The 57,671-nt window shown below is 69.7% G+C and carries 43 protein-coding genes and 2 pseudogenes (1 of these 45 running past the window's edge); 18 read left to right on the top strand and 27 right to left on the bottom strand.

The genetic code is table 11. The annotated features are described in order from the left end of the window. From AB0J06_RS09820 to AB0J06_RS09765, 12 genes are all read right to left on the bottom strand, one after another. Positions 1 to 839, bottom strand: the 5' portion of a protein-coding gene (locus AB0J06_RS09820) for a class III extradiol dioxygenase subunit beta (RefSeq protein WP_357426626.1). Its footprint begins 19 nt before the window's first position; only the first 839 of its 858 coding nucleotides appear in the window; its start codon is at positions 837 to 839; the stop codon falls past the left edge of the window. Then, entirely contained in the window at positions 832 to 1,188 is a 357-nt protein-coding gene (gene ligA / locus AB0J06_RS09815; RefSeq protein ID WP_357426624.1) for a protocatechuate 4,5-dioxygenase subunit alpha, read from the bottom strand. Before ligA ends, AB0J06_RS09820 begins: the two co-directional genes overlap by 8 nt. Beyond that, complete coding sequence (locus AB0J06_RS09810) at positions 1,178 to 1,360, bottom strand: hypothetical protein (RefSeq protein ID WP_357426622.1); 183 nt, start codon at positions 1,358 to 1,360, stop codon at positions 1,178 to 1,180. Before AB0J06_RS09810 ends, ligA begins: the two co-directional genes overlap by 11 nt. Next, positions 1,360 to 1,635, bottom strand: coding sequence for a muconolactone Delta-isomerase family protein (locus AB0J06_RS09805; protein WP_357426620.1), 276 nt, complete (start codon positions 1,633 to 1,635; stop codon positions 1,360 to 1,362). Before AB0J06_RS09805 ends, AB0J06_RS09810 begins: the two co-directional genes overlap by 1 nt. Positions 1,636 to 1,660: 25 nt before the next feature. After that, a complete protein-coding gene (locus AB0J06_RS09800; protein ID WP_357426618.1) occupies positions 1,661 to 2,362 on the bottom strand; it encodes an alpha/beta fold hydrolase in 702 nt (233 codons plus the stop codon). Continuing rightward, positions 2,359 to 3,441 (bottom strand): aromatic ring-hydroxylating dioxygenase subunit alpha, encoded by a 1,083-nt coding sequence (locus tag AB0J06_RS09795; RefSeq protein WP_357426616.1) that lies wholly within the window; start codon positions 3,439 to 3,441, stop codon positions 2,359 to 2,361. The genes AB0J06_RS09800 and AB0J06_RS09795 overlap by 4 nt, the downstream gene beginning before the upstream one ends. An 11-nt stretch (positions 3,442 to 3,452) precedes the next feature. After that, entirely contained in the window at positions 3,453 to 4,166 is a 714-nt protein-coding gene (locus AB0J06_RS09790; RefSeq protein ID WP_357426614.1) for a 4-carboxy-4-hydroxy-2-oxoadipate aldolase/oxaloacetate decarboxylase, read from the bottom strand. Further along, positions 4,163 to 4,888, bottom strand: a complete 726-nt coding sequence (locus AB0J06_RS09785; protein ID WP_357426612.1) for a PIG-L deacetylase family protein — start codon at positions 4,886 to 4,888, stop codon at positions 4,163 to 4,165. Before AB0J06_RS09785 ends, AB0J06_RS09790 begins: the two co-directional genes overlap by 4 nt. Before the next feature lie 27 nt (positions 4,889 to 4,915). Beyond that, positions 4,916 to 5,911 carry a PDR/VanB family oxidoreductase gene (locus tag AB0J06_RS09780; protein WP_357426610.1) on the bottom strand — a complete coding sequence of 332 codons (996 nt, stop codon included), beginning with the start codon at positions 5,909 to 5,911 and terminating at the stop codon, positions 4,916 to 4,918. Positions 5,912 to 6,088: 177 nt separating this feature from the next. Beyond that, positions 6,089 to 6,766 (bottom strand): response regulator transcription factor, encoded by a 678-nt coding sequence (locus tag AB0J06_RS09775; protein WP_357426608.1) that lies wholly within the window; start codon positions 6,764 to 6,766, stop codon positions 6,089 to 6,091. Beyond that, entirely contained in the window at positions 6,763 to 8,346 is a 1,584-nt protein-coding gene (locus AB0J06_RS09770; RefSeq protein WP_357426606.1) for a histidine kinase, read from the bottom strand. The genes AB0J06_RS09775 and AB0J06_RS09770 overlap by 4 nt, the downstream gene beginning before the upstream one ends. A 155-nt stretch (positions 8,347 to 8,501) precedes the next feature. Continuing rightward, on the bottom strand, positions 8,502 to 9,857 hold the full coding sequence (locus tag AB0J06_RS09765; protein WP_357426604.1) for an MFS transporter: 1,356 nt from the start codon (positions 9,855 to 9,857) through the stop codon (positions 8,502 to 8,504). Positions 9,858 to 10,350: 493 nt separating this feature from the next. Between AB0J06_RS09765 and AB0J06_RS09760 the strand changes: the two genes are divergently transcribed. The 3 genes from AB0J06_RS09760 to AB0J06_RS09750 all read left to right on the top strand — a co-directional run bounded on the left by AB0J06_RS09760 (position 10,351) and on the right by AB0J06_RS09750 (position 14,497). Further along, complete coding sequence (locus tag AB0J06_RS09760) at positions 10,351 to 11,808, top strand: aldehyde dehydrogenase family protein (protein WP_357426602.1); 1,458 nt, start codon at positions 10,351 to 10,353, stop codon at positions 11,806 to 11,808. A 558-nt stretch (positions 11,809 to 12,366) separates the two neighbouring features. Then, a complete protein-coding gene (locus AB0J06_RS09755; protein WP_357426600.1) occupies positions 12,367 to 13,500 on the top strand; it encodes an IniB N-terminal domain-containing protein in 1,134 nt (377 codons plus the stop codon). Positions 13,501 to 13,723: 223 nt separating this feature from the next. Next, on the top strand, positions 13,724 to 14,497 hold the full coding sequence (locus AB0J06_RS09750) for an enoyl-CoA hydratase/isomerase family protein (RefSeq protein WP_357426598.1): 774 nt from the start codon (positions 13,724 to 13,726) through the stop codon (positions 14,495 to 14,497). Positions 14,498 to 14,539: 42 nt separating this feature from the next. On the opposite strand, the gene AB0J06_RS09745 is transcribed toward AB0J06_RS09750, so the two are convergent. Both AB0J06_RS09745 and AB0J06_RS09740 read right to left on the bottom strand, forming a co-directional pair. Continuing rightward, complete coding sequence (locus AB0J06_RS09745) at positions 14,540 to 14,875, bottom strand: DUF1622 domain-containing protein (RefSeq protein WP_357426596.1); 336 nt, start codon at positions 14,873 to 14,875, stop codon at positions 14,540 to 14,542. Positions 14,876 to 15,192: 317 nt separating this feature from the next. Next, on the bottom strand, positions 15,193 to 15,348 hold the full coding sequence (locus AB0J06_RS09740; RefSeq protein ID WP_357426594.1) for a hypothetical protein: 156 nt from the start codon (positions 15,346 to 15,348) through the stop codon (positions 15,193 to 15,195). Between the two features lie 243 nt (positions 15,349 to 15,591). Here AB0J06_RS09740 and AB0J06_RS09735 point away from each other — a divergent pair, with 243 nt between their 5' ends. Together AB0J06_RS09735 and AB0J06_RS09730 are read left to right on the top strand one after the other, a co-directional pair. Next, on the top strand, positions 15,592 to 18,036 hold the full coding sequence (locus AB0J06_RS09735; RefSeq protein WP_357426592.1) for a PA14 domain-containing protein: 2,445 nt from the start codon (positions 15,592 to 15,594) through the stop codon (positions 18,034 to 18,036). Between the two features lie 266 nt (positions 18,037 to 18,302). Beyond that, positions 18,303 to 19,901 carry a beta-1,3-glucanase family protein gene (locus AB0J06_RS09730; protein ID WP_357426590.1) on the top strand — a complete coding sequence of 533 codons (1,599 nt, stop codon included), beginning with the start codon at positions 18,303 to 18,305 and terminating at the stop codon, positions 19,899 to 19,901. Between the two features lie 185 nt (positions 19,902 to 20,086). Here AB0J06_RS09730 and AB0J06_RS09725 read toward each other — a convergent pair whose 3' ends face one another. From AB0J06_RS09725 to AB0J06_RS09700, 6 genes are all read right to left on the bottom strand, one after another. Then, entirely contained in the window at positions 20,087 to 21,535 is a 1,449-nt protein-coding gene (locus AB0J06_RS09725) for an NAD-dependent succinate-semialdehyde dehydrogenase (protein ID WP_357426588.1), read from the bottom strand. Beyond that, positions 21,532 to 22,869: a 4-aminobutyrate--2-oxoglutarate transaminase gene (gene gabT, locus AB0J06_RS09720; protein ID WP_357426586.1), complete on the bottom strand. Its 1,338-nt coding sequence runs from the start codon at positions 22,867 to 22,869 to the stop codon at positions 21,532 to 21,534. Before gabT ends, AB0J06_RS09725 begins: the two co-directional genes overlap by 4 nt. A gap of 42 nt (positions 22,870 to 22,911) precedes the next feature. Continuing rightward, positions 22,912 to 24,342: a gamma-aminobutyraldehyde dehydrogenase gene (locus tag AB0J06_RS09715; protein ID WP_357426584.1), complete on the bottom strand. Its 1,431-nt coding sequence runs from the start codon at positions 24,340 to 24,342 to the stop codon at positions 22,912 to 22,914. Between the two features lie 17 nt (positions 24,343 to 24,359). Beyond that, positions 24,360 to 25,460: a Zn-dependent alcohol dehydrogenase gene (locus tag AB0J06_RS09710; RefSeq protein WP_357426582.1), complete on the bottom strand. Its 1,101-nt coding sequence runs from the start codon at positions 25,458 to 25,460 to the stop codon at positions 24,360 to 24,362. Then, a complete protein-coding gene (locus tag AB0J06_RS09705; RefSeq protein WP_357426580.1) occupies positions 25,457 to 26,926 on the bottom strand; it encodes a cytosine permease in 1,470 nt (489 codons plus the stop codon). The genes AB0J06_RS09710 and AB0J06_RS09705 overlap by 4 nt, the downstream gene beginning before the upstream one ends. 195 nt (positions 26,927 to 27,121) lie before the next feature. Beyond that, positions 27,122 to 27,709: a helix-turn-helix domain-containing protein gene (locus AB0J06_RS09700; RefSeq protein WP_357426578.1), complete on the bottom strand. Its 588-nt coding sequence runs from the start codon at positions 27,707 to 27,709 to the stop codon at positions 27,122 to 27,124. Positions 27,710 to 28,000: 291 nt separating this feature from the next. On the opposite strand from AB0J06_RS09700, the gene AB0J06_RS09695 reads away from it, so the two are divergent. From AB0J06_RS09695 to AB0J06_RS09675, 5 genes are all read left to right on the top strand, one after another. After that, entirely contained in the window at positions 28,001 to 28,417 is a 417-nt protein-coding gene (locus tag AB0J06_RS09695; protein WP_357426576.1) for a nuclear transport factor 2 family protein, read from the top strand. Positions 28,418 to 28,421: 4 nt separating this feature from the next. Then, on the top strand, positions 28,422 to 29,273 hold the full coding sequence (locus AB0J06_RS09690; RefSeq protein WP_357426574.1) for a nitrilase-related carbon-nitrogen hydrolase: 852 nt from the start codon (positions 28,422 to 28,424) through the stop codon (positions 29,271 to 29,273). After that, positions 29,266 to 30,363, top strand: a complete 1,098-nt coding sequence (gene speB / locus AB0J06_RS09685; protein ID WP_357426572.1) for an agmatinase — start codon at positions 29,266 to 29,268, stop codon at positions 30,361 to 30,363. Before AB0J06_RS09690 ends, speB begins: the two co-directional genes overlap by 8 nt. A gap of 137 nt (positions 30,364 to 30,500) precedes the next feature. After that, complete coding sequence (locus tag AB0J06_RS09680) at positions 30,501 to 31,163, top strand: ElyC/SanA/YdcF family protein (protein WP_357426570.1); 663 nt, start codon at positions 30,501 to 30,503, stop codon at positions 31,161 to 31,163. A gap of 279 nt (positions 31,164 to 31,442) precedes the next feature. Then, positions 31,443 to 31,862: a PPOX class F420-dependent oxidoreductase gene (locus AB0J06_RS09675; protein WP_357426569.1), complete on the top strand. Its 420-nt coding sequence runs from the start codon at positions 31,443 to 31,445 to the stop codon at positions 31,860 to 31,862. 108 nt (positions 31,863 to 31,970) lie between these two features. On the opposite strand, the gene AB0J06_RS09670 is transcribed toward AB0J06_RS09675, so the two are convergent. The 5 genes and pseudogenes from AB0J06_RS09670 to AB0J06_RS09650 all read right to left on the bottom strand — a co-directional run. After that, the gene (locus tag AB0J06_RS09670) at positions 31,971 to 34,229 is read right to left on the bottom strand and encodes a hypothetical protein (RefSeq protein ID WP_357426567.1); all 2,259 of its coding nucleotides are present in this window, start codon (positions 34,227 to 34,229) and stop codon (positions 31,971 to 31,973) included. Positions 34,230 to 34,302: 73 nt separating this feature from the next. Further along, entirely contained in the window at positions 34,303 to 34,686 is a 384-nt protein-coding gene (locus AB0J06_RS09665; RefSeq protein WP_357426565.1) for a hypothetical protein, read from the bottom strand. 85 nt (positions 34,687 to 34,771) lie between these two features. Beyond that, complete coding sequence (locus AB0J06_RS09660) at positions 34,772 to 36,970, bottom strand: polymorphic toxin-type HINT domain-containing protein (protein ID WP_357426784.1); 2,199 nt, start codon at positions 36,968 to 36,970, stop codon at positions 34,772 to 34,774. Positions 36,971 to 37,207: 237 nt separating this feature from the next. After that, positions 37,208 to 37,339: pseudogene (locus AB0J06_RS09655) on the bottom strand (hypothetical protein); the annotation flags it as partial. Positions 37,340 to 37,592: 253 nt separating this feature from the next. After that, positions 37,593 to 43,478 (bottom strand): annotated as a pseudogene (locus tag AB0J06_RS09650) (LamG-like jellyroll fold domain-containing protein); the annotation flags it as partial. Positions 43,479 to 45,853: 2,375 nt separating this feature from the next. Between AB0J06_RS09650 and AB0J06_RS09645 the strand changes: the two are divergent. The 6 genes from AB0J06_RS09645 (at position 45,854) to AB0J06_RS09620 (ending at position 51,505) form a co-directional block, all read left to right on the top strand. Beyond that, positions 45,854 to 46,486, top strand: coding sequence for a hypothetical protein (locus AB0J06_RS09645; RefSeq protein ID WP_357426563.1), 633 nt, complete (start codon positions 45,854 to 45,856; stop codon positions 46,484 to 46,486). Between the two features lie 328 nt (positions 46,487 to 46,814). After that, a complete protein-coding gene (locus AB0J06_RS09640) occupies positions 46,815 to 47,534 on the top strand; it encodes an endonuclease/exonuclease/phosphatase family protein (RefSeq protein WP_357426561.1) in 720 nt (239 codons plus the stop codon). Between the two features lie 83 nt (positions 47,535 to 47,617). Then, entirely contained in the window at positions 47,618 to 48,685 is a 1,068-nt protein-coding gene (locus AB0J06_RS09635; protein WP_357426559.1) for an SRPBCC domain-containing protein, read from the top strand. Positions 48,686 to 49,159: 474 nt separating this feature from the next. Continuing rightward, the gene (locus tag AB0J06_RS09630; RefSeq protein WP_357426557.1) at positions 49,160 to 50,221 is read left to right on the top strand and encodes an aromatic ring-hydroxylating dioxygenase subunit alpha; all 1,062 of its coding nucleotides are present in this window, start codon (positions 49,160 to 49,162) and stop codon (positions 50,219 to 50,221) included. Between the two features lie 3 nt (positions 50,222 to 50,224). After that, positions 50,225 to 50,470 (top strand): hypothetical protein, encoded by a 246-nt coding sequence (locus AB0J06_RS09625; protein WP_357426555.1) that lies wholly within the window; start codon positions 50,225 to 50,227, stop codon positions 50,468 to 50,470. A gap of 165 nt (positions 50,471 to 50,635) precedes the next feature. Beyond that, complete coding sequence (locus tag AB0J06_RS09620; protein WP_357426553.1) at positions 50,636 to 51,505, top strand: IclR family transcriptional regulator; 870 nt, start codon at positions 50,636 to 50,638, stop codon at positions 51,503 to 51,505. Between the two features lie 338 nt (positions 51,506 to 51,843). Here AB0J06_RS09620 and AB0J06_RS09615 read toward each other — a convergent pair whose 3' ends face one another. Further along, entirely contained in the window at positions 51,844 to 53,454 is a 1,611-nt protein-coding gene (locus AB0J06_RS09615) for a beta-N-acetylhexosaminidase (RefSeq protein WP_357426551.1), read from the bottom strand. Between the two features lie 369 nt (positions 53,455 to 53,823). Here AB0J06_RS09615 and AB0J06_RS09610 point away from each other — a divergent pair, with 369 nt between their 5' ends. Further along, positions 53,824 to 53,949, top strand: coding sequence for a P1 family peptidase (locus tag AB0J06_RS09610; RefSeq protein ID WP_357426549.1), 126 nt, complete (start codon positions 53,824 to 53,826; stop codon positions 53,947 to 53,949). A gap of 159 nt (positions 53,950 to 54,108) precedes the next feature. On the opposite strand, the gene AB0J06_RS09605 is transcribed toward AB0J06_RS09610, so the two are convergent. Then, the gene (locus tag AB0J06_RS09605; protein ID WP_357426547.1) at positions 54,109 to 55,596 is read right to left on the bottom strand and encodes a hypothetical protein; all 1,488 of its coding nucleotides are present in this window, start codon (positions 55,594 to 55,596) and stop codon (positions 54,109 to 54,111) included. A 998-nt stretch (positions 55,597 to 56,594) separates the two neighbouring features. On the opposite strand from AB0J06_RS09605, the gene AB0J06_RS09600 reads away from it, so the two are divergent. Then, positions 56,595 to 57,584: a glycoside hydrolase family 11 protein gene (locus AB0J06_RS09600; RefSeq protein WP_357426545.1), complete on the top strand. Its 990-nt coding sequence runs from the start codon at positions 56,595 to 56,597 to the stop codon at positions 57,582 to 57,584. Positions 57,585 to 57,671: the final 87 nt, after the last annotated feature.

Here is a 57,671-nt window from a genome sequence, read left to right as displayed (position 1 = left end):
CGGTTGTCGAACAGTGCCAGGCCCGCGGCGGTGTTGGAGGCCGGCACGAAGTACGTGGAGTGCACCTTGCGCACCTGCTCGTTCATGGCGCCGCGCATGATCAGCCACATGATCATCTCGATGCCCTCCGAGCCGGCCCGGCGGATCAGCTCCTCGCGGCTCATGGCCGCGAGCTTCGCCGGGTCCTTCTCGATGGCCTCCATGAACATGTGGTCGAACTCCGCGTTGATGAAGCCCGCCCGCGCCCCGGCCAGCTGGTGGGACATCCCACCGGTGCCGAGGATCCCGATCTTCACGTCCTCGTCGTATGCCGCGATCGCCCGGCCGATGGCCTGGCCGAGGGCGTAACACCGCGCGGCCGTGGGCTGCGGGTACTGGATGACGTTGACCAGCAGCGGCACTACCGGGCAGGGCCAGGCGTCGCCGGGGTCCGGTGTCCAGACCGACAGCGGCACGGTGAACCCGTGGTCGACGGCGAGTTCCTGGAAGACGGTGAGGTCGAAGCCGTCGTCGACCAGGCTCTCCAGCAGGTGCAGGGAGAGATCAGGGTCGCCGATCACGTCGGGCACCGGGCGCCGCCCGAAGCCCTCGTCCGCGACCGTGTACCGGTCGGCGGTCCCGATCCCGAAGGTGGGAACGATGTCGAGGTCGATGCCGTTGGCGTGGTCGTTGTACACCAGGATCGCGACGTCGGGCTTGTGCTCCGCCAGCCACTTCCTGGCCGGCTGGTAGCCGTCGAACAACGCCTTCCAGTTCGGGTCCTGCGTCTTGCCCCGGTCCATCGCCGCACCGATCGACGGCACGTGCGACGTCGCCAGGCCCCAGATCACCTCAGCCATCGGTCCGTCCTCCCGCCCGCATCGCCGCCACGAACTCCTCCTCGGTCATCCCGCTGAAGACACCACCGAGGTACTGCATCGACCGGCCGTCCATCATGGCCAGCTTGTACACGTAGAAGATGCTGCCGCCGAGGTCGATCATGGCCTGCCAGTCGCGCGCCAGGACCGCCGTACGCTGCTCGGGCGAGAGCCCGAACTCGTCGCAGTAGGCCCCCTCGTCGACGAGGAACCGTTCCCGGTTCTCGACGAACCGCAGGCTCATGAAGAGCTTGTTCATCCGGAAGCCGCGCCGGCTGGTCTGCCCGTCGAAGATGGGCGTCCCCGGCACCTCGAACCTGTCAGTCGCCATCACGGGCACTCCCGTCCGCCGGTGCGGCGTGCTCGTGTTCGTCCAGCCACTCCCACAACTGGCGGGGATGCGAGCTGGTCCACGTCCGTCCGCACCAGCAGCTGCCCAGCATCTCGCCGTCGTACTGCCGGAAGGTGATGCGCAATTCGCGCCCCGGGCCCGTCGCCGCCATCACCGCTCCTGCGGGTGCTGGGCCAGCGCCTCCACGTGGACGTCCAGCCACGGGGACATCGGCAGCGACATCAGGGCGTCGTGCAGCTCGGCCGGGTCGGCGGCCTCGTAGAGGCCGACGGTCGCGTTGCGCCCCGGCACCCGCCACAGCCGCTTGAGGATGCCCGCGGCCCGCAGCTCCATGGCGCGGACCCGCTCGGCGGCCCGCAGTTCCTCCCGCCGCTCGGCCGGGGTCTCGGCGGGCAGGCGGTTCTCGGAACGAACGAGGAACTCCACGATCTCTCCTGTCGTAAAGGTGGTGTCAGGCCAACTCGAGCAGGACGTCGGCCAGCGCCCTCGGCGCCGTCACCATCGCCTCGTGCCCGGTGTCCAGCTCGTGCACCGGCCAGCCGCGTTCGCGCGCCCGCTCCGCCTGGCCCTGGAACACCCGCATCCACGTCACGCACTCAACGAACGCGGCCGGCACGCCGTCGACCGCACCGGTGAGCTCGAGCCGGTCGGTGTAGGTCTTCCACGGGTGCGGGGTCAGCTTGGGTGTCAGCCAGTCGAGGTCGACCTGTTCGGTCACGCCGAGCACGGAGAGCTTGCGCACCGGCACCAGCCACCCGAATCCCTGCTCGGCCGCGGACTCGGCCCAATGGTGCTCCACCGTCTCGGGCAGCAGGTCACGGGCGGCCTCGCCGTCGGAGCCGACGAACGCGTCGAGATACACCCGACGCGCGATCGCCTCCGGCCGCCGGTCGGCCACCGCGGTGACGATCTGGCCGGCGTAGCTGTGGCCGACCAGCACCACGTCCCGCAGGCCGAACGTGTCGATCAGCCGGACGACGTCCTCGACGTGGGTGTCCAGGCCGACCAGCGGCGAGAGCAGGTGGGCCCGCTCGGACAGCCCGGTGAGGGTGGGGGCGTGGACCTCGTGGCCGGCCGCGCGCAGCAGCGGGGCGACCCGGTCCCAGCACCAGCCCCCGTGCCACGCCCCGTGGACGAGGACGAAGGTCGTCATGCCCGCCCCGCCGGTGCCGGAGCCGGTGCCGCGGCAGCCGCGGCGCGGGGACGGGCGTTCGCCGATGTGGCCGCCGCCTCCGCCTTGGCCATTCGCTCGAGCAGCCGCCGGCCGCGGATCCCCGCGACGTCGGAGCGGATCGACGACTCGACCATCCCGGGATCCGTGGCGACCATGAGCTCCTGGATCTCGAGGGCGTCCACGTCCTCCTTCATGACCGCCAGCTGCTGCTTGAGCTGGAAGTCCGAGAGCTCGGCGTCGTCGATCTTGTAGTCCCGGGCGAGGGCGAAGAAGTCGTGCGTCTCGGTCTCCGTCGCCGGGGTCATGCCGTAGATGACCTTCATGTGGAAGCCCTCGGGCTCCTCGGTGCCGGTCGGGGCGATCCGGATGTTGAGGATGAAGATGCCGGGGGCGTAGAAGTCACCGTCCTGCCAGCGGTCGATGTCGGTCGTCACGCCCATCGACGACCGGTAGAACGGCGGCGCCTCGATCCCGGTCATGTGCCGGATGAACGAGACCTTGTTGCCCTCGCTGGTCACGTCGATCGGGGTGGAGGCGACGGCGGCGTTGCCGATGCTGCTCGGGTGCAGGAACGTCTCGTGGGTCAGGTCGAGCAGGTTCTCGACCAGCAGCACCTGGCGGGCCTTCAGCGGCACGACCCCGTGCACGTGGGTCCAGTTCTCGTCGGTCAGCCAGGAGGCGTCCGGGATCTCGGCGGGGTCGGCCTTCTCCGGGTCACCCGGCCAGATCCACACGATGCCGTGACGCTCGACGAGCGGGAACCGGTGCACCGACGCCTTCGGGGTGTCGGGCTGCTCGGCGACGCCGACACAGGAGCCGGAGCCGTCGATGCGATAGCCGTGGTAGTTGCACTCGATGACGTCGCCGTCGAGCCGGCCCAGCGACAGCGGGTAGCGGCGGTGCGGGCAGCGGTCCTCGATCGCGTTCACGCTGCCGTCCGAGAGCCGGTAGAAGCAGACCGGCCGTCCGCCGATCCACCGCTGCATCAGCGTCCGGGTGACCTCGTCCGACCAGGCGCCGATATACCAGCCGTTCATGACGATGGGGTTGACTGCCATGACAGTTCTCCTCAGAAGGTGCTGGGCGCGGCGTCGTCCGCCGGCTCATCGACGTAGGTGACGCCCAGTCGGGCGAGGGTCTCGCGCATGCCGTACACGTCGAGGCCGAGCACACCGGCCTGGAACTGCTCGCGCTTCTCCTGCTCCTTGGCCTCGCGGGCCAGGGAGGCGGCCGCGACGTCCGGGGCGTCCTCGCGGGCGACCACGAGCACGCCGTCATCGTCGGCGACGATCACGTCGCCGGGCCGGACGGCGGCGCCGGCGAGAACGACGGGCACGTTGACCGAGCCCGGGGTGGCCTTCACGGTCCCCTGGGCCGAGACGGCGCGCGACCAGACGGGGAAGCCCATCGCGGTCAACTCGGCGACGTCGCGGACGCCGGCGTCGATGACCAGGCCCAGTACGCCGCGCGCGGCGAGCTGGGTGGCGAACAGCTCGCCGAACATGCCGTCGGTCGACGGCGAGGTGGTGGTGACGACGAGGACGTCGCCGGGGCCGCACTGCTCGATGCAGGCGTGGATCATCAGATTGTCGCCGGGCTGGCTGAGCACCGTGACGGCGCGGCCGGCGATCCGGGCGCCGGGGTAGATCGGCCGCAGCACCGGGTGGGTCAGGCCGCGCCGGCCCATCGCCTCGTGCGCGGTGGCGACGCCGGCCCGGCCGAGCACCTCCACGGCCTCGGCGTCCGGGCGACGGGTGGTCCGGACGATGACGTGACGGCTCATCGGAGCTCCTCCCCCACGGTCGGGAACGTGCGCTGGTAGGCCTCGGCGTGAGTGACGCTCTTCGGCGCCCCGTTGCGGCGCGCCTGCACACCGCGGCGCACACCGAGCTCGGTGTAGTAGTCGACGAGGTGGCCCTGGCCGCCGGCCATGCACCGCATCGCCTCGGTCTTGCGCTCGAACACCGGCGTGATGTCCAGCAGCAGCTCCGGGACGAAGCCGCAGACCTCGGGCTGGTGCGGCTCGAACTGCAGCACCTGGGCGGCGCCGAGCGGCTTCGTCGAGGGGTCGTGCCCATGTGCCTGGGCAACCATTCGGGTGAGCAGCGTGGTCTCGTGCGCCAGGTTGTGGTCGCGGTTGTACGGGTCGTTGGGCACGTGGGTGAGGAGTACGTCGGGCAGCCGCTCGCGCATGATCCCGACGATGCGGTCCTGCGCGGCCTCGTCGACCCGCAGCGGATAGTCGCCGAGGTCGAGGAACTCGATACTCGCCCCGAGCACCTCGGCCGCGGCCGAGGACTCCTCGCGGCGGGCCTGCTTGACCCGCTCGAGCGTCATGCCCTCCTGCTGCCACAGACCCTGCGACTCGCCGCGCTCGCCGAAGCTCAGGCACACGACGTGCACGGCGGACCCGCGCTGCGCGGAGAGCGCGATCGCGCCACCGGCGCGCCACACGAAGTCCGCGGCGTGCGCGCTGATCACCAGGACGGAGGGGGTAGTGGACATCGTTGTCTCCAGGTCGGGGCGGGCGGGTCAGAGGTCGAGCACGAGGCGCGCGCCCCGGCACCGGGAGACACAGATCATCATCGTGTCGCCCGCCGCCTTCTCATCGTCGGTGAGCAGGGAGTCGCGGTGGTCCGGCTCGCCCTCGACAACGGTGGTCTCACAGGTGCCGCAGATGCCCTCGGTGCAGGAGGAGAGCACGTCGATCCCGGCGTCCTCCACCGCCCGCAGGATGCTCTGCTCCGGGGCCACGGTGACGGTCAGACCGGAGCGTTCGCAGACCACCTCGAAGCCGGTGTCCGCGCCGTCGTGGACCACCGGGGCGGCGGTGAACCGCTCGACGCGCAGCGCGCCGGACGGCCAGTCGGCGCAGCGCGCCGCGACGGCGTCGAGCAGGCCGGTGGGCCCGCAGCAGTAGACCAGGGTGTCGGCGGCGGGCGAGCCCAGCGCGGCGTCCAGGTCGAGCAGCCCCGTCTCGTCCTGCGGGCAGACCCGCACCCGCTGCCCGTACTCCGACAACTCGCCGAGGAAGGCCATGGACGCGCGGGTCCGGCCGCCGTAGTGCAGCACCCAGTCGGCGCCGGCGGCCTCGGCTGCGCGGATCATCGGCAGCAGCGGGGTGATGCCGATGCCGCCGGCCAGGAACACGTACCGCGCCGCCGTTTGCAGCGGGAAGTTGTTGCGGGGACCGCGGACCCGCAGGGTCGTCCCCACGGTCAGCTCCTCGGCGACCCACCGCGATCCACCGCGCCCTTCGGCCTCGCGCAGCACACCGAGCCGCCACCGGGTGGTGTCGGCAGGGTCGCCGCAGAGCGAGTACTGGCGGGTCAACCCACCCGGCAGCTCGACGTCGATGTGCGCACCCGGCGTCCAGGCAGGCAGGGGTGACCCGCCCGGCAGGGAGAGCTCCACGCTGACGACGCCGTTCGCCTCGTCGCGGCGCTGCGCGACGACGACATCGGCCTCGAAGTCGGAGTTGGTGCGTGCGGTGGGGGCGGGTGCTTCGAAGACGGTCGATGTCGTCACGGCGCCTGACCTCCCTGTGTCGTTGCCGGAGTCGGAGGCGGTCAGGCATGACCGCCGTCACACAACAACGTACGGAGCGTCAGGGGTCCGGACATCGGCGCGATGTCAGCTCGTGGACGACCATTGCGGCGGGGAGCGACTACGTCATCCGTCGCGGTGACCGGCAATCGCGCGAGGTCAGCTCGGCGGTATGAGCCCTTCACGGATGGCCAGCAGCGCGGCCTGCGTACGCGAGGAGAGCTGCAGCTTGGCCAGCACGTTGCTGACGTGGGTCCGTGCCGTGCGCTCGCTGATGCCCAGGGTCGCGGCGATGTCCCGGTTGGACTTGCCCTGCGCGACCAGGATGAGGATCTCCCGCTCCCGCGCGGTCAGCGACACCAACCCGATCTGCGGGGCGTTTATCCGTCTCGTGAGCTGGCGGGCGACGGCCGAGTCCAGGTGGACCTCCCCGGCCGCCGCGGCCCGGATCGCGGTGGCAACCTCGGACGGGTCGGCGTCCTTGAGCAGGTACCCGGCCGCTCCCGCGGCGAGCGCGGCATGGACCACTTCGACCTCCCCGAAGCTGGTGAGGACGACGACCTTCACGTCCGGGTGGGCGCGGGTGATCGCCTCGGTCGCTTCCACGCCACCCATGCGGGGCATCCGCAGATCCATCAGCACCACGTCGGGCATGGGCTCACCGGTGGTGTGCCACTGCCGGAGAAGCGCGATCGCCTGCTCGCCGTCGCTCGCCTCGCCGATCACGTGCAGAAACGGAATGGTCTCGGCGTAGGCGAGCAATCCGCGGCGGACGATGGCATGGTCGTCGACGACCATCACCCGGATGACCCCGCCCTGGGCCCGGTCGGTGCTCACCTGCTTCTCATCTCCCCTGTCAGCTGGGTGTCCCTGGCCGCTGCCGGCACCGTCACCTTGACCGTCCAGCCGCCGGCCGGGTGCGGGCCGGCGAACAGCTGCCCGCCCCACCGCTCCGCACGTTCCCGCATCGACACCAGGCCGAGCGTGACCTGTGGTATCCGTGCCGCCGGGGTCCGCTCCCGGCCGGGATCGGACCCACACCCGTCGTCGGTGATGTCGAGGGACAGGGCGCCGTCGAGCAGGGCGAAGCGGACCGCCACGCCCTGGGCCCGCGCATGCTTGACGACGTTGTGCAAGGCCTCCTGCGCGATGCGGTAGAGGTCCTCCTGGATCTCGATCGCCAGGTCGAGCTCCAGCTCGGGCGGCGCCTGGACGTCGACAGCCAGCGCGGTACGCGCCTCCAGGCTCGCCGCGTGGGCCCGCACGGCGTCCACCAGGCCGCGCTCGGCAAGCTCCAGCGGGTGCAGCTCGAAGACCAGCGCACGCAGGTCGGCGAGCGCGCTGCGGGACAGGTCGGCCAACTCCTGCGCGCGGCTGCGCATCCGCGCCGGATCGGCGTCGGCGTTGTCAACCTGGCCCCGCAGCGCCTCGGCCTGCATGCGCATCGAGAACAGTTGCTGCACGACCGAGTCGTGCAGGTCCCGGGCCAGCCGACGGCGCTCGTCCGACTGCGCCTGGGACCGCGTCCGGGCCAGGTGCGCCGCGATGTCGATCGCGATGGCCGCGTGGTCGGCCATCGCCTCGAGGAAGGCCAGCGAGTTGGGCCCCGGGTCCTCCCCCGGCACGTAGTAGGCGTTGATGACGCCGATGGTCCGTCCCCGCACCATCAGCGGCATGGAGACGAAGCTGTCCCAGTCCGGGTAGCCCATGAACATGTGCAGCGGCGCCCAGGCCGGGTCGGCCAGGATTGCGGGCTTCCGGTTGAGCACCACGACCGGTTCACGATCCTGGATGGCGTCCATGAAATGGACGTGGGCACCCAATCGCCGGCACGCGCTGAGCCGCTCGACGAAGTCGCGGGCGTCGCCGAAACCCGCCATGCCCAGGACCCGGAGTTCGTCCTGGGGGTTGTCGATCGCCAGGATCTGGACGGCGGCGATGTTCGCCGTCATCACGATCTCGTTCGCGACGGCATCCAGAGTCGCCCGCAGCGAGGCCGCGTCGGCGACGCTGGCGGCCGCACGTGTGATGGCGGTCAACCGCTCCTGCTGCCGCAGCAGATCGGTCACGTCGCTGAACCAGGCCGCGTACGTGCCGTCGGCCAGAGGCGCCAGCCGGTACTCCAGGTCGCGCCGGCGTCCGTCCGGGGTCACCCACACGGCGCGGCGGCGATGGTCGCGCAGCCCCGCGAGGTCGGCGTCGTCCACCGGGAAAGGGGCCGGATGCCCGATGAGGTCGTCGGCGGGCAGTCCCAGCACGTCGGCGGCGGCGGCGTTGACAACGGCGAAGCGGCCATCCCGGTTGAGCACCGCCAGACCGTCGGCGGAGACGGCTACGAGGGCGCGCAGCAGCAGGGAGTCGGCGCCGGGGCCCGGCACCGATGGTTCATCGACCGCACGTTCCACCTCGCTGCGCACCTCTGCCTCGTCCCCGGCCCGGCACGGTTGCAGGGGCCACGTCGGGGGCGGATGTCACTCACCCGCTCCGCGGGCGCCCCCTGTGCCGCCACGGCTCGGTGCGCCGGCCGGGGCCTCAGACCCAGGTCGGCGCACCGAGCGTACGTAATCGCAGCTCAACTGACCAGGCCAGGCTCCTTCGCGGCGGCCTGGCGGCCGGGCTGGTCGTCGGAGGGGATCGCGTCGGCGTCGTCGCGGGACGGCCCGGTGGTGCGGAGGCCCACAGCGGCGAACAGGGTCACCAGCGCCAGCGCGGACACGTAGAGCGCGATCGGCGTGGATGACTTGTAGGCGCCGAACAGCGCGGCGGCGACCATCGGGGTCACGCCGCCACCGATCATGCCGCCCAGCTGGTAGGCGATGGAGATGCCGCTGTACCGGATGCGGACGTCGAAGATGTCGGTGAACAGGCCGCCCTGCGCGCCGGCCATGGTCCCCTGCACGACCGCGGCCACCATGAAGGCGACCAGGGCCAGACCGGTGCGGCCGGTGTTGACCAGCGCGAACATGGGCAGCGGCCAGATCACTGCGCTCAGCACGCCGACCACGTACACCCGCTTGGACCCGAACCGGTCCGACAGCACCGCCGACGTCAGGATCGCGCCGCCCCACACCACGGTCGAGAGCAGGATCAGCGTGAGCAGCGTCGTCCGGGAGAAGCCGACCACCGTGGTGCCGTAGGTCAGCATGTACACGATCACCGTGTAGCCGACCGCGGGCGAGGCGATGGAGGCCAGGCTGGCGAGCACCAGCGCCCGCGGTTGCCGACGCACGAGCTCGGCGATGGGCACCTTGCTCACCGCCTTCTCCTTTTTCACCGCCTGGAATTCCGGCGCGTCCTGCAGCTTGCTGCGGACCAGGAAGCCGACCACGACCAGGACGATGCTGATGAGGAACGGGATGCGCCACCCGTAGCGGAGGAAGTCCTCGTTGGACATCCCGGAGACGGCCAGGAAGGCGAGGTTGGAAAGGAGCACGCCGACGGGCAGGCCGAGCTGGGCGAAGCTGCCGTAGACCGCGCGGCGCCGCGGCGAGGCGTTCTCGGTGGCGATCAGCACGGCGCCGCCCCACTCACCACCCACGCCGAATCCCTGGGCCAGGCGGAGCGTCACCAGCAGCACCGGAGCCCCGATGCCGATGGCGGCATAGGTGGGCAGCAGCCCGATGGCGAAGGTCGCGCCGCCGGTCAGCAGCAGCGTGAGGACCAGCATCGACTTACGGCCGATCCGGTCTCCGTAGTGCCCGATGATCGCGGCGCCCAGCGGGCGGGCGATGAAGCCGACGGCAAAGGTGCCGAAGGCGGCGAGGGTGCCGGCGACGGGCGAAAAGCTCGGGAAGAACAGGTTGCCGAACACCAGCGCCGCGGCGGTGCCGAAGATGTAGTAGTCGTACCACTCGATGGAGGTGCCGATGAAGCTGGCGGCGAAGATGCTCTTCTTCGACGGCGCGTCCGTTGTTCTCGGGGGGGCCACGTGTTCGTACTCCTCTGGACGCCGACTGGGGGGACAAGCCGTGACAGAATGTGATGCCAATCTCACGGCTACAGGAATGAAAACTGGTCGGCAGGCCGGAATCCCGAGCCCACCGACCCGGCTGCGCCGCGTCATCCGGGCCGGACGCCCTACGTCATCTGTCGCATCGTCGGACGGAAACCGCAGGTCAACCCCCGGGTCGACCGTCGTGGTGATCATCACCTCCAGCAGCGACGCGCCGGGGCCCGCGCGGCGATCCGTTTCTCCGCCACTGCGCCGACATCCCGTGGCCTCGGCCGCGGACCGGACCGCGAACCGGGCGGCCGCGAAACGTGATGTACGTCAGATGTCGCATGCCCCATGACCGACGCACCCTGGTCAGGACGGGTCTGATTGCTCGGGAGACCGCCCGGCCGCCGGGCTAGTGTGACCCGACGCACAGTCAAACGCGCCGGTTGCACGGCCCTGGCGCCCCTGAGAGGAACAAGACCGCATGGTGTCCCTGGACCAGTTACCCGAGATCAGGACGGACCTCTTCATCGACGGCGCCGTGCAGACCGCCGACGACGCGCTGCGCGTCGTCGATCCCGCCGACGGCGTATCCGTCGTCGGCTACGCGGCAGCGGCGAGCGCCAAGCAGGCCGAGTCCGCGGTGGCCGCCGCGCACCGCGCCTTCCCCGCCTGGGCGGCGCGCAGCCCGCAGGACCGGGCGGCGCTGCTGACCGCGGCGCTGGCGCCGCTGGAGGCCGACCGGCCGGCGACGGCAGAGGTCCTCACCCGCGAGAACGGCAAGATCCGGATGGAGTCGTTCATCGACTCGATCGTGTTCGCGCACCGGTTCAACCTGGCGACCGGCCTCGCTGACGAGCTCAACCACGTCACGCACCTGCCGGCGCCGCCGTACAACACGCAGATCTCGTACCTGCCGCTCGGCGTCGTGACGATCATCGTCCCGTTCAACTGGCCGCTCGCGATCCTCGCCGCCTCCCTGCCGCAGGCGCTGCTCGCCGGCAACACCGTCGTGGTGAAGCCGCCACCGTCCGCGCCGCTGGCCACCGTCCGCACGGTCCAACTGGTGGCGCAGCTCCTCCCGCCGGGCGTGCTCAACGTCGTCACGGGCGCGGACGCGGAGATCGGTGCGGCGCTGATCTCCGACTCCCGGGTCAAGAAGGTCTGCTTCACCGGCAGCGTGAGCGGTGGCAAGCGGATCATGGCGATGGCGTCGGAGTCCCTCACCCGGGTGGCGCTGGAGCTGGGCGGCAACGACCCGGCGCTGGTGCTGGCCGACGCCGATCTCGGGCCGGAGGCGATGCAGCGGCTGTTCAGCGGCACGTTCGACTCGACCGGCCAGATCTGCATGGCGACCAAACGGCTGTACGTCCACCGCTCGCGGTACGACGAGGTGGTCGAGGGCCTGTCCGGCATCCTCTCGGGCCAGCGCCTGGGCCACGGCCTGACCGAGGGTGTGACGATGGGCCCGCTGCACAGCCGGCGGCAGCTCGAGTACGTCCAGGAGCTCGTGGCGCAGGCCCGCGAGTCCGGCGCCGAGGTGCGGGAATTCGGCGAGCTGCCGGGCGAGTACCCGGGCGGCAACTTCCTCCGGCCGTCGCTGGTGCTCGACCCGCGCGACGAGGCCCGCGTGGTGGTCGAGGAGCAGTTCGGCCCGACGCTGCCGATCCTGCCGTTCGACGACGAGGACGACGCCGTCGCCCGCGCCAACGACACCTGGTCCGGCCTCTGCTCGTCGGTCTGGACCGAGGACCGCGACCGCGCCGCCGCGATCTCGGCCCGGCTGCGCACCGGGTACACGTTCGTCAACTCCCACGGTGCCGCGCACCTCGACGAGCGGGCGCCGTTCGGCGGGTTCGACCAGAGCGGCATGGGCCGGGAGATGGGCATCGAGGGCGTCCGCGAGTTCATGGACACGCACGCCGTCGGCTTCCCCGCCTGACGGGAGGCGCTTCACCGGCACGACGCCATCGTGCTCGGGTAGCCGGGCGTCCAGTCGGACGCGGACACACGGGTGACCTCAACAGCCCTTGGTTGTCGATCTTCTTGCGGTGACAGGAAGACGATGGCCAAGGGCTGTTTCCGTGCTCCTGCGCGCTTCTAACCGTCGCGGGTGGTGGCGCCGCGGGACGTGGCGTTGTCGGGCGTCAGCACGATCCGACGGGCGGCTGACCACCGTCGTCCGCTGTCGCGGCGGCGTCGACCGGTCATCGTGCCGGCTGAGTCCACATCGCGGGACGGCGTCCAGAACTTTTGACGATGTCGCCAAGCGTGGCGAGTTCATCCAGCGGGCCGACGAGATGCCCTGGTCACGCCTCAACGGCGTCCAGTTCGCCCGAATATCCCCTAATCCCCTAACGCTACGCCCTAACCCGACCGGATAAGACTGGGGTCCACCCCCGATGTCCGGTAGCGCCGTTTTGACCTACGGTCGATCGCGGTCCGGACGATCGCCTGTCCGAGACCAGTCCTACCGACGACCCTCGAGGAGACCGGCTACATGAGTGCGAGCGCCAGCACAAATTCGACCGCCGACGTGAACTCGACCGCTGCCCCCGCTTCGTCCGGCAACACGGGAGCAACCGTCGACACGAGCTCGACCGCCAGCGTGGATTCCACCACCAGCGTGGGCTCGATCGGCGACCTGGGCGTAGTGGCCGACACCGTGTCGCCGCAGAGCCTGCAGGATTTCGTACTCGGCCTGATCACGAACGTCGACGCCCGTGCGGCGTACGACGCGGACCCGCAGGGCGCGCTGCACAACGCGGGCCTCGCCGACGTGACCCCGGCCGACGTGCAGGACGTCGTACCGCTGGTCGCCGACTACGTTCCGGTGCAGGGCATCACGTCCCTGCTTGCCGGCGACAGCCTCGCCGTCAGCGTGACCGCCACCGTTGACCAACTCGGGCTCAGCGGCGTGACCGGCACCCTCGGTGGCACCCTCGACGGAGTCGGCCTCAGCGGCGTGACCGACACGGTCAACAGCACCCTCGACGGCGTCAGCCTCGGCGGCGTGACCGGACTGGTCGGCGGCGTGACCACCGACCCGGCCACCACCCTCGACAGCACCATCGGCGGGCTCGGCCTCAGCGGCGTCACCGACACCGTCGGCGGACTCGGCCTCGGCGGCGTGACCGGTGACCTCGGCGGCACCGTGCACGGTGTCACCGGCCTGGTGGGCGGCATGACCACCGACCCGGCCGCCACCCTCGACAGCACCATCGGCGGGCTCGGCCTGAGCGGCGTGACCGGCGTGACCGGCGACCTCGACGGCACCGTCCACGGCGTGACCAGCCTGGCCGGCGGCGTCACCGGCGGTGTCACCGGCGACTTCGACGGCAGCATCGTCGGCGGACTCGGCCTCACCGGCGTCACCGACACCGTCGACGGACTCGGCCTCGGCGGCGTGACCGGCGACCTCGGCGGCACCGTCCACGGCGTCACCGGCCTGGTCGGCGCGACCGGCGACCTCGACAGCACTGTCGGTGGACTCGGCGTCACCGGCGTGACGGGCGGCCTCGGCGACACGGTGCACGGCGTCGGCAGCATCACGGGTGATCTCGGGGTCCAGGGCGACGCGCACGGCAGCGCGGACGGTGCGCTGCTGGGGGGCCTGACCGGCGGCCTGCTCTAGCCGAAGCGTCCCTGCTCACTACGGAGGCCGGGAACGCCCATCGCGCGTTCCCGGCCTCCGTATGGGTGTGGTCTGCCTGCTGTTCGCCCACACGGCGTGACGACGACCTGGTCCGCGAGGAGGCGTCTCGAAGTGCCTGCCGAAACGCGCGGTTCCACGGCCACCCCGCACGCGGGCGCCGGGGTGGCCGCCGTTATGGTCAGCCCGGGCCAGCGAGGGAGGATTGACGGTGGCGGACGCGGAACTCCTCGTCGAGGTGACCGGGCCGGTCGCCACGATAGTGATCCACCACGCCGGCCGGCGCAACGCGATGACGCCCGCGATGTGGCGGCAGTTGCCGGCGCTGCTCGACGGCCTGGAGACTGACCCGTCGGTGCGCGCCCTGGTGCTCACCGGGGCCGGCGACACGTTCTGCGCCGGTGCCGACCTCGGGGATCTGGACGAGCTGCTGGACGCCGGGGACGCGAGCATCGCGGTCGCCGCCGAGGAGCGGCTGGCCGCCTTCGCCAAGCCGACGGTCGCGGCGGTGCGGGGCGCGTGCGTGGGCGGCGGGTGTCAACTCGCCGTCGCCTGCGACCTGCGGATCGCCGCCACCGACGCCCGGTTCGGGGTGCCACCGGCCCGGCTCGGCCTGGTCTACCCGGCACCCACCACCCGAAGGCTGGCCCGACTTGTCGGCCCGGCCGCCGCCAAGCAGCTGCTCTTCACCGCCGAGCTGATTGACGCCGAGCGGGCGCTGCGGGTCGGCCTGGTCGACGAGGTGCTGCCGATCGAACGGCTCGCCGGCCGCGTCGAGGAGATCACCGCCGCCGTGACAGCCCGGTCTCAGCTGAGCGTCACCGCCGCCAAGGAGATCATCGACGACCGGGCCGACCAGGAGCGGATCGCCTGGTGGCACCGGCAGGTCCGGGACAGCGGCGAGGCCCGTGAGGGGGTTGCGGCGTTCAACGAGCGCCGTCCGCCGCGTTTCGACTGGGTGCCGCCGGCCCCGCGCTGACCGCCGCGATCTGCCGTCACCTGGCGTCGCGCGGGCCTGCGCTCAACGCGGCACCTGTGGATCCTTCGACTGCCAGGGCCAGCGACCCTCCAGTTCGACTTGGAGCGACATACTCAGGAACGTGCGGACCGCGACGACACCGGCCAGCACCCCCACGCTCTGGAATGTGGGCGAGATCGCTACCGTCCTGATGATGTCGCCGGCGACGAGGAACTCCAGTCCCAGCAGAATCGCCCGGCCCACGCCTTGCCGGTATGGCGTGTAGACGTCGGTCAGCTGACGCCTCCGCACGAAGCGGTAGACGAACGCAGCGGTGGCGACGAGCGTTCCTACGGCGATGACGATCACGCCGGCGAGATCCAGCAGCGCACCCGTCATGTCAATGACGTTCCTCACCGGCACCCCGCACCCCCGTTTTGAAGCTACACAGCCCATTCGTGGCGCACGTGCGTTTCGGTGGCAGTGGCGGATGCGGCCCCGGGCCGGGCCGGCGCTCACGATGCCACGGGATTTCGGGGTCAGGGCGCCGCCCTACGAGTTTCGTGCCGACCTCGTCCGGTGATGCGCTGCGGCTTCGTCCTGTGGCCCAGTGCGGCGGCGAGGTCGCCGAGATGGCGAGCCACCGGGCCGAACGTGAGGACGCCGCTCCCCGCTCCGGGCCACTCGGCAGCGGCAGGCAGGAGCTGGGTGTGGGCTTACTCCATTGTGGCGCGGTCACCGACGGCCAGAGCCGCCCGGGCGATGAGGCAGACCCGCGCTTCGCGGAGCAGGTCCTGCGGCGACTCCGGAAGCGCCCGCAGCACGGCGGCGGCGTCGGCGCGACCCGCTGACAGCAGGATCAAAGGGCGCACCCAGAAAGGGGCAGCAGACCGTCCGCAAACTTGTGCACGCTGAGACAAAAGTTCATCAACGCCAGATCAAAGGATGGACGCCTGTATCGATAGCCGATAATCTTCACGCTCATCAATCCGATGTTTTAGGCGTGTGACATCGTCGGCGTCGATGGGCAGCCTGGGCTCGGGCCGACGGTTGCCTCAACCCCCATCCCTTCCGCGGTCGACCGTCGGACACTCCCAACTCCTGTAGGAGGAACGATGGGCAACCGACTGCTGCGCCGATCCCGCGGTCCTGTCCTGGCTTCGATCGCACTCGTCCTCGCCGCCGGCTTCTGGGCCACCCCCGCGGCCGGCGCCCCACCCGCCCAGGAGCCGGGCGTCACGCTGCGCGTCTTCGACGTGCAGGTGCCGCTCAACGAGCTCTGCACCCTGAAGCCGGCGCAGACTCCGAACGTCGACAAGCTGATGTCCACCGTCAACTGGACGTCCACGGCCGACTTCGGGTTCGACAACTACTTCGTCGCGCAGGTGCTCGGCAACATCAACATCAGCCAGGCCGGCAGCTACACCTTCCGGCTGACCAGCGACGACGGATCGAAGCTGTCGATCGACAACTCGGTGGTCGTCAACCACGACGGCCTGCACGGCCCCACGCCCAAGGACGGCACGGTCACGCTGACGACGGGGTACCACGCGCTGCGGATCGACCATTTCGAGCGCGATGGCGGACAGCAGATCACGTTGGAGTGGAAGACCCCCGCGTCGTCCTCCTTCGTCGTCGTACCGAACTCGGTGTTGAGCACCGACGCGGGCGTGGTGCGGGTGACCGCGCCGGGCAGGAAGGAGTGCCAGGGGGTTACCGACTCCCCCGGCGACGGGCTGCCACTCACCGGCGTACACCCGAGCTACACCCTGACCAATCTGCGGCCCAACGGCTTCCAGCCGAAGGTCACGGGCATGGACTGGCTCGCCGACGGACGCCTGGTGATCTGCACCTGGGGCGGCAGCGACCAGTCGGGCACCTCGCAGGACGGCGAGGTGTACATCCTCGGCAACACCGGCGGCTCGACCGGGCCCGGCAGCGTCACTGCCAAGAAGATCGCGAGCGGGCTCAAGGAGCCGATGGGTCTGAAGATCGTCGACGGTGTGGCCTACGTGTCGGAGAAGCAGCGACTGACCCGGCTCGTCGACACGAACGGCGACGAGGTCGCCGACCAGCACCAGACCGTCGCCACCTGGCCGTACGGCGGCAACTTCCACGAGTTCGCCTTCGGCCTGCTCTACGACGACGGGTACTTCTACCTGAACCTCTCGGTGTCGATCAACTCTGGCGGGGCGACCACGGACCCGCAGCCGGCACGGAACCGCGGCACCACGATCAAGGTGCACAAGGACACGGGTGCGCTCTCCTACGTCGCGGGCGGCCTGCGCACCCCGCACGGCATCGGGTGGGGGCCGGACGACGGCATCTTCGTCACCGACAACCAGGGTGGCTGGCTGCCGTCGTCCAAGCTGCTGCACATCAAGCAGGACCGTTTCTTCAACCACTACATGAACCCGGCCGGCCCGTTCGACGGCAACCCGGTGACGCCCCCGGTGCTCTGGATGCCGCAGAACGAGATCGCCAACTCCCCCAGCGCCCCCGTGCTCGTACCGTCCGGCACGTACGCGGGGCAGATGCTGATCGGTGACGTGACCTACGGCGGCATCCAGCGGGCATTCCTGGAGAAGGTCAACGGGGAGTACCAGGGTGCGCTGTTCCGGCTCACCCAGGGCTTGGAGGCGGGCGTCTCCGAGGTCCACCTGGGTCCGGACGGCGCGATCTACGTCGGGGGCCTCGGCGCCGGCGGCAACTGGGGCCAGTCCGGCAAGCTGTCGTACGGCCTGCAGAAGCTGACGCCCAACGGCGGCAGCACCTTCGACATCCTCGCCATGCGGGCCACCGCCGGCGGTTTCGAGCTGGAGTACACCCAGCCGCTGTCGGCGGAGACCGCGGCCAACCTGGCCAACAGCTACAAGGTCAAGCAGTGGCGCTACCAGCCCACCGCCAGCTACGGCGGCCCGAAGCTCGACGAATCGAGCCTCACCGTCACCTCGGCCACGTTGTCCGCCGACGGCAGGAAGGTCACCCTCAACGTCGAGGGCCGCAAGGCGGGCCACGTCGTGTACGTGCGGTCACCGCGCCCGTTCACCTCGACCACCGGCCAGTCGCTGTGGAGCACCGAGGCCTGGTACACGCTGAACGTCATCCCCGGCAGCACCCCGCCGCCGAGCGGCGGCACCAACCTGGCGCTCAACAAGCCGGCCACCGCGGACAGTTCCTGCGCCGCCACCGAGGGCCCGGCCAAGGCCGTCAACGGCAGCGTCTCCGGCGGCAACGGCGACAAGTGGTGTTCGAAGGGGGCGATGAAGTACCTCCAGGTCGACCTCGGGTCGAACCAGAACGTGAACAGGTTCGTCGTCAAGCACGCCGGCGCCGGCGGCGAGAACACGACCTGGAACTCGAAGGACTTCACCATCCAGACGAGCGGCGACGGCACGAACTGGACCACCAGGACGACGGTCACGGGCAACACCGCGAGCACCACCACGCACGACATCGCCGCGGTCGCGGCCCGCCACGTCCGGCTGAACATCACCGCGCCGACCAGCACGACCGACCCGGCCGCCCGGATCTACGAGTTCGAGGTGTACAGCATCTAGGCCGGAGGGCGGCCGACCGTAACGCGGCCACCGCGCCGGAGACCTGGCAGACGTACGACATCTGGCTCGAACCCCTCAGCTGACCTGGCCGAACGCACGACGGCTCAGGGCCCCCCGGTCGGGGCCCTGAGCCGTCGTGCGACCGTCCGCCGTTGGCGGCCAGCGTGGAGGTCGCCGGCAGGAGCCGTCATCCATTGACACACGTTGTTAACAGTTGGAAAGCTGTGAGAGCGCTCTCAGACCATCCCCCGCACCGAGGAGTTCTCGTGGGTATCCGAAGAAAGCTGCTGTCCGCCGTCTCCGCGCTGGTCGCCGCCATCCCGGTAACCGTCGTCGCGTCCCCCGCGCAGGCCGTCGGTCCGGCGCTGCTGCCCGTCACGGTCACCAACAACACCGGACGCGGCGACGCCGTGCACCTGTACGTGATCGGCATTCAGCTCTCCAGCGGCCGCCTCGGCTACGTCAATCAGGGCGGCACGTTCATCCCGTGGTCCGGCGGGCAGAACCCGCCGTCGCCGGCACCGGACGCCTCGATCCCGGGCGCCGGCAACGGCGGTAGCACCACAATCCAGTTCCCGCGCGGCTTCTCCGGCCGCGTCTACTTCTCGTTCGGCGAAAAGCTCAAGTTCTTCCTCACCCCGAACGGCCTGGTGCAGCCCGCGCCGTGGGCCGGCGGCGACCCGAACCGCGACATTCTGTTCGACTGGAGCGAGTTCACCTACAACGACGCGGGCCTGTGGCTGAACAGCTCCCAGGTCGACATGTTCGCGGTGCCGCACGCCGTCACGGTGACCGGCGCCAACGGCGCCACCAAGCGCACCGGTGACGTCGTCAACAACGGCCGCAACGCCATCATCGACGGGATCCGGTCGCAGGCCGGCTGGGCGAACACGGTCTACACCCGGTCCGACGGGACGGTGCTACGCGTGCTGGCACCGGGCAAGGCGGCCGGCGCCGGCCTGCTCAACGCCACCTACCTGGACCCCTACATCGCCTCGGCCTGGAACGCGTACACGACCAAGACGTTGACCGTGGTGCCATTCGGCGACCAGCCGAACGTCCGCTACTTCGGACGGACCTCCGGCAACGTCATGACCTTCACCAACAGCGCCGGCCAGGTCGTCGCCTCCTTCAACCGCCCGTCCTCGGCGAGCGTCTGGGGTTGCGACGGGGACCTGCCCGCCCCCAACGACCAGGTGGTCGGCCCGATCTCCCGCACGCTCTGCGCGGCACTCAACCGGGGCACGCTCGGCACCCTCGACACGCAGCCCAGCACGAACGCCGCCGAGTTCTACCGCAACAACCCGACGAACCACTACGCCCGCGTCATCCACGCCAACATGAGCGACGGCAAGGCCTACGCGTTCGCCTTCGACGACGTCGGCGCCTTCGAGTCACTGGTCCACGACGGCGACCCCCGCGCGGCCGGCCTGATCCTGAGCCCGTTCGGTCCCGGCGGCGGCGCACCGGGAAACCCGGGCGGCGCCGTGCCGGTGCTGAGCAACTGGAACAACAAGTGCATCGACGTGCCGAACTCGAACTTCGTCGACCGCGCCCGGCTGCAGATGTGGACCTGCAACGGCACCAACGCCCAGAAGTGGACATTCACCGGCAACGCGATCCAGAGCCAGAACAACAAGTGCATGGACGTGGACGGCGGGGCGACCGGAAACGGCGCCGTCGTCCAGCTCTACACCTGCAACGGCAGCGGGGCGCAGCAGTTCACGCTGAACGCCGCGGGCGACCTGGTCAACCTTCAAGCCAACAGGTGCGTGGACATCAAGGACCGCAACGGTAACGACGGCGCCGTGCTCCAGCTCTGGGACTGCGCGGGCAGCGCGAACCAGAAGTGGCGCAAGGGCTGAGTTCTGACTCGAACGGCGGGTCGGCGCACGGCGCGGGCCCGCCGCCCGTGTCGGTGGAGCACGTCAGTCTGCGCGGTGGCGTACGAAATCAGGGCAACCGCCGAAAGTGGACACCGACGTGCCGTCCGGAGTGGAGCCCCGAGAGACTCAGTCCACGGGTATGGATCTGAGCCTCTCGGGGCCGGTCACCACTGAGTGGCGACGTAGGTGGTCTCCAGGTACTCCTCGATGCCCTCGTAACCGCCCTCGCGGCCGAGCCCCGACTCCTTGACCCCGCCGAACGGGGCGGCGGGGTCGGAGACCAGGCCGCGGTTGAGGCCGACCATCCCGACCTCGAGCCTTTCGCAGATCCGCAGCCCGCGGGCGAGGTCACCGGTGTAGACGTAGGCGGAGAGCCCCATATTGGTGTCATTGGCCAACCGGAGCGCCTCGTCTTCGTCGGCGACCGGGATGATCGGCGCGACCGGCCCGAAGATCTCGTCCCTGCCCGCCGGGGCGTCCGGCGGGACGTCGGTGAGCACCGTGGCGGGGTAGAAGAAGCCCGCCCCGCTGTGGCGGGTACCGCCGAGGAGGAGCTTGGCCCCCGCCGCGACGGACTCAGCGACCCGCCGGGCGATGCCATCGACCTGCTTGGCGTTGACCATCGGGCCGAGTTGGGTTTCCTCGTCCGTGCCGGGTCCCATGCGCAGCGCGCCCATCGCGGCGGCCAGCCGGTCGGCGAACGCTGCGGCGACCCCCTGCTGGACGAAGAACCGGTTGGCCGCGGTGCAGGCCTGTCCGCCGTTGCGCATCTTGGCCAGCATCGCCCCCTCCACCGCGGCGTCGAGGTCGGCGTCGTCCAGGACGATGAACGGGGCGTTCCCGCCGAGTTCCATCGAGGTGTTGACGATCCGGTCGGCCGTCTGCTTGAGCAGGACGCGCCCGACCCCGGTCGAGCCGGTGAACGACAGCTTCCGTACCCGGCTGTCCGCGAGCGCCCACTCCACCAGCTCCCCGGGCCGGTCGGTGGTCAGCACGTTGACCACGCCGTCCGGGACGCCGGCCTCGGCCAGCAGCTGACCCAGCAGCAGCGCGGTCAACGGGGTGTCCTCGGCCGGCTTGAGCAGCACCGTGCAGCCGGCGGCCAGGGCCGGGGCGATCTTGCGGGTGGCCATCGCGGCCGGGAAGTTCCACGGGGTGAGCAGCAGTGCCACGCCGACCGGTCTCTTGAACGTGAGGATCCGGTTGGCGCCCGACGGCGCGGTCCGCAGTTCGCCGCCGATGCGTACGGCCTCTTCGGAGAACCAGCGGAAGAACTCCGCCGCGTAGGTGACCTCGCCACGGGCGTCGCTGCGCGACTTCCCCATCTCCAGCGACATCAGGTACGCGAGGTCCTCGCGCCGGGCGATCATCAGCTCGAACACGCGGCGCAGCACCTCCGCCCGCTCCCGCGGTGCGGTGGCGGCCCAGCCGGGCAGCGCGGCGGAGGCGGCCTCGACCGCCCGGGCCACGTCGTCCTGTCCGGCGCGGGGCACACGCGCGATCTCGGCACCGGTCGACGGGTTGAGCACGGCGAAATCGCCCTGGACGCCCGCGGACCAGCGACCGCCGATGAGCATGTCCGTGGGGGTCCCGGTGGGCAACGTGGCGCTCATGCGTGCGCCGCCAGGGCGGCCTCGATGATGTCGAGCCCCTCGTTGAGCAGGTCGTCGCCGATCACCAGCGGCGGCAGGAAGCGCAGCACGTTGCCGAACGTGCCGGCGGTGAGCGTGACCAGGCCCTCGCGGTGGCAGGCGGCCGAGATCTGGGCGGTCAACGCGGGGTTGGGCTGCGTGGAGCCGTTGCCCTGCACCAGCTCGACCGCCAGCATCGCGCCGCGTCCGCGGACGTCGCCGATGACGTCGTATGTGACGGCCAGGTCCCGCAGCCGGGGCAGCATCACGGCCTCGATGCGCTTGGCGGCCCCATTGAGGTCCTCGGCGCGCATCGTTTCGATCGCGGCGAGCGCCGCCGCGCAGGCCACCGGGTTGCCGCCGTAGGTGCCGCCCAGCCCACCGCCGTGCACGGCGTCCATCAGCTCGGCGCGACCGGTGACCGCCGCGAGCGGCAGGCCGCCGGCCATGCCCTTCGCGGTGGTGACCAGGTCGGGAACGATGCCCTCATGCTCCGAGGCGAACCAGTCGCCGGTACGGCAGAAGCCGCTCTGGATCTCATCGGCGATGAACACGATGCCGTGCTGGCGGCACCAGTCGGCCACCTTCGGCAGGAAGCCCGGCGCGGGGACGATGAAACCGCCCTCGCCCTGGATCGGCTCGACGATGACGGCGGCCACATTGGTCTCGCCCACCTGGGCGTGCACCTGCTCGACAAACGCGGCGAACGCCTCCTCGGCGCACCGCTCGGGCCCGGTCGGCCACCGGTACGGGTAGGCCATCGGCGCCCGGTAGACCTCGCCGGCGAACGGCCCGAAGCCATGCTTGTACGGCATGGACTTCGCGGTGAGCGCCATGGTGAGGTTGGTGCGGCCGTGGTAGGCGTGGTCGAAGGCGATCACGGCGGTCCGGCCGGTGGCGTGCCGCGCCACCTTGATCGCGTTCTCCACCGCCTCGGCGCCCGAGTTGAACAGCGCCGAGCGCTTGGCGTGGGTGCCGGGCGTCAGTTCGTTGAGCGCCTCGCAGACCGCCAGGTACTCCTCGTACGGCGTGACCATGAAGCAGGTGTGCGTGAAGTCGCCGACCTGGTCGCGCACCGCCTCCACCACGCGGGGCGCGGAGTTCCCGACGGAGGTCACCGCGATGCCGGAACCGAAGTCGATCAGCTGGTTGCCGTCGACGTCGACGAGGATGCCGCCACCTGCGCGTTCGATGTAGACCGGCAGGGTCGTGCCCACGCCGGACGCCACCGCGGCGCGCTTGCGGGCCTGCAGCTCTTGCGAACGCGGGCCGGGGATCTCGGTGCGCAGCAGGCGGTGCTGGGGAACGGTGCTCACGTCAGTCTCCATTGGATCGTCGTGCGGTGCTGAGGGAGAAGGTCAGAAGTCGATGCTGTGCATGACGTGCTTGATCCTGGTGTAGTCCTCCAGGCCGTACATCGAGAGGTCCTTGCCGTAGCCGGAGTGCTTGAACCCGCCGTGCGGCATCTCGGCCACGATCGACATGTGGCAGTTGACCCAGACGCACCCGAAGTCCAGCCGCCGCGCGACCCGCATCGCCCGCCCGTGGTCACGCGTCCAGACGCTGGAGGCGAGCCCGAACTCCACGTCGTTGGCCCACCGCACGGCCTCGTCCTCGTCACCGAACTGCTGCACGGTGATCACCGGGCCGAAGACCTCGGTCTGGCTGAGCTCGTCGTCCTGCCGGAGCCCGCCCACCACCGTGGGCTGCCAGAAGTAACCCCTGTCGCCGAGGCGGGAGCCGCCGGCGAGCACGCTGGCGTGGTCGGGCAGCCGCGACACCAGCCCACTGACGTGGGCGAGCTGATTGGCGTTGTTCAACGGGCCGTACAGGACATCGGTGTCGGTCGGCGGTCCGGTCCGCGTGTTCCGTGCCTGCTCGGCGAGGGCCGCCGCGAACTCGTCGGCTATCTTCGCGCTGACCAGCACGCGGGTCGCTGCCGTGCAGTCCTGCCCGGCGTTGAAGTACCCCGCGCCCGCGATCCCCTCGGCGGCGGCCTCGACGTCCACGTCGTCGAACACGATCACCGGCGCTTTGCCGCCGAGTTCGAGGTGCACCCGCTTCAGGTCCCGGGCCGCGGTGGACGCCACCTCGTACCCGGCCCGCGTGGAACCGGTGATCGACACCATCGCCGGCGTTTTGTGGGACACGACCGCACGGCCGGTGTCGCGGTCACCGCACACGACGTTCAGTACGCCCGGCGGGAAGAACTCCGCGGCGATCTCGGCCATCAGCGCGCTGGTGACCGGGGTGGTGTCGCTCGGCTTGAGCACCACGGTGTTGCCCGCGGCGACGGCCGGCGCGAACTTCCACACGGCCATCATCATCGGGTAGTTCCACGGTGCGACCTGCCCGACCACCCCGACCGGTTCGCGGCGTACGTAGGACGTGTGCCGCGCCAGGTACTCGCCGGCGCTCTTGCCTTCGAGCAGGCGCGCGGCGCCGGCGAAGAAGCGGATCTGGTCGACCGACGGGCCGAGTTCCTCGGCGGCGGTCAGCTCGAGCGGCTTGCCGGTGTTCTCGCTCTCCGCGGCCACCAGCTCCGCGCCGCGCGCCTCCAGGGCGTCGGCGAAGCGCAACAGCGCCCGCTGCCGCTCGGCCGGGGTGGTGTCGCGCCAGGTCTCGAAGGCCCGGGCGGCGGACGCGTAGGCGCGTTCGACGTCCTCGGGTGCGGAGATCGGGGCGCTGCCGAAGACGTCGCCCGTGGACGGGTCGATCAGGTCCGCGGTACGGCCGTCGGCGGCGCCGACCAGCTCACCGTCGATGACGTTCAACACTCGGCGGGTCATGGTGCTCCTCAATGGTTCTATGCGGTGAGGTCGAGGATGGTGCGCAGCCCGACCGCGTTGCGGAGGTCGCTGAACGCGGCGTCGACGTCGTCGAGTGACCGGGTGGCGCCGATCAGGGCGTCCAGCGGGAGGCTGCCGGATCTGTACAGCCGCGCGATGCGGGGGAAGTCGACGGCGGGCACGCTGTTTCCGTAGTTGCAGCCCAGCACCGCTTTGCCGGCGTCGGCCAGGTCGAACGGGTCGATGCTGGCGCGTACCCCCTCGGCCGGCATTCCCACCAGGACCGCCTGTCCCCCGCGGCCGACCAGCGTGGGCAGCAGGGCGATGGTCTCGGCTCGGCCGATCGCCTCGAAGGCGTGGTCGGCTCCGCCGCCGGTGATCGATGCGACGTGGGCCGCCAGGTCCGGGTCATCGCCGCGCAGCAGGTGGGTGGCACCGAGGCTGCGCGCGTGCTCGAGCCGCTCGTCGGAGAGGTCGACCGCGACTATCGGGTCGGCCCCCACGAGCGCCAGTCCGAGCAGGATCGCCTGGCCGACGCCGCCGCAGCCGATGACCACGGTGCTGTCGCCGGGGCGCACCCGCGCGGTGTTGAGGACCGCGCCCACCCCGGTCGTCACCGCGCATCCGATGAGCGCGGCCACCCCGGCAGGTACGTCAGCGGGGACCGCCACGGCCGCCGACTCCGGAACGACGGTCGCGTCAGCGAAGGTACCGAGCCCGAGGAACGCGTGCACCGGAGCGCCATGGGCGTCTGACAGCGAGGTCCGGCCGTCGGGTAGCAGGTGGCTGGTCGACTGCGTCCCGGTGCACAGCCAGGCCCGGCCCTGCCGGCACTGCCGGCAGCGACCACACTGCGCGTACCAGGAGAGCGCGACGTGGTCGCCGGGGCGCAGTGTGCTGACGTCGGGACCGACGGCCTCGACGATCCCGGCGCCTTCGTGGCCCAGCACCATCGGCAGCGGGGCGGTCCACTCACCGGCGGCGACGTGCAGGTCCGAATGGCACACGCCGCTGGCGGTCAGCCGGACCCGGACGAGGTCCCCGCTGAGCTCGATGAGCTCCAGCGGGGCCTCGATCGTCCGGGCGCCGGCTTCCGTCAGTACCCGTGCTCTGGTCACGGGGTCTCCGCTGCCTGCATGGCGCCCAGTTCCCGGTCGCTGGCCGCTTCGGCGTTCTGCTCGTTCGCGAGGTCCAGGGAGCGGCTGAGCAGGAGGTAGACCACCCCGGTGACGACCAGTCCGACGAGCCACGCGATGTCGACGCCGCCCATCTGCTCAGCCAGCGGCCCGGTGTAGCTCCAGCTACCGAGCTCCGGCAGCACCATGAACGGGATCTCGACCAGAAGGCCGATCGCGTAGGCGGTCAGGCCCCGCCAGCCCCACGAGCCGTAGATGCCGCGCGGGTTGAACATGTCGGTGATGGCGTAGTGCCCGCGACGGACGACGAAGAAGTCCATGAGGTTGGCGGCGGTCCACGGCACCAGCAGGTAGAGCATCAACGTCAGCGCGGTGAACACGGTGCTGACCGAGTCGGTCGTGATCGACTTGGCGATCGCGAACCAGACGACCGAGAGAACCAGGATGGTGATCACGCGGGCGGCACGCGTCGGCTTGATCGGCCGGACCGAGTCGACGGCGGTGAGCACCGTGAGCATGCCGCCGTACGCGTTCATGCCCATCGTGGCGGCCAGCGCGAGCGCGGAGAGCAGTGCCACCGCCTGACCCAGGTGCGGGATCACGTTGTTGCCCGCGGTCTGAAGCCCGGCCAGGCCGTCCTCGGCGCCGAGCCGGATCGCCAGCCACGCGCCGAGCGAGATCAGCCAGATCGCCGCCCCGGAGGCCCCGAAGAAGACGGAGGCGATGACCGCACGGGGCTTCGTCGAGGCCGGCAGGTAGCGGGAGTAGTCCGATACGTAGGGCGCGTACGTGATGTTGTAGGCCGCCGACGCGGACAGCTGCGCCATGAAGGCCACCCAGGTGAACCCGTACTGGGTGTCGCTGGGCGCACCGCCGCCGTGGCCGGTCACGATCCCGATGGTCACGATCACCATCAGCGGCAGCGACACGTAGAGCAGGGCGCGGAACGCCTTGTGCACCCAGTCGTGACCGAAGATCGCCAACACGGCGGCCGCGACGGTGACGATGATGGCGACGAGATCGGCGTTCCAGCCGAACGCGCTGTGCAGGCCGTCGCCGAGCAGGACCTGGTCGGTGACGTTGAACGCCAGGTAGGTGAAGAGCGTGGCGAGCAGCGGGATGAGTACGCCGCGGTAGCCGAACTGGGCCCGCGACTGGATCATCTGCGGCAGCCCGAGCGTCGGCCCCTGCGAGGCGTGGAACGCCATGAAGATCGTGCCGATGACGATGCCGAGCGCCCCGGCGAGGATGGTCCAGCCCAGGGACAGCCCCATGCTGGGACCGATGAAGCCGATCGGGATCGAGAAGTACTGGAAGTTGCCGAGGAACCACAGCGGCGCCTGGTGCCACAGGCGACCGTGGCGCTCCTCATCGGGTACCCAGTCGATCGAGCGGACCTCGATGAGCGGCGGCGCGGCGGCGGGCGTCGGCGATAGGTCTGATGCCACCGGACAACTCCTCAGGAAATGGGTGCCACAGCACGGGGTGCGAAGTTGCCCAATGTTGAACTGAATTTGCCTAGCAGTCAACCATCCTTGCCTACAAGTCAACTCAGTCGTTGTCGCGGACACCCGTTCGGTGCCGTTGTTCCGGGCGAGGATGTCCGGTTACCGAACGCATCCCGGCGAGGTGGCGGTGGCCCGTCAGGCCGAGGTGTCCCACGACGCGGGAGCGATGACCCACATGACCTCCGCGCTCCGGGCGCGGTCGGGATTGAGCCAGCTGTGCGGCTCCCGCCCGGAGAAGGTGATGGTGTCCCCGGCGCCGAGCCGCTGGGTGTTGCTGCTGAACACGACGTCGATCGTGCCCTTGAGGACGTGGAGGACCTCGAGTTCGCAGTTGAGCGTGTACAACTCGGCACCGCCGGTGCCCTCCGGCTCGATCACGGACCGGATGACCTGCAGCCGCGCCTGACCGCGCGGGGTCAACAGCCGCTCGTCCGCGCCGGCGCCGGTCAGCTGGATACGCGGGGCGTCGGACCGACGCACCACATCGGTCTGCGGGGTCTCGAACAGCGTGCCGATCGGAAGAGACAGAACCTCGCAAATGGTTACTAAGGTGGTTACGCTCGGCGAGGTCTCGTCACGTTCGATCCGGCTGATGAAACCCTTGGTCACCTCTGCGCTGACGGCGACCTGGTCGATGGTCAGCCCCTGTCGCTGGCGGGCGGCGCGCAGCCGCGCCCCGATGCGCAGCCTGCCGTTACTGGGAGAGACCGGGACGGATTTCACCGCAGCACCTTTCCTTGTCGCACTTTCCCTGTCCCGACGTGGCCGGGGCGCGACGGGTCCCACCGGGACGCGGGAAGACCATTGGACCAGAAACGCCAGCCGATGGCACGTTTACTTACTTGCAACTCGTGTTGCACGCATGGCAACATCAGCGGGGCCGGCGGCGCAACGGTGACGCCGGCGATTGGTGACGCAGATGGCCGACCCTCGGAGGGTAGTCATGCAGGTTGCGAGGTCCGATGATGCTGGGCGCGACGTGCCGCTCGGGCGGCCGTCGGTGGACGTGATCTCGTGAGCGCCGCAGCGCGGTCCGCCGAGCACGACGACGTGCTCGCCGCGGCCCGGGCGCTGGTCGCGGCATTCGGCGCGCATGACGTCGCACGGTATTTCGCCAGCTTCGACGAGAACGCCAGCTTCGTGTTCCACAACAACGACGAGGTGATCACCTCCCGCTCGCGCTACGAGCAGATCTGGCGCGGCTGGGAACGGGACGGATTCAAGGTCCTGGGGTGCCGCTCGCTCGATCAGCGGGTGCAGGTGGTGGGCCCCGACGTCGCCATCTTCACCCACCGCGTACGCACGCGCGTGGCCGGAGAAGCGGCGGAACTACGGGAGCGGGAGACGATCGTGTTCCGCCGTGACAGCGGCGGAACGTGGCTCGGGGTGCACGAGCACCTGTCCGTCGACCCTCGAACCGGAGACGCGTGACGGGATGACACCGGTACAGGTCGCCTGTTGTCAGGTCCGACTCGCGGTCGGAGACGTCGACGGCAACCGGGACCGGGTACGACGCGCTGTCGAGGCCGCCGCCGCGGCGGGCGCCCGCATCATCGTGCTCCCGGAGCTCGCCAACAGCGGCTACGTCTTCACCGACGCCGCCGAGGCGCGGTCACTGGCGGAGCCGATCGACGGGCCGACGGTCACCGGGTGGAGCGAACTCGCTCGGCGGCTCGACGTGCTCCTCGTGGGAGGGTTCTGCGAGCTGGACGCGGACGGCCGGGTGCGCAACTCGGCCGTGGTCGTGGACGCCACCGGGGTCCGGGCGGTCTACCGCAAGGCGCATCTGTGGGACCGCGAGAAGTTCGTGTTCACCCCGGGCGACGCCGCGCCGGCTGTCGTCGACACCGCGTACGGGCGCATCGCGGTGATGATCTGCTATGACCTGGAGTTCGCGGAGTGGATCCGGCTGGCGGCACTGCAGGGGGCACAGTTGCTGTGCGCCCCGGTCAACTGGCCGCAGTTGCCACGACCCGAGGGTGAGCGCCCGAGCGAGATCGTCCGGGTGCAGGCGGCCGCGGCGACGAACCGCATCTTCGTCGCGGTCGCCGACCGGGCCGGCGACGAGCGGGCTGTCGGATGGGTCGGCGGGACAGTGATCGTCGACCCGGACGGCTGGCCGCTGCGCGATCTCGCCCTCGGCCGCGAGGCGACCGTCACGGCGACGCTCGACCTGGACGCGGCCAGGGACAAACACATCAGCGAACACAATGACGTACACGCCGACCGGCGTCCGGAGCTATACACCGCCCTGGCGCGCACGCACATCGAGGACTTCCATGACTGAGAACCCGCCCCGCGTCGTCTCCGGCGACCACGTCGGCCCGGTCGACGCCAGCGTCCTGCCGCGCTTCGCCGGCCCTGCGACGTTCGCCCGGCTGCCCCGTATCGACGAAGTGTCCGATCTGGATGTCGCCATCGTCGGCGTACCGTTCGACGCCGGAGTCAGCTACCGGCCCGGCGCACGCTTCGGCCCGTCCCACGTGCGTGAGTCCTCGCGCCTGCTGCGCCCCTACAACCCCGCGCTCGACGTCGAACCGTTCGGCCGCCAACAGGTCGCCGACGCCGGCGACATCGCGGCGAACCCGTTCTCGATCGAGGAGGCCATCATCGAGATCGAGAGGGGCGCACGGCACCTGCTCGAACGCTCGAACCGGCTGCTCACCATCGGCGGGGACCACACCATCGCGCTCCCCCTGCTGCGGGCCATGGCGGCGAAGCACGGACCGGTCGCGGTGGTGCACTTCGACGCCCACCTCGACACCTGGGACACCTACTTCGGCGCGGCGTACACCCACGGCACCCCGTTCCGTCGGGCGTCCGAGGAGGGGATTCTCGACAGGTCCGGCTGCATGCACGTCGGCATCCGTGGCCCGCTCTACTCGTCGGCCGACCTGACCGACGACGTCGAGCTCGGGTTCCAGATCGTGCACGCGCGGGAGATGGAGGACATCGGTACGCGCGGTGTCGTGGAGCGCATCCGGGAGCGGGTCGGTGACCGTCCGGTCTACGTCTCGGTCGACATCGATGTCCTCGATCCGGCCTTCGCGCCCGGCACCGGCACGCCCGAGTCGGGCGGCCTGCTCAGCCGTGAACTGCTCGCCATCCTCCGCTCGTTCGCCACGCTGAACCTGGTCGGTGCCGACATCGTCGAGGTCGCGCCCGCGTACGACCATGCGGAAATCACCGGCATCGCCGCGTCCCACGCCGCGTACGAGCTCCTCTCCGCCATGGCCTTCCGCGAGGTCGACGCCCGTGTCGGATCGGTTGACGCGTCGCCCCGTGCTCCGCAGTTCCGTCAGATCGCGCCGGCGAGTACGTCTGACGCAGCGGCGACCCGTAGCCCGGCCGGAGCTTCGACCACAAGTTCGTCGTAACCGCGCGGGCATCCACTCCGGGCCGCTGCTACTACCATGGGCAGATTGCCGGCTGGCACGGAGGACAGACGGGTGCGCATCGAGGTTTTCGCCGGACGTTGCTCGTGGGTGGGGTGACCGACCGGGCCCGTCCCGCGATGCCGCGACGTCGACGCCTGACGCTCCTGGCCGCCGCGGCCGTGGTCGCGCTGCTTCTCGTGAGCGCCCCCTGGGTGTGGACGAAGATATCCGCGCACGGCCACGTGTACGACGAGGCCAACGCGCCGGCCGCGGATGTCGTCATCGTCCTGGGTACCGAGGTGGCGGCGGACCGCCGTCGACCGGCGGCGCGGCTCGCCGGCCGCCTGGAGACCGCCGCCGAGCTGGTGCACAGTGGGCGGGCTCGGGTGATCCTCGTGTCGGGCGACGGCGGCGGGGCGTCCGGCGACGAGCCGGCGGCGATGACGTCGTACCTGACCGAGCTCGGTGTCGATCCGCGGCGCGTCGTGGCCGACCCGTCCGGCCTGGACACCTACGACAGCTGCGCGCGGGCGCGCGAGGTCTACGGGGTGAGCCGAGCTTTGATCGTGACGCAGTCCTATCACCTGTCGCGGGCGGTAACGCTGTGTCGGCGCCTCGGCCTCGACGTCGACGGAGTGACCGCCCGCTGCGACGGCTGCGCCGCCACGTTGCTCGCCGGAAAAGCGGTCCGCGACTACTTCGCCAGTGGGAAGGCGGCATGGGACGCGGTACGGCGTAGGCCGCCAGCGGTCCACTCGCCCGAAAGCCCGGCAGTCCAGGACGCACTACGGGTCAGCTGAGCGGGCCACGACGTGCACCGTCGCGCGGTTGGCTTCCTGCCCCGCCGGGTGGTAGCGGGCCAGCGAGATCGTCAGGCCCGGGCGCAGCCCGCCCGGAGCGATCCTCGGCAGGTGCCAGCGCAGGACGCACGCCCCCGCCCAGTCCCCGACGGCCCGTGGGCACACCCTCGTTGAGACCGATCGGCGCTGCCCGGCCCGCCGGGATGCCCATACGAACTTGATCGGAGCGGGCAGGTGCGTAACGTGCGGGGGTAAACGCCGACGCGAAGAGGAGATTTCATGTCGAAGCCACCGCTTCCCGCACCCGCGGTCGCCATGCTGCAGAAACCGAACCCCGCCGTCATCACCACACTCCGACCCGATGGCCAGCCGGTGTCCGCGGCCACCTGGTACCTGTGGGACGACGGCCGGATCATGGTGAACATGGACGAGGGCCGGCGCCGACTGAGCCATGTCCGAAATGACCCTCGGGTTTCACTCACGGTGATGGATGAGGGCGGCTGGTACACCCACGTCAGCATCATCGGGCGCGTCACGGAACTGCGCGAGGACGATGGCCTCACGGACATCGACCGACTGTCACAGCACTACACGGGACGGGCGTATCCACAGCGGGATCGCGCTCGGGTCAGCGCCTGGATCGAGATCGACCGCTGGCACGGCTGGGGCGCGCTCAAAGACAGCAGCCAGGCCGGCTGACGTCAATGCCCGGTGGGCGCGCGACGTCATTGGCAGCTAAGGCGCCAACGTTGGGGGGTGCCCGCCGACCGGCTCGGTCGGCGGGCACCCGTGGAATGGGTCGTCACCTCACCTCGGCGGCGCCGGCAATGAGCGAGCGACGAACTCCGATCGCGCTGCCAGAGTCTGTGCCGCTTGCGGCAGCTGCCGCTCGTACACCCGAGTGAAGTCGTTGGCGTTACGGAACACGATCAGCCACGACTCGCCGGCATTGCCGATGAACGGGACCACGGTCGGGTCCGTGGCGGCATTGTCGGGCGTCTCGGGGTACGGGTTGAGCATCTGCCACTCACCCCAGACACCAGAGCCCATCGCGGTCTCGAAAACCCGGTACAGCTCCTTGTCGGCGCCGCGAGCCACGACCGCGATCCGGCCCAGGACCGGGTCCATGATCGCGGCTGGTGCTCCGGCGGCGGTGAACGTGCCCACCGGCGCCCACGTCGACGGCCAGGTCAGGTCGACGTTCTGGAGCTTCGTGATGATCGAACCGTCCGTCGCACGAGCGAGGATACGAGTCCGGTTCCCCGGATAGAAGACCGTCGCGGGCGCACCCGCCGTGTTCCCGCCGAGGTCGGCCCAGGCCGACACCGTGCCGTCGGTGTCGTAGAGGGCGGTCTTCACCGTGCCCGTGGTGCCGGTGACGACGAGCCGGACACCGCCGGCGAGAGGTTGGACGGTCACCGGGCCGGCGAGGCCCGGGTTGCCCAGGCTCTTCCAGGACGGCGCGGTCGCCGTCTGGCGGTAGTGCCAGAGACGGCCGTCCGCGTCGACGGCGAAGAGGACGCTGGTGCCGTCCTCGAGGGTCGCCGATGCCGGAGGCCCGGCCATCGAACCGCCGAGGGAGGACAACGCCGTCCAGGTCGGCGCGCCCGTCGCGGTCTGCGTGGCCTTCGCGATGTTGCTGTCCACGTTCTGGACCGCAACCTGAACCTTCTTGTCTGCCAGCTGGTTCACGGTCGGCTGCCCGGTGAACGCGTCGAATCCGGAGGCCGTACTCCACTGCACCGTGCCGAAGTTGCCCGGGTCCGACTGATGGCCCGTGCGCAGGCGCCCGAGATTGTCGGTGTAGGCATAGGTGAGGGCCCCGAACTGTGTCCCGTCCGGCCGGGCTTGCAGCACCGAGGTCCGGGTGAACGGTGCCACCGGCAGGGTGGCAATCGGGTCGGCGAACCATCCCTGAAGGTCGACCAGCAGGTGCACCGTACCGGGGCTGTTGTTCCTGACGCGGACCTTGCCTTCCGTGCCGACCCTGCTCACCGCGAAGCTGGACCGGGCGACCTGGCCGGCGGTGAAGTTCGTGGTGGAGACGCTACTGGCGGTGCCGTCGAGCGCCCACACGCTCAGGTTGCCGCTGCCGGCCGGGCTCACCGCCGTGAGATTCACCGCGGCTCCGGCGATCCCCCGGGTGGGCAGCCCGTTCGTGCCTCCGATGGCGACATCGATCGTGCCGTTGGCCGGCAGCGGCATGCCGCCGGCGACAGCGCGGGTGTCCAGCAGCCGGGCCGCCGGCAGCATCCGCAGGCCGGCCCCGGTCGTCGAGGACGCGGTCACGTAGCCCTGGACGGAAACGACGGCGTGCACTGCGACGCCGCCCCTGTTGGTCAGCACGACCTTGCCGTCGACGGGCAACTTCACGGCCATGCCCATCGATGTCGTGCCGGTGACGTAGTCGATCGCGTTTGCCGCGCCGGCCTGGTTGGCCGGCGCCGCGGTGAACCAGCCAAAGCCGGTCGCACCGGTGATGACCACGTCGATCACCGCCGCCGTCGCGCCGGCCGGCACCACCCCACCGGTCAGGGTGACGGTGCGAGCGCCGCCGCCCGCGATGGTGCCGGTGCTGGTGCCGAGCCCGCTTCGGGTGTCGACCACACGGGTGTGCTCGACGGGCACGAAGCCGCCGCCCGGGCCCGCGCTGCTGTTCGTGAAGTACCCCTGGACGTCCAGTTTGAAGTGCGTACTGCCGAGGTGGTTGAAAACGTCGATCTTCCCGTCGGTGCCGGCGGTGACGACGACCGAGTTGGACAGCACCTCACCCTTGCTGACGTTGATCGAGGACGCCTCCGGCCTGGTGGCTCCCTTCGGGTACACCGTCAGGAAGGTGTTCGCCGTGGGGTTGATCCCGGTGATGTCCACCAGCAGGGCTCGCACCCCGCTCGTCGGGATCCCACCCACGCCGAGAGCGGCCACGGAGGTCACGGATTTGGCGACGACGGGCACGTTGACGCCGGAGCGGGTGTCCAGGAGCTCGGTGTTCAGTGCAACAAAATCACCGCCCTTACCGGCCTCGTCGGCCGACGCAGGCGCCGTCATCCCGACCGAGGCGAGCACGCCGATTCCTAGAATCACAAGGAAACTTCGGAAACGGCGAAAAACTTGGCTACCCATCGATACCGTCCGCATCTCACTCCTCATGTAGCCGATCCATGGCGCGATAGGATGTAATCTTGAGATCAAGGCACACAATGTCGTAGATGCCGTGATCGTCGAAGGCGATTCGGTAGTGCTGCAGCAAGGGCAAGTCAACGACGGGTTTCGCCGTTTGCCGCAATGCGCCAGACTCCGCGAATGCTGAGATCAGGTCCGAGGATTCGATGCGCACGAGCGCATACTCCACCTCGTTCGGGTTGGGGAGACGATCGTGGAGACCTAGCTCGAAATCATAGAATCTGAAGTCGAGAACTCGATCAAATACGAGCTTGGTGACCCATACCTGCCCGGACTCCAGCAACGAAGAACGAAATTGAACCTCAGCTCTGGTGATACCACCTTCTCCCGTCATGAACACTCGGGGCGCGTCCTCGTAAGCCGTTCTCAGTCGATCACTGTTCACGGCTGATGACATACCATCCACCATCCTTCGCACGGAAGATCTAGTCAGGGATCGTGACGGTATCAAGAATCTCCCGGTTGCTCTGCGAAGGCGTGATCGCTATCCGTCGGGAGGGGAGAATGTCACCTAGGGGCGTCTCTTCACGCAGGCGGCCCAACAGCTTTCCACTTGCTCGGACAATGTTGATGTTTGTGGGCTTCATTCCGGCAAGACTAAGTGCGGTCAGGCTCCGATTGTTCTCAGTCACGAGCGCACCGCGGTGCCTGAAGGCATTAATCACGACATCGTCTGGGCTGATCGTGCCAGCGATAAGATCGTCTGCTACGTCATAGACTGAGCGACCATTGAACGCGCCCGCGGACGAGAAATTGGGCCCCACCCGCGCCTGCCCGAACAGAACCTCGCAGTTGTGAACGAGGAGATTGGTGTCGTCGGCGGCTACGTAGTACGTGTGAAGTCTGTCGACCGTCAGGTTGTGGACTCTTTGCCGCTCGGTCCACTTTCGAATGGCGACTACGGACGCAGGCCGGTGGTCAGAGGTTTCGAAGACGTAGCCGGCCTTCAGCTCCCGTGCCTCGACCCAGCGGTCCATATTGGCAACCCAGAACGGGTGACCGTCCGTGGCCGTGACCTTGCCGGTCGCGTCGCCCGCCTTCCCATCGATATCTACAGTGATCTCGACCAGATTCTTGCTACCGGATCCGACGATCAGTGCAGTGACTGCGCGTTCTTCGGTCCGGCCGGTCGTCGGATCGGTGGCGAGGACCTTGTCACCGACCTTCACCTGGTCGATCCGCTTGTGGCTGCCGTCGGCCATGAGAACCCGGGTCTCACCGGTGAAGCTGTTCGGGCATCGCCCGAGCGCCTTTCGGCCGAGGTCGCGCATTCCGCCGGCGATTGCCCGCGCCTCGCCGATTCCCGCGCTCAGGGCCTTGCCGCCCGCCGCCCGCAACCCGCCGCCGAGGGCACGCACGCCGGCGCCCAGAGCCTGGCCGGCCATGGAGCCGAGCGCGCCACCGGCGGCGCCGAAGAGACCACCCATCGCCGTTTCACCGGCGAGATCCCAGCCACGCTTGCCGTTCATGTAGCCGGTGACCGCGGAGCCCACCGCACCGGCCAGTGCGCCACAGGCGACGGCGCCGACACCGGTCCAACCGATCGCCGCGCCGCAGCCGAGGCCCACGACGGCACCAACGGCGAAGCCGGTGATCTCGGCGGCGTGGTCCTCGACGAACTGGGTCGCCTTGTCCCACATCTCCGAGGCGCCCTCGACCAGCGGGGCGAACTTCTCGGCGGCCGCCAGCAGCAGCTTCTGCTTGAACTTCGCGGGGTCCTGGATCGCCTGGGCGGTCACCGCGACGACGCTCGCCGCGACCTTGATGCCCGCCGAGACGACCTTGGCAGCCGCTATGAGTGGCTTGGTCAGCGCCGCGACGACCGGCAGCTTGGTGAATTTGACGGCCTGCCGTACGGCGGCCTTCGCGGTGTTCATCACCGCGACCTTGGCTTCATGGGCCTTTGCCCGGATGGCCCCGGCCTGCTGTTTGGCCCAGTCCTTGAAGTTGCCGTTCTGGATGGCCGTGATGCCCTCGCCGACCTTGCGGACAACGGCCTGGACGGCGCTGACCGCCTTGTTGACAACCCAGCTGCCGGCCGCCCGCAGCGCCGACCAACCCGCGTTCCAGGCGCTGGTGGCGTGGCTCCAGGCGGTGGAGGCCACGTTGCTCACGGTGGAGACGGCATTGCTGACGTGCCTGGCGGCCCGCTTCACCCAGTTCGGCCAGTGGCCGTCGGGGTCGTCGAAGTCCAGCGGCGCGGCGGCACCGTAGGTGTACCGGTTGGCCAGGACCGAGTCGCCGCTGCTGTAGTTGACGCTGTCGCGGGAGATGAACGCGCCGGTGCCGGGGTCGTACCACCGGGCGCCCATGTCGACCTGACCGGTGTCGGGATCGGTCCAGTCCCCCTGGAAGCCCAGGTTCCCCGTGTCGCCGGCGCTGGTCACCTTCTTGCCGAAGGGGTCGTACGCGGTGGAGTCGTTGAGCGAGGTCAGCTCGGTATTGGCGGGATCGAAGGCCGCGACAACGTCCCCGTGTGCGTCGGTCAGCGACAGCCGCTCGTTGGCGCCCTGCGCGGTCGCCAGCAATTCACCGGCCGGCCCGCGGGCGAAGTACTCGACCCCGTCGGCCACCACCTCGTCGCCGAGCCCGGCGTAGGTGAACGTGGTGCCGGTGCGGGACACCAGCCGGTCCAGGCCGTCGTAGCCGTACGTCTGTCCCTCGGCGGCGGTGAGCCGGTCGAAGGCATCGAATGAGTACTGCTCGCTCAGCCCGGAGCTGGTCCGGCTGCGCAGCGTGCCGCGCGCGGTGTAGGCGTAGGTGTAGTCGCTGTCGGAGAGCAGTCGGTTGCGCTGGTCGAAGGTAGCGGTCTTCGACCCCGCCCGGATGCGGTTCCCGCTCGCGTCCCACCCGTAGCTGATCGTGCCCGCCGGGCCCGTCCAGGAGGTGAGCCGGCCCGCCTTGTCGTACGTGTACGTGTTGTTGCCCGCCCCGGCGGTGCCGGTGGTGTTCTTGTTGGTCAGATGGCCGTTCAGGTCGAAGCCGTACGTCACCGAGGCGACGACGGCGTTGGCCCCGTTCTTCAGCGTGTCGCTGTTGACCCGGCCGAAGTCGTCGTAGCCGAAGGTCGCGGTGCCGGCCGCCGCCGTAGTCGACGGTCTTCACCGCGCCCGCGGCGTCGTAGGCCAACTGCTGACGCTGCCCCGTGATCGAGTCGGTGAGCGAGTCCAGCCGGCCCTTCACGTAGCCGAAGGTGGCCGTGCCGGTCACGTCGCTACGGGAGGTGACCCGGCCGTCGGCGTCGTAGCCGAAGGTCGCGGTGCCGGACGGGCCGGCGGTGGAGAGCAGCGCCCCCCGGTCGTTCCAGCTGTAGCTGTTGCTGCCGCCCGGGGCGGTCACGCTGGTCAGCCGGCCCGCCGCGTCGTAGCGGAGGCTGCGGGCCGCGGTGGCGGTCTCGCCGCCCGAGCCGCTCTCCTCGGTCAGCCGACCGGCCGCGTCGTACGTGCGCTGACGGCTCACCCCACCGGGCGCTGTCAGCCGCACCGGCTTGCCTTCCGCGTCGTACCCGACGGTCCAGGTGCGGTCCGCGGCGGCCGGGTGGCTGGCCGTCGAGGGCTCGATGGCGGACTCCGGCAACCCGAGGTTGTTGAAGGTGTAGATGGTGGAGTTGCCGCGGCCATCGGTGTAGCGGGTGCGGTTGCCGGCGACGTCGTAGCCGAAGGTGGTGGTGATCGACTCGGTGTCCGTGACCGGCTCGACCTGCTTCACCAGCCGGCTCGCGGCGTCGTACTCATACCTGGTGACGACGTCGTAGGGGTCCTTCGACGAGGTCATGTTGCCAGCGGCGTCGTAGCCGTAGGTCTGCGTCCGCAGCACCGTGCCGTCGGCCTTGAGGTTGGCGTCGCTGACCCGGTTGCCGAACAGGTCGTACCCGATCCGCGTGGTCCGGCCGAGCCCGTCGGAGGCCCGGACCTGGCGGCCGGCGTAGTCGTAACCGAAGGCGGGAGCCTCCCCGGTCGGGGCGGTCGTACGGATGACGTCACCCACGGTGTCGTAGGCGTTGACCGTCGTGGCCCCACTGGGCGAAGTGATCGTGGTCAGGTTACCGGCGTCGTCGTACGCCATCTTGGTGACGAGGTTCTGGTTGACCGGCCGACGCTCCACCCGCGTCTGGGTGACCGCCCGATCCAGGTCGTCGTAGGTGGACTCCGTCCGGGCGCCCGTCGCGTCGGTCACCGACAGGACCTCACCGGTGCGGGTGTACGTGTAGCGGGTGACCGCCCGGTCGTCGTTGGTCGAGGAGGGTTCGTCCAGCGTGACCAGCCGGTTGAGCTGGTCGTAGCTGTACCGGGTGGTACCGCTCGGGTCGATCTTCTCGATCGCGTTGCCGAGCGGGTCGTACGTCGTGCGGGTGCTCGGGGTGATCGCCTCGCTCACCCCGGGCGGCAGGTAGGTCGGCGCGATGGTCCGCACGGCCCGGCCCAGTTTGTCGTACTCGATCCGGGAGATCTGCCCGCGCGGGTCCCGGACCGCGACCTGCTCGCCGAAGGTGTTGTAACCGACCGCGTTCTCCGGGCTCACGACGGCCGGGGTGCCGCCGTTGGTCTCCGCGGCCACGGCCGGGCCGGTCGCGCCGACCCGGCGGCCGAGCTCGTCGTACCGGTACGTGGTGGTGAACGCCGCCTTGTCGGCGCCGGTGACGTTGCCGCGCGGATCGGTCACCGACAGGCGCAGGCCCCGCTTGTCGTACGTGTAGCTGGTCAGCCGGGTCTCGGTGCCCGCGGTGACCTTCTCGGTGAGCAGATTGCCGGCGTCGTCGTAGGTGTAGTCGACGGTCTCCGTGGTGGACGCGACGAACCAGGGGACGTTCGACGCCTTGCCGGTGCGGGTCGTCTTGGTGACGTTGCCGTTGCCGTCGTAGGCGAAGGTGTTGGTGCGGGCGAGCCCCGTCGGGTCCAGGGTGCTGGTGGCGACCTTGCCGGCCCTGTCGTAGCTGTGCTGGGTGGTGCGGGTCCCGTTCGCCTCGACCTTCTTGGTCAGGTTGCCGGCGCCGTCGTAGGTGTTCTCCTCCACGACGTAGTCGCGCTTGGTGCCGTCCGGGTTGCGGAAGTCCTTCTGGGTGATCTTGTGGAGCAGGTCGTCCCGGTAGTAGAGGTACTCCAGCCGCCGGCCCATCGCGTCGGTGTCGCTGGCCAACCGGCCGGCGAAGTCGTACGAGTACGAGTGCAGTACGAGGTGGTCGCCGGTGCCGGTGCCGGGCGCCCCCGCGGGGTCACTGCGCCAACCCCGCAGCCGTACCTCGGCGACCTTGTTCTGCGCGGTGTACGCCCAGTCGTACCGGTTGTCGTTTCCGTCCACCATGGAGGTCCGGTTGCCGAAGCGGTCGTACTCGTAGGTGGTCTCGTTCCCCTCCGCGTCGACCACTCGGACGGGCCGGTTGTACTCGTCGTACTCCGAGGTGGTGGCCCGCTCCGGGTCGCCGCCCAGCAGGTCGGCGACGGTGGCCTTGGTGACGTTGCCGTCGGGGTCGTACTCGTTGGTGGTGCGCACCTGGTGCCGGGTGCCCGAGACGACGTCGGTGGTCACCGGCCCGGTGACCGTCTGCACCCGGGACTGGCTGTCGTAGCTGTAGGTGGTGGCGACGCCGGCCGGGTAGCTGTCGGAAATGACCTTCTCGGTGAGCCGGCGGCCGAGCGTGTCGTAGGTGAACTCGGTGACCAGGCCGGACGCTTCGGTCACCCTGGCCAGGTCACCGTTGCTGTAGTAGGCGTTGCTGGTGACCTTCCCGCGCGCGTCGGTGCTCGTCTTGAGCAGTCCCGGGGGCTGGTTCCCGCCACCGACCGCGACTTCGGCGCCGCTGGTGTAGCTGTGGCTGACGCTGCTGCCGTCCGGGTTGGTCTGGCTCTCCAACTGGCCGTTCGGCGCGTAGGCGAAGGTGGTGCGGTACATGGTGTCGGTGGCGTTGCTCGACCGGCCGTCCCGCGACTCGGCCGCCAGGTCGCTGCGCGGGTCGAACGGGTCGGTGACAGTCGTCGAGTAGGTGTAGTAGTTGGTGAAGCACTGCGTGGAGGTGCGGCAGGACTTCCGGGAGGCGAGGTGACCCTTGCTGTCGTAGGTCATCTCCACCGAGTCGCCGTTCTCGTTGGTGATCTTGTTCTGGTAGCCCTCCTCGTCGTACGAGTAGGTGCGGATCGCCATGCCGTCGAGCGGATGCCGCACGAAGACGGGTCCACCGGAGGTGTCCGGAATGATGGTGCAGAAGGCGGGGTCGTTCGGGTCCGGCTGCGTGCAGACCTGCGTCGGCGGCGGGCTGGGCGACGTGGTGGGCTCGCCCGGTCGATCCTCCTCGCGCGTCTCCAGGCCGAGCGGCGTGCCGGAGCGCAGCAGCCGACCCGCGAGCGCGTCGTACTCGTAGAGGTGCGGGCGGTTCGCCGGGTCGAGGACCTGGATGCTGCGCCGCAGGTCCGTGTCGCCGCCGTAGATCGCCGGGACGCCGATCTTCCAGGTCCCGCCGTTGTCGTCGGTGTACTCCCTTACCCGGTCCGTGGCGCTGTCGTACTCGACCTCGCTGGCGACGCGCCCGCTGGGCAGGGCGACCTTGGTCAACTGCTGGGCGGCCGGCTTGGCGTACCGGAAGTGCGCGGCCGCGGTGTCCGGGCCGATCGGGTGGGAGTAGACGGCCACCTCGTCGATGAGACCGGCGAAGTGCCGCTGCACGGTGCCACCCCACGCCGGCCAGGACGTGGGGGTGGTCGCCGAGGCGGCGCCGACCTGGTTAAAGGTCAACAGGGAGTGGTCGATGGTCTGCCCCGTGCGTTCGCCGACCTTGACGCCGTCGAGGTACATGGTCTGGGTCGTGCCCATCGCGGTGAGCACGGCGTGGTGCCACTTGGTGTCGTTGACGGCGCCCGCTGAGGTGATCGGCGCGATCGTGCCGCCGGCGAACTGTCCACGCAGCCGCCCGTCGGTGCCGGTGTAGAGCACCGGTACGCCGGTGGTCGCCGCGGTGCCGACGGCTTTGTCCTGGTAACCAACCAGCGGGCCGCCGGTCTGCGTGGGGCCGATCTTGAACCACAGTTCCACGGCGGCGTCCCGGCTCTTCTTGACCAGGCCCTTGGGCAGCTCGACGTGGGACGAGGAGCCGTTGAACGACGCCGCGGTGTTGGTGGCACCCTCCACCACCCCCGGCTGCGCCAGCGTCACGTTCCGGTACGTGCCGGCGTCCTTGCCAAGGTTGATCGCCACATCGCTGGCGGCACCGGCGCCTTCACTCTCGCCGAGCCGGTAGTACGAGTCGGGGCGGGCGTCCAGCACCGCGGTGCGGTAGTGCGAACCGGCGGCGTACTCGTAACCGGTGCAGGCGTTGGTGGGCGAGCAGACCTTGGTGAGCAGGTCGCCGTTGTAGGTGTAGGTCCAGGTCAACTGCGCGCCGTTCACCGGGTCCGTCTTGACCGTGGTGATGTGCTCCCCTGTCCAGGTGAAGTGCAGCGCGCGGCCGGCCGTGTTGGTGAGGCTGTTGGAAACCTGCGCCTTGGCCAGCTTCCCGGTGCCGCCGTCGTAAGTCAGATTGATCGACCGGGCCGACTTGTCGGTGATCTTGTTCAGCTTGCCGAGCAGAGAGAACTGGTAGGTGGCACCGGAGCGGTCGAGAAGCTTCCAACTGGTGCTGTCCACAGTCAGCTTGGCGACCCGGCCGGACGGCGCGGCGTAGCTACCGTCGGGGTTCTTGCCGAACCGCACCTCCTGCCCGTCCGGATAGCGGATCATCACGTTGCCGGAGCCGTCGTTGTCCGACGTCAGCTTCATGTCGTAGCGGCTGGACCAGCCGGCGCCGAACACCGCCGAGGGCCGCGGGTCGAGGCTGTTGTACGTCCGGAGCAGATTCAGCTCCGGCCCCTCGGTGACCACGGTGGCGTCGATGGCCGAGGTGGTGAAGTTGCCGACCTGCGCATCGAACTCGCGACCCTGTTCGGCGTCCGGGGAGCCGGCGATGCGGGAGAGCAACTCCGGTTGCGGCACCGAGGCCAGCAGCACGGAGTACGGCGAGACGACCTCGTTGGCGCTGTCCTTGACGTAGGCCCGCCACAGGTAGCTCTTGCTCCAGGAAAGTCGGCCGGCGGGGACCACCCAGGAGGGCTTGGTGAGGTAGCCGGAGTTGGTGCAGTTGGTGGCGTCACCCGCGTCCGTACGGTCACAGAGCTCGAACTTGAACGACAGGGTGGCCCCGGGGGCGGCGTCGGAGTCGACGGCGCGCGCCCAGAGCAACGGGGTCAGGGTCGACGCCTGGTACCCGTTGCCCGGGTAGAGCTCCTGTACGACCGGCGGCACGTCGAAGACCTGGAGCACGATCCGGCCGGGCGGGACCTGGTGGTCGGTGAAGACCGCGCCCCCGGTACGGACCATGGTGAAGTCGAGAAAGTAGGCCCCGGGCTCCAACCGCTTCACCGTGGCGTCCAGGGTCACCTGCGCGCCGCGCGCGAGGGTGGCCGGCAGGTTCGCCCCGCGCTGCTGGGTGACCGCCGCGCCGGTCTCGGCGTTGTAGACGCGGTAGGCGAGGTAGTAGTTCGCCGGCGACCAGTCCTCCGCACCGAGGTTGGTCACGGTCACCTTGACCTTGCCGTCCTGGTTGCGCAGGACCGGCGGCTCCGGACTCGGCTTCGGGATCGCGTACGTGGCGTTGTACGGCGAGTGGGTGACATAGAGCTTCGGCGGGTTCGCGGTGCCGGTACCGGCGAACCGCTTCCACGCCGAGGAGTCGGTCGTCGAGGCGCGCAGGGAAAGACCGTTGTTGGCCTGCTGGCCCTTGACCCAGCGCTGCACCAGGTTCCGGCCCGCGACGCCGAGGTCGAACACCTCCCCCGCGGCCGGGCACGCCGACTGCGACTGTCCGAGCCCGATGTACCCGTGCGCGAACGAGCGGCTGGCCAGCGAACTGCCCACCGCCGGTCCGGGATAGGAGTGACCGGTGCTCGCGGTCCACGACTCGGTGACCGGGTGCACGGTCACCGCGCGGGGCTTGCAGGACCCGGCGTCGTAGTTGACCACCGACAGCGCGACACCGTGGATGCTGTGGTTCTGCAACTGGCCGACCAGCCCACCGAACTTGAGGTAGGCCGCCGCGTTCGACCCGTTCGACCGTCCGACCAGCAGTTCCTGGCCCCCGCTGGTCGAGCTGCCCCCGTGGACGTACATGCTGCTGTCGGCGCCGATCCCGCTGACCGGAGGACCCACGGTGGGGTCGACCTCCACCGGGTACCGCCGCTCCGGGTCGCGCAGCCACTTCGCGTCGAGGCTGACCCGCAGCGCGGGTGCTCCCGCGGCCGTGACCAGCTCGTAGCTGACCCCGGTCGAGGTCGCCGGGCCGCGGGAGCCGTTGCCGGCGTCCAGCATGTAGCCGGGCGGGATCACGGCGCGCTGAGTGCCCGCCTTGTCACTCAGCACCACCTGCCCGTTCACCAGCTTCGCCGTCAGGTCCCGCAACCGCAGCGGAAAGAGGTACGACGTCGGCGCGTTGGCGGAGTGCAGGACGAGCGTCTCCTTCACACCGCCCGGCCGTGGTTCCAGTCGCAGATCCACGTCCGGCCGCACACCCGGGTAGGTGACCGCGTCGCCCTGCGCCTGACCGGCCGCGCCGGTCGCCTCCGCCAGGCTGAAGCTGAACTCGGCGCCGCCCTCGAAGGTCAACCGCGCCAGGTCGCTCGCGTCGGCCCGATCCGCCAGCCGGACGCTCACCGAGTCCGCGGCATTGCGCCAGCCGGTGCCGTCCGTCACCGGTACGAGACCGGTGTCGATCGCCGCCCAGCTGCCGTCGGCCCGCCGGTAGTTGACCGGTGCCGAGGAGAACTCGGTGGTCTGTGTCCCGTCGGCGTTGTCGTACACCCGCTGGTTGGCGTCCCGCTCGGCGGGCCGTTCCCGGCTGGTCTTCCGGTCGTAGCCCTTCGCCTCGCTCGACGGCGCCGCCTCGACCTTTGCCTTGTTGCCGGTCGGCTTGGGCTGCTGGGCGAGCGTGTGCAACGGGTACTGCCCGCGCAGCGACTTCGGCAGCTCCCGGTTGACGCGCCCTTCCTTCAGATGACTCCGACCGGCGGCCGAGCCCCAACTCTGGCCGGGCTTCCCGGCCGGAGCGTCCCCGGGGTTGGTGCCGCCGCGCCCCGCACCCGAGGTGGGCAGGCCGCTCACGCCGCTGCCACCCAGGTTGAGAGCGAGGACGCCGACCAGTGCGGCGGCGATGGCGGGCCGCACGACGGTGGCGCGGACCAGCAGCTGGCGGCTGTTCCGCCGGGTGGACCGGCCGGACGTGCGCCGAATGCCGAAGGACATCGTCAACCCCCGGGTCGATTGCTGGGTGGAGTGGCAGGAGGCGGTAGGGACGCGTTCTCACGCGACCGCCGGGACGCGGTGGTTCCAGGCACGTGAGGGGCGAGAGGACGCGATGCGACCGCGGCACGTCGGCGAAGGTCGGCGCACCGCGAAGGGGCGGATGTCAGGTCCCGGGTTGGGCAGGGCGGGGCTCAGACCGAGGACGGCAGTTCCGGCCGACTCGGGAACGACCACCTACAACAATGCGTAAGCGTGCGAATGGACATGACACCACATCCCCGTGTTGATGATTGTCCTCAATGCGTCGCTGTACAGTGACAGCACGTCAACGGCGTGTCAAGGCCGCACCCCACACCGTCCACAGAAGAAACCTTCCACCTGCGACTATCACGAAGCGTGGTCACTAAACCGCCTCGATTGCACCAATTTTTCAGGAAACGTCCTCGCGAATCGGCCAGCGCGCGGTCGCGTGAACAGCCTTGGCGCGGCAGCGGGCCGTCGTGCATGATGAGCACCAACCAGCCGACGACTGCGGGACTTCGGACGCACTCCGCACCATTTCCGAATGCGATCCAGGCCGCACCGGCGTCAATTGTCGGATCGTCAATGCCCGACATTACGGGGGTAAGGAAACCATGGTGCACAGTGCCAATAATTCGCCGCCGGGGAACCTTTCGCGGCGGGCCGCGCTCGGTGTGGGCGCAGTTCTGACCGTCGTCGCCGCCGGTCTCACGGTCCCGTTCGCGGCGACGCCAGCGGCACGTTGTACCTGGTCCGGAGGGACCGCGCCGTAAGGTCAGGCCCGCGCCATTCTTCAAGCCGGCCGCCGGGGCGCACCCATGTACCGGAGGAAGTAACCGCCCCAGATGTGCGGTACGGGCGGCGCTGCCGCGCCTCAGGGACCCGGATGCCGTCGCTGAAACACAACGTCATCGCCTCGTGACCGGAACTCGACCTCGCGTTGATCCTGCTCACCTTGGTAACATGCCGCCGATCATGGCCAATGTCCTCATTGGCCGGATGGGCGGATAGCGGCAGCGTCGGAACGCCGGGGACCATCGTCCCGTCGACACGAAGCCACGCGTATGAACCGGCACGTACGGAGGTCTGTCGTGACTGAAAACCACATGAAGGGTCGTGCCACAGTGATGCTCAACGGGACGACGACCCAGGACACGACGCCCCCGGAGCACCCACTGGCCGCGCCGAACCCCGGCCTACCGAACCAGGCTCTACAGGTGCTCAGCATGGCTCAGCGCACCGCTGAGGAGCATGTCAGCAGCGCCCATCGCCAGGCAGACAAGATTCGCTCCGATGCGATGGCGGCGGCGGAGCAGACCGCCCGCGATGCCGAGGTGCATGCCCAGAACGTACGGCGCGAGGCGGACAAGGTGCTCGTCGAGGCGCGCGGGGCGGCCGAGCAGACGGCGCGGGAGGCGCAGACGCGAATGGAAGAGGCGCAGCGGGACGCTGACAAGATCGTGTCGCAGGCGCGGGCTCAGGCAGAGGCGACGGCGGCCAAGGCGGAGCAGAATGCCGTAGAGCTGGAACTGCAGGCCCAACGACGCTACGAAGACGTTGTGGGGAGCCTGGCCGCCCGGCGCGAGGCGTTGCAGCAGCAGATCGAGGCTTTGGAGCGGTTCGACCGCGAGTACCGGGGACGGCTGACCGCGTTCATGCAGGGTCAGTTGCGTTCTCTGTGGGTCGACCAGCCGCAGGTGACCGGGGACCTCGACCAGCCTGGCCCGGAGGTGTCGGACGAGTCCGTGCTGCCGGAGCAGCGGAAACCGGTAGCGCCGAGCGCGCCCACACCGGCGAAGCGGCACAGGGCGGAACCGGCGACCGACTCCGGGCCGGTGCCGAGCGACGTACAGGCCTGACGTGTCCGCTGGTGAGGCCGGCCTCATCGGCGCCGCCATGGCAGCGACCGGCGGACCTTGCCGCCCCCGATGATCGCGGACGGCGCTTGCCGTCGCAGATCCGCTCCACCGGCGACTATGGACAGTGGGCCGCCGCGCACTCGCTCCCCCGGCGCCTGGCTGCCGATACACTGCCACCAACCAATCCCTGGGCGGGTGCATGCCTGGTCCTTCGTACCGTAACCTTCGGCGACTGCTCGCCGTCGTATGCCTGGTCTCCGCCGCGGTGTTGCCGACCGGGTCATCCGTGGACGCGACGGCCACGTCCAAGCCGTTCCGAGTCCTTCAGATGAACCTCTGCAACAGCGGCCTCGCCGGCTGCTACACCGGCCAGGCGGTGACCGAGGCCGCCGAGGTGATCCGCGCCGAGTCGCCCGACCTGGTCGCCCTCAACGAGGTATGCCAGGACGACGTGTACGCGCTGAAACGGACGTTGGCAGACGTCTACCCCGACGCCACCGTCGTGTCGGCCTTCGCGGCTGCCGGTGACCGCCCCACCGGCGGCGCGTCCCGGTGCCGCAACGGTCAGCCGTACGGGATCGGACTGCTGGCGCATCTTCCGACGCCGTACCGTGGGCACACGGTATACAGCGGGATCTACCCGACGCAGGACATCGCAGACCCCGAGGAGCGTGCCTGGCTCTGCGTCTACGCCATCACCGACTTCAACGCCTGCACCACGCACCTCGCGGCCACCAGCCCGATCGTCGCGCTCGCCCAATGCGACTACCTGCTCGGCACGGCCATCCCAGAGACACACATGCGAGCCCGCTACCAGCCCACCGTGCTGAGCGGCGACCTCAACCTCAGGCACGGCGGCTCACCCGACGTGCGGTCCTGCGTGCCCTCGGGCTATCTGCGCACTGATGACGGCGCCTTACAGCACATCGTGGCGACCTCCGACTTCACGGTCCGCTCCCGCAGATCGATCAGCATGGCCGGGACGACAGATCATCAAAGCTTGCTGGTCACACTCACGATCGCGGGAAACGAGAACCGACCCAAGTGAGGCTCGGCGTCAGCCCCGAGGCAACCTCTCCGTTCCGTGCCGCGGGGCGGCGCCGATCGGTGCGACCCACGTAAAGTCGCGCGGTGACCGAAATCCGGATGGATGTTGAGTTCGAGCACCCGCCGGAGCGCGTCTGGCGAACCATCACCGACCGGGAACTGCTGCCGAAGTGGTTCGCGGAAAGCGATCTGGAGCCCCGGGCGGGCTCCGTGTTCCGCCTCGAACCGATCAACGCGCCCGGACTCGACCTGGTGATCGAGGGCGAGCTGATCAGCCTCGACGAGCCGCACCGGATGAGCATGCGGTGGCACACGAGCGAACTCCAGACCCTGGTGGTCTGGGAGCTGGCGCAGACACCAGCGGGCTGCCGGCTGACGATGCGCGAGTCCTGCGTGCGGGAACAGTGGGACCCGGCGCACCGGGAGCGACTGCAGGAGAGCTACCGGCAGCTTTTCGCCGTACGGCTCCCCGCCGTCCTGGACGCGCTCGCCTACCGCGAGATGAATTTCGCGGCGACCGTACCGGGCGGCGGTGCGCGTCGGCACCGTGGGCTGCTCGCCGGGGCGGTCGCCGTCGTCCTCGCGGCGCTGAGCATGATCGCGGTCGGGGTGATGGTCAGACCGGAGAGCACCGAGCAGGCGACGGCGGCACCGGTAGGCATCCCCTCCGCGTCCGCGACGGTGAGTCCACGGGCGGCGAGTTCGCCAGCGGTGAGCGCCACCTCCGTTCCGGCCGTCACGGCCGTGGCCGCGAACGCAACGCCCTCCCCGTCGAGCAGTCGGTCACCGCAGCCTCGTCCGGAAACGACCACGAAGCCACCCGCGGAGGCGGAGACCGCGCTCCTCGCCGCGCGCTACGCCACGGTGACCAGCCGACTCTTCGGCTACCAGGGCGAGATCACCATCAACAACACCGGCCGGGCCGGCGCGCCCGGCTGGGTCGTCACCGTGACCCTTCCGCCCGGCATGTCCACTGTCTCCACCGCCTCCGACGCCAGCTACGAGCAGAAGGGGCGAACGGTGACGTTCAGCGGCGGGCCGATCGCCGCCGGCGCCTCCGCGCGCTTCCAGTTCGACGTCGGGGGCGCCCCGCTCGGAGAGAAGCAGCCGGCGGCCTGCGCGGTCGGCCAGCAGCCCTGCGCCGGGCTGTGACGGCCTCGTCTGAAATGACGGTGGGCAGGCGCCCGGTAGCTTCCCGACGAAGCGCAGCGTGACCGGATGGCCCGTGTCCGGCGAGGATGAACCGGGCGACGCAGAGGTCCTGCTCGAAGCTCCGGCTGACACCGGCGCCGTCGTAGCTCAGCCCATACCGGAAGCCCGGCAACTCCCGGGTCGGCCAGGACGGTGACTCACACGTCCGACACTCCCCGAGTCCTCAATCCAGGCCAGATTCTTTTCCAGCATGCGGAAACCACCGTTCTGGAACGACGGGCCAGCGCTCACCATCTTCCTCACCTTCGTCGTAAGTGATCCGGCGATCGCCGACCCCGCAGGGCGAGTGACGTTCCCGTACCGGTCGGCCTTCCTGGACCGGTCCGGCCCGAGGGAGGCTGGCGGACCGCAGCGCGGAGCGGTGGCGAGGACCGCTTGATCGAATTCACGCCGAACATTGAGGAGTCGCCGCCCATGTCTATGATCCCCCGCGACCAGTGGTACGTCGCCGCGTACGGCCGCGAAATCGGCCACGATCTGTTTTCCCGGACCATTTGCGGGGAGCCGATCCTGTTCTGGCGTACCGAAGCCGGCGAGGTCACGGCGATGTCCGACCGCTGCGTACACCGCCGCTTCCCCCTGTCGCAGGCCCCGAGCCGGCTCATCGACGACCAGGTCGTGTGCGGCTACCACGGCTTCACCTACGGCGCCGACGGCCGATGCGTCGCCGTGCCCGGCCAGACCCGCGTGCCCCGCACCGCCCGCCTGCGGTCCTACCCGGTCGTCGAGCAGGACTCGTTTATCTGGGTCTGGATCGGCGACCCGAGCCGCGCTGACAGCACCCGTATCCCGCGCGCTCCCTGGCTGGACTCCCCCGACTACACCACCGTGTCCGGGATGGAGCCGCTGCGGGCACGCTTCGGTCTGCTCGTGGACAACCTGCTCGACCTTTCCCACGAGACCTACCTGCACGGCGGCTACATCGGCACCCCGGAGGTGGCGAACACGCCGATGACGACGGAGGTCGACGAAGAGGCGGGCATCGTCTACGTCAGCCGGCACATGGACGACGCCGAGTGCCCGCCGTTCTATGCCAGATCCACCGGCCTGTCCGGGCGTATCACGCGGTGGCAGGACATCGAGTACACCCCGCCGTGCCTGTACAAGCTGCACAGCCGCATCGCCCCGGTCGGAGTGCTACCCAACGCGGACGGCACCGACCCCGATGCCTTCCATGTCGAAGTCGTCTATGCGATCACCCCGGAGACGGAGCACAGCACCCACGACTTCTGGGCCGTCGCCCGTGACTTCGCCCTCGATGACGAGTCGGTCTCCGACTTCCTGGCTCAGCAGAATCGGACCGTCGTGCTGCAGGACGTCGCCGCGCTCGACGTGTTGGAGCAGGTCATCGCGGCAGAGCCGGCCGGCTACCAGGAACTGTCGATCAACATCGACACCGGCGGCTTGGCGGCGCGCCGCATGCTTGCCCGGCAGGTCGAACAGAACGTCAACGGCGCCGCCGTCGCCGGGAGATGACCTATGGAACCGACCCGTGTACTCAGCGGCCGCAGGGTGCTACGAGTGGTGTGGCTGCCGGGCAGCGACCAACTGCAGGGCAACTGCCACTGCGGCGCGGTGCACGTCGCCGACGATCCCGTGGAGATCTGGACGTGGCTACTCGCGCACCCCGTCGGTCATGAGTCGATCACCGACGACGCCGTTCCCTCCCCGCGCCCGGACCGGGCCGCCGTGCCCTCTCCTGCCCCCGCGGGAGCCCACTCATGAGGCCTGCTCCCACCGTCCCCGCCCTGGCGACCCCTTTCCCAGGCTCGACACGGAACCCGTCCCGAAGCTCAGCAACGCCCTCAAGTGGTGGGCTAGCATCCCGGCCCGCATCAGGGTCATCATGAGCCCCATGATCGGCAACGATTCGGCGGCGGTGAGCAGCTGATGCCCGACCAGCGGCGTGCAGCGCCCGAGCGCACCGGCCCGGTGGTCGCCCGGGCGCTGCAGATCCTGGTCGCGTTCACCGCCCACCACCGGGTCATGACGCTCAGCGAGCTGTCCCGGCGGGCGCGTATGCCGATCTCCACCGTGCACCGGCTAGCCACGGAGCTGGTCGCGTGCGGCGCGCTCGAACGAGACTCAACAGGGAGCTATCACATCGGGCTGCGCCTGTGGGAAATCGGGTCGCTGGCCCCGCGTGGTCAAGGACTACGGGAACTCGCGTTGCCCTTCCTGGAGGACCTCTCGCAGGTGACTCGCGAGAACGTGCAGCTCGCCGTGCGCGAGGGCACCGAAGTGGTGTTCATCGAACGGATCGCCGGCACCGGTGCCGTACCGGTCCTCACCCGAGTCGGCGGCCGATTCGCGCTCACCGCGACGGGCGTCGGCCTCGTGCTACTCGCCTACGCGCCCCTCGACGTGCAGGAACAGGTATTGGCCGGTCCGATCGAGCGCTACACCGAGCGCACAATGACGACCGCCGGCCAGCTGCGGGCAGCCTTGGCGCAAGTCCGCGCCCATGGCTATGCGGTCAGCGACCGGCAGGTCACCACAGACGCGCTGTCGGTCGCAGCGCCCATCCACGACGGCCCGGGCGACGTCGTCGCCGCCGTGTCCATCGTCGTGCACTACGGGAGCGCATCGCCGCAGACGCTCGCACCCCTCGTGCAAACGAGCGCTCGGGCGATCTCGCGCGCCCTCTCCCCGTCGGCCCCGAATGGCCCTTCAGCAGCATGGAAGCCCGAGGACCACCAGACGCGTCGCATTGCGGGGACCGTCCAGCGGGGCCGCCCGCCGGTCCGCGATACTCGCTGACCGCGCGCCCCGCCCTTCCATTCGTGCGCGCAAAGCGTCAAGGTCGACCCCGATCAGGGTGCACGGCCGGGGTGCCTTGCAGCATGCCGAGGAACCAGGTCACCCCGGCGCCGCCGACCACCAGCGCCGCCAAGTCCCCTCGTCCACCCGGGTCATCGACTGCCGGCACCGAATCGGTGCACGTGCAGGTCGTCCTGCTCGGACTACAGACTGCCGTCAGGTCCGGTGAACACGGGCCGATCGTCGATCAACCGATCCAACGCCGCGAGATCCGGGGTCGGCCGGGCCCGTTGAGGACGCCGTTCGGCACGTCCGACCCGGACCCGCGGCTCACCCAGTCACGACCACGGCACCTGCGGAGACGGGTAGAAGTCGACCCCCTGCAGGCGCCACCGCGGCCCGTGCGCCCCCAGTCGCGTCCGGAACGACTCCCAGTCGTGGCTGGCCGCCGTCGACCAGCCGAGTTCGGCGATCGCGGGCAGGCGCGGGAAGGCCATGTACTCGATGTCGTCCAGGGTCCGCAGCGTCTCCGACCACAGCGGCGCCTCGACACCGAGGATCGCGTCCTCGCCGACACCGGTCACCCGGTGCGCCGGATCCCAGCCGTACGCGTCGCGCACCTCGATGTAGCCGGCCCACTGCAGCCCGAGGCGGGTGTTGACGTCGTACTTCATGTCGAGGTAGGACTTGCTCGCCGGTGACATGACCACCTTGTTGCCCCGCGCGGCGGCCTCGGCCAGATCGGCGTTGGTCGTGCCGGTGCCCCAGAACTGGGCCACGACGTCGGTCGGCGGGTCGACCTGCATGACCTCGTTCCAGCCTGAGGCACGCTTGCCGTACTTCGCGACCAGCGGCAGTACCCGCTCCATGAACGCGCGGTAATCCTCGTCCGTGGTCGCGTGCGCCTCGTCGCCGCCGATGTGCAGGAACGGACCGGGCGTGATCTCGGCGACCTCGCGGATGACGTCCTCGACGAACCGATAGGTCAGCTCGTCGTCGATGCACAGCGAGCTGTAACCGACCGCCATGTCGGTACGCGGCGGCGGCGCGAGCCCGTCGCAGTTGAGTTCGGCGTAGGTCGACTGGGCGGCATTCGTGTGCCCCGGCATGTCGATCTCGGGAACGACCGTGATGTGCCGCGCGGCGGCGTAGGCGACCACTGCCTTGTAGTCGGCCTTGGTGAGAAACCCCGGCCCGGCGCCGTCGACGCCGGTGCCCGGACCGCCGCCGACCGTGGTGAGCCTCGGCCAGGAGTCGATCTGGATCCGCCATCCCTGGTCATCGGTCAAATGGAGGTGCAGGTAGTTGATTTTGTACTGGCTGAGCAGGTCCACGTACGCGGTGATCTCGTCGACCGTATGGAAGTGCCGAGCCAGGTCGAGCATCGCCGCGCGGTACGCGAAGCGCGGGTAGTCCACGATCCGTCCGCCGGGCACCGCCCAGGTGACCCGCTGCCGGTCGGACGCCTCGATCTGCGGGGGCAGCAGCTGGCGCAGCGTCTGCGTGCCGGCGAACAGCCCGGTCGCCGTGTTCGCCCGGATCGTCACCCTGCGGCGGGTGACCTCGAGCTGGTACCCCTCCTGGCCGACGCGCTTGTCGACGCCACCCATGAGCACGGCGATCTCGGGCAGCGGCGTCGAGCTCGCCGCCAGCACCGGCAGCGCATAGCCGGTCGCCGGTCGCAGTGTCTCGGCGAGCTGCCGCCCCACCCGCCAGGCGGCGAGCGAGCCGGGCGACGTGCGGATGACGGTCTTCGGGCCGAGCGTGAACGCGCCCCGGGCGTCGGGGCGGGTCTCGACCGGTACGGGGATCACATCGCTCAACTGCCGCGCCGGGGCGGCGACGGCCGGGGCGGCCGGGGCGGCGACGGCCGGGGCGGCCGGGAGGACGAACGGCACTCCGAGCGCGGCTATGGCCAGCAGCCGCGTCATGGTGTTCCTGCGACGCACGGATACCTCCAGGGCCCTCGTCTTAATCGCTGGTGATCGATCCGCCCCGACGCTACCCGCGTCGCACGTGGACTGTAAACCTTCCTTATCGAGACCCGACCGGCCAAGATTCCGGAGCGACCCATGCGTCGCGGACGTGACACCGACGACAGGAGCATCATCAACAGCCAATCCACCACGCCCGCGCCCGCGACCTCGGCGTCGGCGTCGTCGTCGGACGGCTGCACACCGGGCGACACAACGCGATCACCGACGTCCCCGGGGTGCTGGTCGGGCATACCACCATCGACGACGGTGGACCTGCACACCGGCGTCACCGCGGTCGTACCGAGCCAACTCGGCACACGACGGTAGACCCTGCCGACTTCCGTGTACTCCGGAAACGGTCACGGGAAAGTGGTCGGCTCGACCCAGGTGGACGAATTCGGCGTACTGGAATCACCGGTCGTCCTGACTGCCACGCTCTCGGTGTTCGGGCTGCGGACGCACTGCTGACCTACCTCATGGAGCGCCGGCCGGATGGCCTGTCGTCGACGTGCGGTCACAGCGCCGGTCACGGGATCGACGGCCGACCGCGATATCGCCTGCCCGCGGCCGGTCGCCGCCTTCCACCGGTTACGCATGCGCTCCGACTCACGGACCACGCCGGAACGGTCAGTGGCGGAGACCGCGGTACCGGCGCCGGCGGGTCAGTTGGAGGATCACCGCTCCGGCGATCAGCGCTGCCACACCGCCGACCAGGACCACGACCGTGCGGGAACCGGTGAGCGCCAGACTGCCGCCCGTGCTGGCGGCGGCCGCATCGGCTACCGGTGACTTGTCGGCATTCCCTGTCACCGCGTCATCCACCGGCGCCGCGGGCGTGTTGTTGTTGCGGTCCGTCGCCCGGGTCCGGGTTGGCGTGGCCGTGGCTCCGACGACCGCCGGTGCGGGGGCGGCGCGGCCGTTCTGCTCGCTGGCCGTGGTCCCGGCGTCCTCGCCGGCGGGCGGTTCGCCGGGACGGGACGGGGTGCCAGTCGCGTCGGCCGGTGCCGGGGCACCCGCCAAGGCCTTCCCCTGATCCTTCCCGTCGGGCTGCTGCGCCCTGCCGGGCTCCTGCTGATCGGGCTTCTGCTGATCGGGCTTCTGCTGATCGGGCTTCTGCTGATCGGGCTTCTGCTGATCGGGCTTCTGCCCAGGGCCCTGCCCGTCGGGTTGCTCCGCCGGCGGCTGCTCCGCCGCGGGCGGCTGCTCGGCCGCGGGCGGCTGCTCCGCCGCGGGCGGCCGCTCCGCCGCGGAGTCAACGCGGATGCGCACCGCGTCGAGGGCAGGCGTCTGGTTGGCGCGCTGCATCATCGGGATGCGGTGCGACCCGTCACCGGCCCACGCCGCGCATTGCGCGATGCCTTCCTGAGGCAGGCCCGGCACCTGGACGGTGACCGTGTCCGGTTCCCCTCCCCCACGGCCGTCCTCGGTCGCGACGAAGAACGCGGGGACCGGCGCCGGGTCGGGCGCTTCCGTGGTGCTGCTGAGCATCCGGCAAGCGGTGTGGAAGTGGCCCCGCACCAGGCCCTCGCCGTTGAGCAGCGAGGATTCCACGTAGTATCCGCCCTTCGCGGCGGGGAGGAACCGGTCACGCACCAGGTGGCGCGTGCTCACTTTCAGCTGGAACGCCTGGCCGACCCGTACTGTTTGCGGTGCCTGGGCGATCAGCAGCGTCGGGTTCTTCTCCGCCGGCCCCACCTCACCGAAAGCGGTCGACACGCAGCGGTTGCCCTCCTGGAAACCGGTGTGCGCCGCCAGCCTGCTGTCGTCGCAGTTGTTCCCGAGGATCTGCAGGCCACCATCCTGGGCGCCGCCGGGGCCGGGCGTCGGCGTCTCCCGGCCGTTCTTCTCACACTCCTCAGCCCGGGGCGGGGCGGGCGCCGCGGTGGTAGGACGCGCCGCCCGATCGCCCTCCGACGCCGCTGTCCCGGCCGGGGCGGACGGGCCCGCAGCCGCGGACGGCGCTGCGGACCGACACGCCGCGACGGCCTGCTCAGTCTCCGCATTGGAGATCTGGGTGACGGCGACCAGCCCGCCGAACGCCGCGAGGGCGGCACCGGCGATAACGATGCGGCGGCCTCGGCCGCTGGGTGCGCGACCATTGATCGACGCTCGCATGTACAGACCTTCCCGGTACTTTGTGGTGGCTGCGACGCCCCGCTCCGCTTCGCGCCGTCCACCCCGCGATGAACGGCTGTTGCGGACGATGCTGGCCGCGGACCGGTTCGGCCGGATCGGCGAAACGGGCCTGCGGCCTTATCGGCCAGGGCGGTACGCACACGCTAAAGATGGGTTCACCGGAAAATCAACTCCAAGGCAAGAAATGAGGATTTCTTGATCTGCAATTAAGGAAAATAAATGGCACCCATCCCGAACCCGCGACATCACCCGAACGGCTGATGTCGCGGGTTCGCTCGTTGCCTCGATCGCCTACGGCAGTTCCCGTTGGGGTCCTCACTGCTCGTGAACCCGGTGATTTCGTACAGAACTGCGAGGCCGTCGCCGTCGAAGCGGTCACCCACGAGGCCGCAACGCCAGCCTCGAGAGCGCCGTTCGGCCGAGTTGAGCCGCAAGCCCGTCCCGCCCGACGCCATCGCATCTGCCCCCGCGCGGTCAAACGCGCCCGCCACAACTCTTACGGCGTGAAGGAACGTGGAGAGCCCGCCAGCATCCGCCACGAGGGGCCAGCCACGATCATGCTCTACCCCCCACATCCCGTGCAGAATGATCCGGAAGAGCTCCGGAACTTTCGGCGCGCCATGGACTGAGGCTCTTACTGACCAATCCCGAGCTCATCGGCAAGACAGACCACTGGCCAGTACAGGTGCTTTGCTAAGAGATCCTTTGTCAGGCTAAAACTTTCGCAATTTTTCCGGGAAGTGTTGACAACTCGACGAAGTCGGGCCGACACTGTCGGCATCGGCAGACATCAACCTCGATCGATTGGTTTCCCCACCCGAACCTGCTCCTCCGGTCGCCGACCCCCGCGGCGGCCGGCCAGCCCCGCCCGCTGTACGAGCCGACGCGCGGTGCCCGTCACCCCGGCCACCGCCCGCCCCGCGTGGTACCACGCCGCCTGGCCTCCCCGCCAGCGTTCACGAGGAGGAAGCACACACATGAACAACACCGCCGCACACCCGAAGAGCCGCAGACGCGGCCGCATCAGGCTGCTCATCGGCAGTGCCTGCGCGGTAGCGCTGGCCGCGGCCACAACGATGCTGCCCGGCATCGCCTACGCGGCCATAACCTCCAATCAAACTGGCACCAATAACGGCTACTTCTATTCATTCTGGACCGATAGCCCCGGGTCGGTCTCCATGGAACTGGGATCTGGTGGCAACTACAGCACCTCATGGCGCAACACCGGCAATTTCGTTGCCGGTAAGGGCTGGAGTACCGGCGGACGTAGGAGCGTGACCTACTCAGGAAGCTTCAATCCGTCCGGCAACGCATATTTGACTCTGTATGGGTGGACGAGAAACCCACTCGTGGAATATTACATCGTTGACAACTGGGGCACTTACCGGCCCACCGGAACATATAAGGGCACAGTTACCAGTGACGGTGGTACGTACGACATCTATCAGACGACGCGATACAACGCCCCCTCCATTGAGGGCACTAAGACTTTTAATCAGTACTGGAGTGTCCGGCAGGCGAAGAAAACGGGCGGAACCATAACTTCCGGCAACCACTTTGACGCATGGGCCCGTAATGGAATGAATCTGGGCAGTCATGATTACATGATCCTCGCCACCGAGGGATATCAAAGCAGTGGGAACTCCAATATCACGGTGGGCGGCTCCTCCGGTGGTGGCGGTGGTGGCGGTGGTGGGGGTGGTGGCTGCACCGCGTCGCTCTCCGCTGGTGACAAGTGGAGCGACCGCTACAACCTCAACGTCTCGGTGTCCGGCTCCGACAACTGGACCGTGACGATGAACGTCCCGTCCCCCGCAAAGATCATCGCCACCTGGAACATCAGCGCCAGCTACCCCAGCGCCCAGGTACTGACCGCCAGACCCAACGGCAACGGCAACAACTGGGGCGTGACCATCCAGACCAACGGCAACTCGACCTGGCCGACGGTCTCCTGCAGCACAGGCTGACCCCGCGAGCACGACCGCGGTGATGCCGAGCTCGATCCAGACCGCGCGCCGCATCCGCCCCGGCTGCCCGGCCGCGCTCCGCCGCAC

The sequence above is a fragment of the Micromonospora sp. NPDC049679 genome (genome assembly GCF_040659735.1).
Classification (GTDB): domain Bacteria; phylum Actinomycetota; class Actinomycetes; order Mycobacteriales; family Micromonosporaceae; genus Micromonospora_I.
This window is presented reverse-complemented; position numbering and strand designations above follow the sequence as displayed.

Excerpts from the sequence above, each read along its gene's own strand:
- ligA (WP_357426624.1), bottom strand. The coding sequence starts at position 1,188 with ATGGCGACTGACAGGTTCGAGGTGCCGGGGACGCCCATCTTCGACGGG.
- AB0J06_RS09810 (WP_357426622.1), bottom strand. The coding sequence starts at position 1,360 with ATGGCGGCGACGGGCCCGGGGCGCGAATTGCGCATCACCTTCCGGCAG.
- AB0J06_RS09800 (WP_357426618.1), bottom strand. The coding sequence starts at position 2,362 with ATGACGACCTTCGTCCTCGTCCACGGGGCGTGGCACGGGGGCTGGTGC.
- AB0J06_RS09795 (WP_357426616.1), bottom strand. The coding sequence starts at position 3,441 with ATGGCAGTCAACCCCATCGTCATGAACGGCTGGTATATCGGCGCCTGG.
- AB0J06_RS09790 (WP_357426614.1), bottom strand. The coding sequence starts at position 4,166 with ATGAGCCGTCACGTCATCGTCCGGACCACCCGTCGCCCGGACGCCGAG.
- AB0J06_RS09785 (WP_357426612.1), bottom strand. The coding sequence starts at position 4,888 with ATGTCCACTACCCCCTCCGTCCTGGTGATCAGCGCGCACGCCGCGGAC.
- AB0J06_RS09760 (WP_357426602.1), top strand. The coding sequence starts at position 10,351 with ATGGTGTCCCTGGACCAGTTACCCGAGATCAGGACGGACCTCTTCATC.
- AB0J06_RS09755 (WP_357426600.1), top strand. The coding sequence starts at position 12,367 with ATGAGTGCGAGCGCCAGCACAAATTCGACCGCCGACGTGAACTCGACC.
- AB0J06_RS09745 (WP_357426596.1), bottom strand. The coding sequence starts at position 14,875 with ATGACGGGTGCGCTGCTGGATCTCGCCGGCGTGATCGTCATCGCCGTA.
- AB0J06_RS09735 (WP_357426592.1), top strand. The coding sequence starts at position 15,592 with ATGGGCAACCGACTGCTGCGCCGATCCCGCGGTCCTGTCCTGGCTTCG.
- AB0J06_RS09725 (WP_357426588.1), bottom strand. The coding sequence starts at position 21,535 with ATGAGCGCCACGTTGCCCACCGGGACCCCCACGGACATGCTCATCGGC.
- AB0J06_RS09715 (WP_357426584.1), bottom strand. The coding sequence starts at position 24,342 with ATGACCCGCCGAGTGTTGAACGTCATCGACGGTGAGCTGGTCGGCGCC.
- AB0J06_RS09690 (WP_357426574.1), top strand. The coding sequence starts at position 28,422 with ATGACACCGGTACAGGTCGCCTGTTGTCAGGTCCGACTCGCGGTCGGA.
- speB (WP_357426572.1), top strand. The coding sequence starts at position 29,266 with ATGACTGAGAACCCGCCCCGCGTCGTCTCCGGCGACCACGTCGGCCCG.
- AB0J06_RS09680 (WP_357426570.1), top strand. The coding sequence starts at position 30,501 with ATGCCGCGACGTCGACGCCTGACGCTCCTGGCCGCCGCGGCCGTGGTC.
- AB0J06_RS09675 (WP_357426569.1), top strand. The coding sequence starts at position 31,443 with ATGTCGAAGCCACCGCTTCCCGCACCCGCGGTCGCCATGCTGCAGAAA.
- AB0J06_RS09645 (WP_357426563.1), top strand. The coding sequence starts at position 45,854 with ATGGCTCAGCGCACCGCTGAGGAGCATGTCAGCAGCGCCCATCGCCAG.
- AB0J06_RS09640 (WP_357426561.1), top strand. The coding sequence starts at position 46,815 with ATGAACCTCTGCAACAGCGGCCTCGCCGGCTGCTACACCGGCCAGGCG.
- AB0J06_RS09630 (WP_357426557.1), top strand. The coding sequence starts at position 49,160 with ATGTCTATGATCCCCCGCGACCAGTGGTACGTCGCCGCGTACGGCCGC.
- AB0J06_RS09625 (WP_357426555.1), top strand. The coding sequence starts at position 50,225 with ATGGAACCGACCCGTGTACTCAGCGGCCGCAGGGTGCTACGAGTGGTG.
- AB0J06_RS09620 (WP_357426553.1), top strand. The coding sequence starts at position 50,636 with ATGCCCGACCAGCGGCGTGCAGCGCCCGAGCGCACCGGCCCGGTGGTC.
- AB0J06_RS09605 (WP_357426547.1), bottom strand. The coding sequence starts at position 55,596 with ATGCGAGCGTCGATCAATGGTCGCGCACCCAGCGGCCGAGGCCGCCGC.
- AB0J06_RS09600 (WP_357426545.1), top strand. The coding sequence starts at position 56,595 with ATGAACAACACCGCCGCACACCCGAAGAGCCGCAGACGCGGCCGCATC.